This is a genomic window from Paenibacillus sp. JJ1683 (assembly GCF_053006485.1).
In genome coordinates, this window is record NZ_CM129820.1 from 4,852,844 (window position 1) to 4,910,514 (window position 57,671).

52 protein-coding genes (2 of these 52 running past the window's edge) are annotated in these 57,671 nt (G+C 46.4%); 12 read left to right on the forward strand and 40 right to left on the reverse strand.

Annotated features, from left to right (window positions below; genetic code table 11):
- From ACUC6J_RS20980 to ACUC6J_RS21010, 7 genes are all read right to left on the reverse strand, one after another.
- Positions 1 to 1,612: the 5' portion of a cache domain-containing sensor histidine kinase gene (locus tag ACUC6J_RS20980; protein WP_447249374.1), read on the reverse strand. 179 nt of this gene lie to the left of the window's left edge; only the first 1,612 of its 1,791 coding nucleotides appear in the window; its start codon is at positions 1,610 to 1,612; its stop codon lies beyond the left edge, outside the window.
- A gap of 125 nt (positions 1,613 to 1,737) precedes the next feature.
- Positions 1,738 to 2,319 carry a peptide deformylase gene (gene def / locus ACUC6J_RS20985; protein WP_016820341.1) on the reverse strand — a complete coding sequence of 194 codons (582 nt, stop codon included), beginning with the start codon at positions 2,317 to 2,319 and terminating at the stop codon, positions 1,738 to 1,740.
- A 300-nt stretch (positions 2,320 to 2,619) separates the two neighbouring features.
- Entirely contained in the window at positions 2,620 to 3,594 is a 975-nt protein-coding gene (locus ACUC6J_RS20990; protein ID WP_167438574.1) for a polysaccharide pyruvyl transferase family protein, read from the reverse strand.
- Positions 3,569 to 4,948 carry a lipopolysaccharide biosynthesis protein gene (locus tag ACUC6J_RS20995; RefSeq protein ID WP_013373123.1) on the reverse strand — a complete coding sequence of 460 codons (1,380 nt, stop codon included), beginning with the start codon at positions 4,946 to 4,948 and terminating at the stop codon, positions 3,569 to 3,571. Before ACUC6J_RS20995 ends, ACUC6J_RS20990 begins: the two co-directional genes overlap by 26 nt.
- Positions 4,949 to 5,021: 73 nt before the next feature.
- On the reverse strand, positions 5,022 to 5,975 hold the full coding sequence (locus tag ACUC6J_RS21000) for a glycosyltransferase family 2 protein (protein ID WP_447249375.1): 954 nt from the start codon (positions 5,973 to 5,975) through the stop codon (positions 5,022 to 5,024).
- A gap of 39 nt (positions 5,976 to 6,014) precedes the next feature.
- Positions 6,015 to 6,956, reverse strand: a complete 942-nt coding sequence (locus ACUC6J_RS21005) for a glycosyltransferase family 2 protein (protein WP_447249376.1) — start codon at positions 6,954 to 6,956, stop codon at positions 6,015 to 6,017.
- 204 nt (positions 6,957 to 7,160) lie between these two features.
- Positions 7,161 to 7,961 (reverse strand): DUF1836 domain-containing protein, encoded by an 801-nt coding sequence (locus ACUC6J_RS21010; RefSeq protein WP_017425546.1) that lies wholly within the window; start codon positions 7,959 to 7,961, stop codon positions 7,161 to 7,163.
- Between the two features lie 224 nt (positions 7,962 to 8,185).
- Between ACUC6J_RS21010 and ACUC6J_RS21015 the strand changes: the two genes are divergently transcribed.
- Positions 8,186 to 9,550 (forward strand): hemolysin family protein, encoded by a 1,365-nt coding sequence (locus ACUC6J_RS21015; protein ID WP_017425547.1) that lies wholly within the window; start codon positions 8,186 to 8,188, stop codon positions 9,548 to 9,550.
- A 127-nt stretch (positions 9,551 to 9,677) separates the two neighbouring features.
- Positions 9,678 to 10,475 (forward strand): undecaprenyl-diphosphate phosphatase, encoded by a 798-nt coding sequence (gene bacA / locus ACUC6J_RS21020; protein WP_017425548.1) that lies wholly within the window; start codon positions 9,678 to 9,680, stop codon positions 10,473 to 10,475.
- A gap of 125 nt (positions 10,476 to 10,600) precedes the next feature.
- Here bacA and ACUC6J_RS21025 read toward each other — a convergent pair whose 3' ends face one another.
- The 7 genes from ACUC6J_RS21025 to ACUC6J_RS21055 form a co-directional block, all read right to left on the reverse strand.
- Positions 10,601 to 10,927, reverse strand: a complete 327-nt coding sequence (locus ACUC6J_RS21025; RefSeq protein ID WP_019688638.1) for a thioredoxin family protein — start codon at positions 10,925 to 10,927, stop codon at positions 10,601 to 10,603.
- Between the two features lie 157 nt (positions 10,928 to 11,084).
- Positions 11,085 to 11,996 carry an aldo/keto reductase gene (locus ACUC6J_RS21030; protein WP_025365861.1) on the reverse strand — a complete coding sequence of 304 codons (912 nt, stop codon included), beginning with the start codon at positions 11,994 to 11,996 and terminating at the stop codon, positions 11,085 to 11,087.
- Positions 11,997 to 12,154: 158 nt separating this feature from the next.
- On the reverse strand, positions 12,155 to 12,898 hold the full coding sequence (locus ACUC6J_RS21035; RefSeq protein ID WP_447249377.1) for an alpha/beta hydrolase: 744 nt from the start codon (positions 12,896 to 12,898) through the stop codon (positions 12,155 to 12,157).
- A 33-nt stretch (positions 12,899 to 12,931) separates the two neighbouring features.
- Positions 12,932 to 13,912, reverse strand: coding sequence for a siderophore ABC transporter substrate-binding protein (locus tag ACUC6J_RS21040; RefSeq protein WP_447249378.1), 981 nt, complete (start codon positions 13,910 to 13,912; stop codon positions 12,932 to 12,934).
- A 12-nt stretch (positions 13,913 to 13,924) separates the two neighbouring features.
- The gene (locus ACUC6J_RS21045) at positions 13,925 to 14,683 is read right to left on the reverse strand and encodes an iron ABC transporter ATP-binding protein (RefSeq protein ID WP_045245008.1); all 759 of its coding nucleotides are present in this window, start codon (positions 14,681 to 14,683) and stop codon (positions 13,925 to 13,927) included.
- Complete coding sequence (locus tag ACUC6J_RS21050; protein ID WP_126666631.1) at positions 14,677 to 15,627, reverse strand: iron chelate uptake ABC transporter family permease subunit; 951 nt, start codon at positions 15,625 to 15,627, stop codon at positions 14,677 to 14,679. Before ACUC6J_RS21050 ends, ACUC6J_RS21045 begins: the two co-directional genes overlap by 7 nt.
- Positions 15,617 to 16,570, reverse strand: a complete 954-nt coding sequence (locus ACUC6J_RS21055) for an ABC transporter permease (RefSeq protein ID WP_447249379.1) — start codon at positions 16,568 to 16,570, stop codon at positions 15,617 to 15,619. Before ACUC6J_RS21055 ends, ACUC6J_RS21050 begins: the two co-directional genes overlap by 11 nt.
- Positions 16,571 to 16,894: 324 nt before the next feature.
- On the opposite strand from ACUC6J_RS21055, the gene ACUC6J_RS21060 reads away from it, so the two are divergent.
- The 4 genes from ACUC6J_RS21060 (at position 16,895) to ACUC6J_RS21075 (ending at position 21,818) form a co-directional block, all read left to right on the forward strand.
- On the forward strand, positions 16,895 to 17,572 hold the full coding sequence (locus tag ACUC6J_RS21060) for a response regulator transcription factor (RefSeq protein ID WP_330721219.1): 678 nt from the start codon (positions 16,895 to 16,897) through the stop codon (positions 17,570 to 17,572).
- Positions 17,573 to 18,490: a sensor histidine kinase gene (locus ACUC6J_RS21065; protein ID WP_193190201.1), complete on the forward strand. Its 918-nt coding sequence runs from the start codon at positions 17,573 to 17,575 to the stop codon at positions 18,488 to 18,490.
- A gap of 107 nt (positions 18,491 to 18,597) precedes the next feature.
- A complete protein-coding gene (locus ACUC6J_RS21070; protein ID WP_017425557.1) occupies positions 18,598 to 19,275 on the forward strand; it encodes an ABC transporter ATP-binding protein in 678 nt (225 codons plus the stop codon).
- The gene (locus ACUC6J_RS21075) at positions 19,272 to 21,818 is read left to right on the forward strand and encodes an ABC transporter permease (protein WP_447249380.1); all 2,547 of its coding nucleotides are present in this window, start codon (positions 19,272 to 19,274) and stop codon (positions 21,816 to 21,818) included. The genes ACUC6J_RS21070 and ACUC6J_RS21075 overlap by 4 nt, the downstream gene beginning before the upstream one ends.
- 99 nt (positions 21,819 to 21,917) lie before the next feature.
- Here ACUC6J_RS21075 and ACUC6J_RS21080 read toward each other — a convergent pair whose 3' ends face one another.
- Positions 21,918 to 22,457, reverse strand: coding sequence for a GNAT family N-acetyltransferase (locus ACUC6J_RS21080; RefSeq protein WP_447249381.1), 540 nt, complete (start codon positions 22,455 to 22,457; stop codon positions 21,918 to 21,920).
- Between the two features lie 262 nt (positions 22,458 to 22,719).
- Between ACUC6J_RS21080 and ACUC6J_RS21085 the strand changes: the two genes are divergently transcribed.
- A complete protein-coding gene (locus tag ACUC6J_RS21085) occupies positions 22,720 to 23,694 on the forward strand; it encodes a ring-cleaving dioxygenase (protein WP_031462265.1) in 975 nt (324 codons plus the stop codon).
- Positions 23,695 to 23,852: 158 nt separating this feature from the next.
- On the opposite strand, the gene ACUC6J_RS21090 is transcribed toward ACUC6J_RS21085, so the two are convergent.
- From ACUC6J_RS21090 to ACUC6J_RS21105, 4 genes are all read right to left on the reverse strand, one after another.
- A complete protein-coding gene (locus ACUC6J_RS21090; RefSeq protein ID WP_447249382.1) occupies positions 23,853 to 25,550 on the reverse strand; it encodes a M3 family oligoendopeptidase in 1,698 nt (565 codons plus the stop codon).
- A 238-nt stretch (positions 25,551 to 25,788) separates the two neighbouring features.
- Positions 25,789 to 26,598 (reverse strand): bifunctional hydroxymethylpyrimidine kinase/phosphomethylpyrimidine kinase, encoded by an 810-nt coding sequence (thiD, locus tag ACUC6J_RS21095; RefSeq protein ID WP_025365872.1) that lies wholly within the window; start codon positions 26,596 to 26,598, stop codon positions 25,789 to 25,791.
- 197 nt (positions 26,599 to 26,795) lie between these two features.
- On the reverse strand, positions 26,796 to 28,202 hold the full coding sequence (locus tag ACUC6J_RS21100; protein WP_025365873.1) for a hypothetical protein: 1,407 nt from the start codon (positions 28,200 to 28,202) through the stop codon (positions 26,796 to 26,798).
- Positions 28,203 to 28,448: 246 nt separating this feature from the next.
- Positions 28,449 to 30,356 (reverse strand): bifunctional 2',3'-cyclic-nucleotide 2'-phosphodiesterase/3'-nucleotidase, encoded by a 1,908-nt coding sequence (locus ACUC6J_RS21105; protein ID WP_447249383.1) that lies wholly within the window; start codon positions 30,354 to 30,356, stop codon positions 28,449 to 28,451.
- A gap of 254 nt (positions 30,357 to 30,610) precedes the next feature.
- Between ACUC6J_RS21105 and ACUC6J_RS21110 the strand changes: the two genes are divergently transcribed.
- From ACUC6J_RS21110 to phnE (ACUC6J_RS21125), 4 genes are all read left to right on the forward strand, one after another.
- Complete coding sequence (locus ACUC6J_RS21110; RefSeq protein ID WP_447249384.1) at positions 30,611 to 31,579, forward strand: phosphate/phosphite/phosphonate ABC transporter substrate-binding protein; 969 nt, start codon at positions 30,611 to 30,613, stop codon at positions 31,577 to 31,579.
- A 101-nt stretch (positions 31,580 to 31,680) separates the two neighbouring features.
- Positions 31,681 to 32,451, forward strand: coding sequence for a phosphonate ABC transporter ATP-binding protein (phnC, locus tag ACUC6J_RS21115; RefSeq protein ID WP_029514360.1), 771 nt, complete (start codon positions 31,681 to 31,683; stop codon positions 32,449 to 32,451).
- Positions 32,448 to 33,302, forward strand: coding sequence for a phosphonate ABC transporter, permease protein PhnE (gene phnE / locus ACUC6J_RS21120; RefSeq protein ID WP_019688655.1), 855 nt, complete (start codon positions 32,448 to 32,450; stop codon positions 33,300 to 33,302). The genes phnC and phnE (ACUC6J_RS21120) overlap by 4 nt, the downstream gene beginning before the upstream one ends.
- On the forward strand, positions 33,299 to 34,096 hold the full coding sequence (gene phnE, locus ACUC6J_RS21125) for a phosphonate ABC transporter, permease protein PhnE (protein ID WP_340865608.1): 798 nt from the start codon (positions 33,299 to 33,301) through the stop codon (positions 34,094 to 34,096). The genes phnE (ACUC6J_RS21120) and phnE (ACUC6J_RS21125) overlap by 4 nt, the downstream gene beginning before the upstream one ends.
- Positions 34,097 to 34,181: 85 nt before the next feature.
- On the opposite strand, the gene ACUC6J_RS21130 is transcribed toward phnE (ACUC6J_RS21125), so the two are convergent.
- The 16 genes from ACUC6J_RS21130 to ACUC6J_RS21205 all read right to left on the reverse strand — a co-directional run bounded on the left by ACUC6J_RS21130 (position 34,182) and on the right by ACUC6J_RS21205 (position 49,436).
- A complete protein-coding gene (locus tag ACUC6J_RS21130; protein WP_340865610.1) occupies positions 34,182 to 35,312 on the reverse strand; it encodes an aminotransferase class V-fold PLP-dependent enzyme in 1,131 nt (376 codons plus the stop codon).
- A gap of 162 nt (positions 35,313 to 35,474) precedes the next feature.
- The gene (gene cysW / locus ACUC6J_RS21135; protein ID WP_013373166.1) at positions 35,475 to 36,350 is read right to left on the reverse strand and encodes a sulfate ABC transporter permease subunit CysW; all 876 of its coding nucleotides are present in this window, start codon (positions 36,348 to 36,350) and stop codon (positions 35,475 to 35,477) included.
- A 73-nt stretch (positions 36,351 to 36,423) separates the two neighbouring features.
- Complete coding sequence (gene cysT / locus ACUC6J_RS21140) at positions 36,424 to 37,257, reverse strand: sulfate ABC transporter permease subunit CysT (protein WP_016820376.1); 834 nt, start codon at positions 37,255 to 37,257, stop codon at positions 36,424 to 36,426.
- A gap of 79 nt (positions 37,258 to 37,336) precedes the next feature.
- Complete coding sequence (locus ACUC6J_RS21145) at positions 37,337 to 38,401, reverse strand: sulfate ABC transporter substrate-binding protein (RefSeq protein ID WP_017425569.1); 1,065 nt, start codon at positions 38,399 to 38,401, stop codon at positions 37,337 to 37,339.
- A gap of 366 nt (positions 38,402 to 38,767) precedes the next feature.
- On the reverse strand, positions 38,768 to 39,451 hold the full coding sequence (locus tag ACUC6J_RS21150) for a hypothetical protein (protein WP_025365877.1): 684 nt from the start codon (positions 39,449 to 39,451) through the stop codon (positions 38,768 to 38,770).
- A gap of 116 nt (positions 39,452 to 39,567) precedes the next feature.
- Positions 39,568 to 40,068 (reverse strand): hypothetical protein, encoded by a 501-nt coding sequence (locus ACUC6J_RS21155; RefSeq protein ID WP_044786288.1) that lies wholly within the window; start codon positions 40,066 to 40,068, stop codon positions 39,568 to 39,570.
- Positions 40,069 to 40,128: 60 nt separating this feature from the next.
- Entirely contained in the window at positions 40,129 to 40,443 is a 315-nt protein-coding gene (locus ACUC6J_RS21160; RefSeq protein WP_016820380.1) for a hypothetical protein, read from the reverse strand.
- Positions 40,444 to 40,588: 145 nt separating this feature from the next.
- Positions 40,589 to 41,779, reverse strand: coding sequence for an MFS transporter (locus ACUC6J_RS21165; RefSeq protein ID WP_257126310.1), 1,191 nt, complete (start codon positions 41,777 to 41,779; stop codon positions 40,589 to 40,591).
- A gap of 48 nt (positions 41,780 to 41,827) precedes the next feature.
- Entirely contained in the window at positions 41,828 to 42,400 is a 573-nt protein-coding gene (locus tag ACUC6J_RS21170; protein WP_017425574.1) for a TetR/AcrR family transcriptional regulator, read from the reverse strand.
- Positions 42,401 to 42,601: 201 nt separating this feature from the next.
- Positions 42,602 to 43,903: a pyrimidine-nucleoside phosphorylase gene (locus ACUC6J_RS21175; RefSeq protein ID WP_016820383.1), complete on the reverse strand. Its 1,302-nt coding sequence runs from the start codon at positions 43,901 to 43,903 to the stop codon at positions 42,602 to 42,604.
- A 32-nt stretch (positions 43,904 to 43,935) separates the two neighbouring features.
- Positions 43,936 to 44,643, reverse strand: coding sequence for a purine-nucleoside phosphorylase (gene deoD / locus ACUC6J_RS21180; RefSeq protein ID WP_013373173.1), 708 nt, complete (start codon positions 44,641 to 44,643; stop codon positions 43,936 to 43,938).
- A 90-nt stretch (positions 44,644 to 44,733) separates the two neighbouring features.
- Positions 44,734 to 45,918 carry a phosphopentomutase gene (gene deoB, locus ACUC6J_RS21185; protein WP_180361613.1) on the reverse strand — a complete coding sequence of 395 codons (1,185 nt, stop codon included), beginning with the start codon at positions 45,916 to 45,918 and terminating at the stop codon, positions 44,734 to 44,736.
- 29 nt (positions 45,919 to 45,947) lie between these two features.
- Positions 45,948 to 47,126 carry a NupC/NupG family nucleoside CNT transporter gene (locus ACUC6J_RS21190; protein WP_016820385.1) on the reverse strand — a complete coding sequence of 393 codons (1,179 nt, stop codon included), beginning with the start codon at positions 47,124 to 47,126 and terminating at the stop codon, positions 45,948 to 45,950.
- A gap of 75 nt (positions 47,127 to 47,201) precedes the next feature.
- Positions 47,202 to 47,597 carry a cytidine deaminase gene (locus tag ACUC6J_RS21195; RefSeq protein ID WP_016820386.1) on the reverse strand — a complete coding sequence of 132 codons (396 nt, stop codon included), beginning with the start codon at positions 47,595 to 47,597 and terminating at the stop codon, positions 47,202 to 47,204.
- Positions 47,598 to 47,627: 30 nt separating this feature from the next.
- A complete protein-coding gene (gene deoC, locus ACUC6J_RS21200; RefSeq protein ID WP_044786291.1) occupies positions 47,628 to 48,290 on the reverse strand; it encodes a deoxyribose-phosphate aldolase in 663 nt (220 codons plus the stop codon).
- A 210-nt stretch (positions 48,291 to 48,500) separates the two neighbouring features.
- A complete protein-coding gene (locus tag ACUC6J_RS21205; protein WP_017425578.1) occupies positions 48,501 to 49,436 on the reverse strand; it encodes a sugar-binding transcriptional regulator in 936 nt (311 codons plus the stop codon).
- A gap of 275 nt (positions 49,437 to 49,711) precedes the next feature.
- On the opposite strand from ACUC6J_RS21205, the gene ACUC6J_RS21210 reads away from it, so the two are divergent.
- Positions 49,712 to 50,125, forward strand: a complete 414-nt coding sequence (locus ACUC6J_RS21210) for a chemotaxis protein CheW (protein ID WP_017425579.1) — start codon at positions 49,712 to 49,714, stop codon at positions 50,123 to 50,125.
- 56 nt (positions 50,126 to 50,181) lie between these two features.
- On the opposite strand, the gene ACUC6J_RS21215 is transcribed toward ACUC6J_RS21210, so the two are convergent.
- The 5 genes from ACUC6J_RS21215 to ACUC6J_RS21235 form a co-directional block, all read right to left on the reverse strand.
- Positions 50,182 to 51,300, reverse strand: coding sequence for a slipin family protein (locus ACUC6J_RS21215; RefSeq protein ID WP_016820390.1), 1,119 nt, complete (start codon positions 51,298 to 51,300; stop codon positions 50,182 to 50,184).
- A 713-nt stretch (positions 51,301 to 52,013) separates the two neighbouring features.
- Positions 52,014 to 52,643, reverse strand: coding sequence for a class I SAM-dependent methyltransferase (locus ACUC6J_RS21220; RefSeq protein WP_016820392.1), 630 nt, complete (start codon positions 52,641 to 52,643; stop codon positions 52,014 to 52,016).
- A gap of 42 nt (positions 52,644 to 52,685) precedes the next feature.
- Complete coding sequence (locus ACUC6J_RS21225) at positions 52,686 to 55,610, reverse strand: glycosyl hydrolase (protein ID WP_250251319.1); 2,925 nt, start codon at positions 55,608 to 55,610, stop codon at positions 52,686 to 52,688.
- A 619-nt stretch (positions 55,611 to 56,229) separates the two neighbouring features.
- Complete coding sequence (gene ribD / locus ACUC6J_RS21230; protein ID WP_447249385.1) at positions 56,230 to 57,330, reverse strand: bifunctional diaminohydroxyphosphoribosylaminopyrimidine deaminase/5-amino-6-(5-phosphoribosylamino)uracil reductase RibD; 1,101 nt, start codon at positions 57,328 to 57,330, stop codon at positions 56,230 to 56,232.
- Positions 57,327 to 57,671, reverse strand: partial view of a GTP cyclohydrolase II gene (locus ACUC6J_RS21235; RefSeq protein ID WP_016820395.1) — the 3' portion only. It continues 420 nt past the right edge of the window; the window shows 345 of its 765 coding nt (coding positions 421-765); the start codon falls outside the window, past its right edge — the gene reads right to left on this strand; the stop codon is at positions 57,327 to 57,329. The genes ribD and ACUC6J_RS21235 overlap by 4 nt, the downstream gene beginning before the upstream one ends.

Sequence of the window (57,671 nt, forward strand, 5' to 3'; positions counted from 1 at the left end):
GACGGGTCAGTTGCTCTTCCTCCATGCCAATTCCATCATCAGCCACTTTAATGTGCAGCTCTCTTTGTTCTATTGTGATATCTACCTTTACGGTAACTGGTTCTTCCTTATTTTCTAGGCCATGAATGACTGCATTTTCCACTAACGGTTGTATGATTAAGGGAGGAATCGACATGTCCTTCGCGCTTTCTTCCAAATTCACTTCATAGACCAAACGATTTCCAAACCTGAACTGCTGAATTTGCAAATAGGATCGCACCATATCCAGCTCCTGTGATACGGTTGTTTTACCACTGCCAATCTCCAAATTCCTGCGCATCAGCCTGCCAAGCAAACGAACCGTCGTTGCTATCTCCGCTTCCCCATTCAGGTGTGCTTTCATTCGAATGGATTCTAACGCGTTAAACAGAAAATGCGGATTAATTTGGCTTGCCATCATTTTTAGCTTGATATCCTTTTGTGCCAATTCAAGCTTATTATTATGCTCACTCGTCTCATAGACCTGGGCCATAAGCTGGCGGATACTGCTCACCATATAGTTGAAACGGCGGGATAAATCACCGATCTCGTCCCTTCCCTCCACACTTGATACCACATGAAAATCACCCGCAGCTACCTGACCCAGCTCATAGCTCAGCCGCTGGAGCCGTTTGGTAATAAGCCAGGAAATGATGGTAATCAGAATCAGCGCCATGATGAGTACCGCTAGTACACATAATGCACCAATCAGGCTGACCCGGTTTGCCCCCTGCACGATATGTTCCGTTGAAAACACCGAAATAATCGTCAATCCGCTCACACTTGAGGTTGGCAGCAGCTCATCCACAATAATGTTCGAGGGCGTTCCGTTAATTTTTGCTTCATATATCCCCTTACCTGCACGCTGGACATCAAAGCCTAAATGTAAATCCGTCAACGTCCGACCTACTGACTGCGGATGGGTAGCTGCGACCACAATTCCGTTACGATCCGTAATCAAGGTTTCAAAGGGCTCCTTGCTCAGCATATGATTCAACTCGGTCTGACTCAGTGCAATCATCAGAACTCCCTTGGAATTGTATTCGGGAAAAGGAATTTGCCGTACCAGGCTGAGGCGATTAACTGGGTTATCCTCCTTATCCTGAATGTAAAACCAGTTAATCGCCGTCCCCTTCAAAGCCGCCTGGAACCACGGCTGCCGCTCAATGTTAGCGTCCACAGGAATAAACTCCAGATTGTTGACCAACGTCGGATTGTAAGAATAGAACCGGATAGTAGCAACCTCTCTATATTGCTGGGTGTACTCATTAAAATCCTTGTACTGATGGTACGCATTCATGAGCTCCACCATGCCGGGATAACGGCGGTTCGCCATCTCCTTTAGCCTTTTATCGAACATTAGCCCATTTGAAATATCTGTTGGTACACGTAATAAATTTGCTGTCTGGCTCTTAATCTTTTCCACATTATTTACCGTCTGGGCAATCGCACTGTCCAGTGCCTGCTCTCGCAAATAAAAAATAACGCAGCCGCCCACCAACAGCACTGGGATCATGACAATCAGTACGTAGGAGAAGAGCAACTTATTCCGCATACGCATATTATTCATCAGATGCCTTACTCCACGATACATGCCATCCCTCCTGTGAGATAAGCGCTTACATGTTTTCAGTTTAAAGCTTCACAACATTTATATCCATATTTTCTTGCCAAATAAAAAGGTGGTGAACGGAGTCACCACACTTTACGGATCACGAACTATTTACGTACAAAAGGTTCGATATGCACTCCCTGTGGCAGCTTATACGGATCTTCCGGGTTGATACGGTCATAGAACATAATGCCATCCAGATGGTCCATTTCATGCTGTACGACAATCGCTGCATACCCCTTAAACGTTAACAGCTCCTGAGTTCCATCCGGTAAATTGGCCTTGATGCGAATCTTCTCGTAACGTGGTACATATCCGGGTATGTACCGATCTACAGACAAGCATCCCTCACCCTGTTCCAAGTAAATCATGGATGTAGAATGGCTGACCAGCTTCGGATTAAACAGGCCATATTCTACCGTTTTGTCTCCATCTTCATAATAAATAGCACACATTCTTTTATTCAACCCAACCTGGTTGGCGGATAGCCCTACACCCGGGCGCAGCTCATAGCGGGTGGCCAGCTCTTCATTTTGGCTATTTTTCAGGTAATCCAGCATCCATTGCATCTGTTGAAGATCCTCTTCAGACAGCGGCAGACATACCGGATCAACCTTTGTGCGCAAAATCGGTTCCCCTTCACGCACGATATCCTTCGTGAGAAGCATGTCCATCGATTGATTGCTCATTCGTCAGCCTCGATTCATTTAAATAAATATTACGATCATGTGATGTACAGCAAAAGCTGGAGAATTCCCCGCTTTTCTGCAAGTTTTATCCCATAAATTATATCTATTCATGAAATGAATTGTCAAAATAGAGCGGTATGGGAGAGAGAAGCCATGATGCGCCCTCTCTATATAAAGCCATTAAATATTCACTGCCTTAATTGTTTATCTAATTAAATTATACTTATGTTCTTATAGCACTGAACCAAAAACCTCCTAAACTGAAGTGTTCAAGAGGTCTTTACATAGCTTTTCTTACGATTAAGACGGTTGCTCTAATGCTTCGGGTGCTTCACTGAACAGCTTCGCCTTCGGATTCGGCTGTGTCCAGGTATTATAATATTGCGAATTCTTGCCGTAAGAATTATCGATGACAACATGCGGCATATCAAGCAGGCAGGCCAGAATATGACCATGCAGCCGTGAAGTGCGAACCTCGCGGTAAGAGCTGAACAGCGTAACCGCCTTGTTCATGAGATGGTCGGTGTACTTGTACCAGAATGTACGCGTAGGCAACGGGCCGCCGATTTTCTTATTCAGACGGTAAAACTTTTGGAAATAGACGATCCCCTTCACTTCCAGCGGAGTGAATAAAGTATCCCAGTCCAGACGGTGTGAGGCATCAGCCTCGTCATCGAATTTCTTTTGTCCTCCTACCGTTTCAATATCTGTACGTAGGAAGTACAATACGTCCTTCACGGTTTCCGTAGTCGGCTTCAATGGCCATAGCTGGTGCGCCATATCAGGACATAATGTGATACTGCACTGGTTCAGTTTATCCTTAGCCCACTGATAAGAGCGTGTATCCCGCACAAACATATGTAGATCCGGGTGGGCATTAAACAGAACCGCCACCTCATTAGCCTTCTGTTCAGACTGGAAGTGGATCGTCTGCGGCATGATTACAATTCGGTGGTTAGGGAAATCACGAACGATGCGTTCCCGCAAATTTTGGTGATTTGAATATAGATCGCCAAAGTTGCCACCGCCGTGGCATACGATAATCCAGTCGCCCGGAATATGAAGCTGATCGGGAATATCCATGGCGCTATAACGGGCACGGACACGAATGCCATTATCCTTAAAGAACGCTTCGGTGCCTTTCATGATCAGTACGTCCCCACCGTTATTATAGACGGGATAATCGACATAAATAATGTTCGAACCTTGAGGGACTACGTCGAGAATGACGCTCAGCTTATTTTTCAGTTTAGCCATGGGATGCGAATTCGGCATCTTTCAGTTCTCCCTTCCTGCGCTTCTTTTGTATAGTCTGCAAGACAAATGTAATATCACTTTTATCAAAAATGATCCGGGATAGCGGAACATTGAAAAACATTGGGAACGAGAACAGCGAGAACGCCAACCGTACACAAGCACCTACAAGCAAAGCAATAGCAATGCCGTCCAGACCGAAGATCGGTGTACAAATAAAAAACAGACCGACGGTGATCGCATAGGCCACAATTTGCCGGAACAATACCAGTCCCGGACGACCGAGTGCGTTAAAAGCCGAAGCCAGAATCCATGAGCCACCACCGATAATACATTCCAGTGATAGCAGGTAGAACGTTAGCGATGCTTCCAGAAAAGCGGGCCCGTACAGCAAACCCAGCATGTATCGACCAATAAAGAGAGCTGGCACAATGACGATGAGCATCGCAGCCATGGAGATGCGAAAAGCACGACCCACCGTTTCGACAATTTTGCTGTGTTCCATCCCTGTCACTTTCGGGAAGGTTACATTAGTGACGGCATTTTGCACCACATTGAACACACGGGACAAGGCGTAGACAACAGAGTACAGACCGAACGCTTTGGGTGACAGCAGCGCCACAATGACGATTTTGTCCGTTTGTGTGGACAGCGTTCCCATCAACTCCATCCCATACACCCGCGCTCCATAGCTATAATAAGGGCGCAGCACTTGGCGGCTGGTCAACGGACGAAATGCGCGTAGGTTCATATGCTTCCGCAAACGGAGGAACGCCCACATGAGCGCAAGGAAACTCGCGGCAAAATTCACTGCCCCCGCCAGTTGTACATTGAGTAAGCCCATCAGCCACAGGGTCACTAGACCGATGAAATTCAGTAACGGATAGTAAAACAGCAGGCCGTTATATACGCTAAACCGATCCAGTCCTTGCGATAATGCCGTCGTAAGTGCTGTAAGCACCGCTAACGGTACTGCTGCCGCACAATAAATCTGCGACAGTTGGATAATGTCTGCACCATAGCCATTCAGCCACAGCGGCATACATATCCAGGCCACCGCTCCCGCCAACAGACTGGCAGGCAACTGAATCCAGAGCGACAACGCCAGCAGTTCTTCCGTCGTGCCTGTTTTCTTCTTAAGGTTATAAATTAACGAGGTTGGCAAGCCGAAGCTCAATACACTGCCGATCAGCGTAGGCCAGAACAGAACAGCCGCCAGTTCACCTTTCCCCTCTACTCCGAGCATACGTGCGGTCAGGATGGAAGTCAGGGTCGTGACGATTAGCACAAAAAAATTGTTAAAGCTCGTGCGCATGATCGTTTTGGCGAGACTGTCACCCGTGAATACTTTCCTTGCTGCTGTCCATGTGCTCATGTTACGTCCAACTCCTGTTCCTTATTAAGCCTCTCGTCTCTATGCTCACATCGCGTCTTTTGACGCACCTCCATCAGCCTACCGTTTTTTTTGAATTGCGTTCAGACAACTGTCCTCCGCTAACAGGCTCCTTCGTACTTGAGAAAATCTCTTTCAGTGCTCTTCTATAGCCTTGAATGGCTTTATGATTTTTTTTGGGTCTCTCCCTTAAAATCTGATACAACGTCGTCCAATATAGTGCTGCATAACCGATCGGCCCAGATCCCTCGTCACGTAGTAGATGAATATGATTCATCACCCGCATATAAGTAACCTGTTCCATATTGTCGCGCGAGGACGGCGATTCATGGTGAAGCAGCGTAAGGGCCGGATTAATATACAATGGACCGCTTTTCATGGCGATACGGGAAAGTAATAAATCCTCGCCGACGCTATAGCTTTGCAACCAAGGTACCGGCTCCAGACTTAGAATCGCATCACGGCGAAATGACATATTACAACCATGAAAAAACTGGGTCTTAAACGTCTTCTTGGCCTTATGCCAGTTGTACATCGAGCCGGACTGACCGCTGAGGGACAATCTCCCTTTGGACAAAGATTGCTGGAACGAAAACAAGCAGCGAATTGTACCCATGAAGCTGTTACTCATTCCCTGTGCTATGCCGCCAACACCAGCTGCCTGCGGATACGCCTCATAGGTGCGCATCAACTCATTCAAGTAGTTGCTCGGCAGCTCAACATCATCGTCAAGGAACAAAATGATGTCACCTTGCGCAAGCTCCACCGTCTTTACACGTGATAACCATAGTCCGGGCTGCTCCTTACGATGATATCGGTAGGCAATTCCCGCTCTGCTCAACTGATGCTCATAACGTTCCAGCACATGCTTTGGCAGTTTTCCGTCATCAATAATCCACAGCTCGGTTTCACATGCCTCTGGTGCTCCCCCCATGGCAATTGAATTGATGCATCGGGTCAGATCGTCAACCCGATTGCGGGTGCACAGAGCAATGGACAAGCTTAACATCATACTCCCCCTTTATCCTGTCAATGTGTATTAAGCAGATTACTGAACCGCCGGGCCTAAATATTCGTTATATTTTTGCTTACGCGGGTTCAGAATGAACAACACCCCCTGCTTGTATCCATCTGCTGCGTTAAAATTACGGCGCAGCGTTTCTTTGAGCATCAAGTAGGTTAAGGTCCATAAAAGAGCTCCATACTGGATAAATCCTGCCTTTTTCAGGGCAAGAAAATAATAGTGGTTAATCGCTGTGGCCTTGGCTACTTTGCCCGCCTTATCGCGCGAGCTTGGAGATTCATGATGGATGATCATTAAGTCGGGATTAATCACCAGTTTGCCGTAACGACTCGCTAACTGGCACATGTACAAATCGTCAGCCACCGCATAGCTGGTCATCCACGGATACGGCTTCATGTCCCGAAGCGCATCCCTCCGAAATGACATATTGCAGCCATGGAAAAATTCAGTGTCAAAAGTCTCGGTTGCTTCGCTCCAACGCAGCAAAGAACCTGCCAGACTACTGGGCGAGAGCTTGCCAAGGGAAGAAGACATCTGAAAAGTCAAAACGCCAAGCAGCTTTCCTGCCCGGCTTGAATGTAGTCCCTTTGCAATCCCTCCAACACCTACAATCGTGTCATCCTGTTCGTAGGTATCGAGCAAGCGCCGGATATAGAGTTTATCGTCCAGTTCGGCATCATCGTCAAAATACAGCACAATATCATACCGTACGAGAGACAAGGCCTCATAGCGGGATAACCAAACGCCGGGACGACTTTTTTTATAATATTTGAGAACACCTTGAGGCAATCCGGACACCATGTGACGGTACTCTTCAATCTGTTGGTCGGAAATATCGCCGTCATCAACAATCAGCAGTTCTACAGCTGTATGCTCCAATTGTTGCTGTGCAGCAATAGATTGTATACAGCGTGTCAGGTCTTCGATCCGGTTGCGGGTACAAATGATGATGGAGACATCGGACATGCCATTACCTCCTGTGTGTGTATCCAGATGCTTTGGAAGAGATATTCAAAGTTTTTCCAATTGCTGGATTATATATGTTTATTGTATCTTTGACAGCGTTTGAGTGTATATACCTCTTTTGTATACTTTTTCAGTCTCCAAAAGGGTAGACAATCCTCAAAAAAGAGCAAAAAAATAGGATCGGCTTCTTGCGCCAATCCTGATCTATCCTTGAAAATCCAGAAACAACGTGGCATTCACATACCGACGTGCCATCGACAAAAAATAACTATTTTGCACCGATACCGCTGCCACCAGCAAAGTATTACGCACTGCTTCACACTGGTTAGGGGTCAAATGCTGCAAACGACAAGTATATTGATCTGCGGCTTGTACCAGCAGTTCTTCTGTCGCAGCTTCCTGACGTTTCTGTCCTGTAGCAGAAATTCCGTTGTCTTTTGCATACCCTGCTCCTGCCACATCAAGCAGTTGGTCTCCGTTCGCATCCAGCTCTTCAAATAAAGTTGAATATGCAGCGTACAAATCGACCGGCTGAATCAGATCATCCGTATCATCTTCTGGCTGTTGGAACAGGATATAAAATAGCTGACGGATAGATTCAAAATCAAGACATGATTTTAAATCTTCCACGATGAGCAATATAGCAGCCTGGTTGACTGAGTATTTTTTGCCGATTTTCGGAGCGCCGAGGAACTCCTTGAAATCACGTTTGACCCAATTTTGCATAGAGGCCAGTGAGACATGACTATATTCCACCAGTTGGCCTAAAGAAACGATCTCCTGCAGCGAAAAGGCTGCGCTGTGCTTGCCCTTGATGATTTTATCCAGCACAGGCGTCACTTCGGTATATAGAAATGTCGGCATGGTACTACCGGAACGGGCAAGATGGCTATGAGTGCGCCTCCAGGCGTCCTGAAGAACAGCCAAAGGCTGCAATTCGCTGCGGCCTTCCATGGCCAGCAACAAATGGGCCATATCACGGCGAGTGAGGGTAAAAGACTCCATCTGCTTTCCTCCCTTTATTGCATTTCAAGTTCATTAGAACTCATCATACGCCCTTAAACTAGGCTTGTAAAGTGAAGCAATGAGCCGTGCGGGTACTATTTTGCCTTATTTTTCGTGTAAATTAGAGGTAGGTGACCTGCTACGATTCCATATGAACCTTGTATATTTTCTTTTAAGTTCTTAAAATAAGTTCAAGTGAACTCAAAATATAGTTCCTTAAAAAATTGAACGAAAAAGGGATGAGTGAAAATTATATGGGTATAGGTGTCAGTCTATTTTTGTTTGCGGTGTTGATTTTATTTAGTGCTTTCTTCGTGGCTACCGAGTTTGCGATTATTAAAATCCGTTCCAGCCGGGTAGATCAGCTGGTGGTGGAGAACCGTAAAAACGCACTGGCGCTACAAAAAGTCGTCAATAATCTGGACGGCTACCTGTCTGCCTGTCAGCTTGGTATTACGATTACAGCGTTAGGACTCGGTTGGCTCGGTGAACCAACTGTAGTCAAACTGCTGGAGCCTCTCTTTCAACAGCTCAACATCAATGGGGAGTTTTCACATATCCTGGCCTTTATTATTTCATTTGTCATTGTAACTTACCTGCACGTGGTGATCGGCGAACTGGCTCCCAAAACATTGGCGATCCGCAAAGCGGAAGCTGTCAGCCTGTTAACCTCTCCAGTCATCGTGTGGTTTAACCGGATTATGTATCCGTTTATTTGGCTCCTTAACGGCTCGGCCAATCGCCTGGTTCGTCTGTTCGGTCTTCAACCGGCTACTGAGCATGAAGAAGCGCACTCTCAGGAAGAAATTCAGATCATTTTGTCCGAAAGCGTGGAAAGTGGTAAGATCAATAACACCGAATATGGCTACGTAAATCGTATCTTCGCTTTTGACGAGACCGTTGCCAAAGAAATTATGGTGCCACGTACAGATATGGTATGCTTGTTTACGAATCGCTCGCTCAAAGAAAACATGCAGACTATTCACGAAGAACAGTATACCCGTTTTCCGGTAGCGACAGACAGCAAGGATCAGATCATTGGTATGATTAATACCAAGCAGCTATTCCTTGAGTATGATCGCAATCCCGAGCTTGTTTTCGATAGCCTGATTCAACCGATCTTGACCGTTCCGGAAGTTATTCCCGTCAACACGCTGTTGAAACGTATGCAGAAGGAGCAGGTTCATATCGCTCTCCTGGTCGATGAATATGGTGGAACCTCTGGTCTGATTACCATTGAGGACATTCTGGAGGAGATTGTTGGCGAAATTCGGGATGAATTTGATAAGGATGAACGGAAGGAAATCGAGAAACTGACGGAGAACAGTTATTTGATGGATGGTAAAGTGATGCTTTCCGATCTGAGTGATCTGACGGGCTTGACATTGGACGATGAAGACGTGGATACTGTCGGAGGGTGGGTGTATAGCCGGGTTCCGGAACCGAGACAGGGCAAGGAATTCATAGAAGATGATGTGAAATTTATCATTCGTGAAATGGGTAAAAATCGTATTCGTCGGGTGGAAATTATTTTACACCACAAATCCCCGATCTCGGAAATGGAGTCGGACACTTCTTCCCAGGAGTGAACTTTGTGATCTGAGCGACCAGCATACTGCACTTGGCACTTGCGTTCACTCCTACTGAAATGACATATTTTTAGGGCAAACGACTCAGGTTGTTTGCCCTACATGCGTGTAAGGAGGAGCTAGTAAATTGGATATTTTATCATCTATTATTATGGGTATTATTGAAGGGCTGACAGAGTTTTTGCCGGTCTCTTCGACGGGTCACATGATCCTTACGGCTGATCTTCTAGGGTTGAACACCGAGAATGATACGGTCAAAACATTTGAGGTTATCGTACAATTAGGTGCTGTGATGGCGGTCGTTGTATTATACTGGCGCAGATTCCTTAGCTTGTTTGATTTCAGACGCAAAATCTCATCCCAGCCACGTCTAAACCTGTTACATATTATTTTAGCCATGATCCCTGCGGGAGTAATTGGTGTACTGTTCCGTGATGTGATCAAGCAATACTTGTTTGGTCCTGAAACGGTTTTGTACAGTTTGGTCATCGGGGGCTTGCTCATGATCGCGGCTGAAAAATTCCATCCGCCTATTAGATCACATACGTTGGATGAGATCACGTACAAACAAGCATTTACCATCGGTGTGTTCCAAGTCCTAGCTCTGTGGCCAGGCTTCTCTCGTTCAGGCTCAACTATGTCTGGGGGCCTATTCGCACGTGTAAGCCATACGGCAGCCGCAGAATTTACATTCCTCGTATCTGTTCCTGTCATGCTGGGTGCATCGGGGATTGATATGATTAAAAGTATGGATCATCTGTCTATGAGTGATTTCCCGGTGTTCGCAGCCGGCTTTATTACTGCCTTTATCGTCGGGATGCTGGCAATCAAAACGTTCCTCGGTCTGCTCAAGCGCTTGAGCTTGACTACGTTTGCCATCTATCGTTTCGTGCTGGCGGCTGTGTTCTTTTTCATTATTTTGTAATCATTGTTTGGTATCCTATAACCAAAAAGGGATATCCAAGTGGCCTTAAGGTCAGCCTTGGATATCCCTTTTGCTATTTTGCGGGCTTGGGTAGATCGTCCTGATCTATCTACCATGCGTACTGATTACTGTTTGGATTCCAGCGTAGTCAGATATTCCGAAACTTGAGCTGGCGTTTTGGCATATTTGCTGTGCAAATGAGCAATTTTCTCGCCATTACGGAACACGAGCAGGCTCGGAATGCCGCGTACTTGATTTTCTTCAGCAATCGGCTGAAACTTCTCGGCATCAAGCGCAAAGAAACGCTTATCCGCGTTCTCCTTCATAATGCCGTCCATAAATTTATCCAGCGTCTTGCAATCTGGACACCAGCTGGTATCAAATTTCACGACGGTTAGACCGTCACCGTTAATTAAATCCTGATATTGCTGCTCAGATTCGATACGTTCCATTCGTTGGTCCCTCCTAGAGTGAATTGATAATATCTTCACATTCACATATGAATGATAAATCAGGCTTATTCCTATATTGTAATGATTCTTTTATATATTGCAACTGGGATGAGTACATGTTCGAGCGTATACTTCACTTATACTATTGTGGCTCGGATCAGCGGTATTGCGCATCATAACGATTGGCTCGGCTGATATGCTGTAGCGTCTCTCGCTCGTGCTCAGTTAGCGGCGCAATGTCGGCAGCGGATATATTATGCTCCAATTGCCCCAAAGAGCTTGCACCCGGGATCACAGCCGCGACAGCCGGATGAGACAGGCTATAACGGATCGCTGTCTGCTCCATACTACGGTCCGCCCCTGCAAATGCTTTTAATTGCTTACGCACGTCCAGCAGCTCTGCTTCTTCGTAGTCTAGGTATCCCTTCGCTGCCTTTTCTTCACCCTTGTCAGCCAATACGCCGCTCGCCACGGGTCCACGTGCAATCACACTAATTCCCCGCTCCTGAAGCAAAGACAGTACTTCTTCCTCTGCACGCCGATCCAGCAAGCTATACTGATTCATAACACTAACGATATTCGAGCGTTCCACATATTCACGGATGACATGCGGGCGAATGGAAGAAATACCATAGTAGCGGATGACACCCTCCTGCTGCAGTTGCTCGAAAGCCTCAATGGTTTCATCGATCGGATCATCAATCGTCCCTCCGTGCAACTGATACAGGTCGATATAGTCCGTTCCCAGGCGGCGCAGACTTTCTTTCACGGCTGACAGGATATATTTCTTCGACGGGTCCCATCCCCAGCCCTCCTGCCCCGGTATACGCCGATTGCCGACCTTGGTCGCCAGGATGACATCCTGGCGCCGTCCACGGATGGCTGCCCCCACAATTTCTTCATTGCGTCCATGCTGGTACAAATCGGCCGTATCCAACAGATTTACGCCCCTGTCTAACGCTTCATGGATCAAGTAAACAGCTTGCTGCTCCTCCGTACCGACCGACATACATCCCAAGCCAATCTCACCTACCAGCAAATCCGAAGCTCCCAGACGGTTTTTCTTCATCGTTGTCTCCCCTCACTTCAATGACGTATAACTTTAAATTTTTAACATTTCTCTATTATACGAAAAATACATACAAAAAAAACAACCCCAAAGACATAGAGACTCCACGCTCTCCAATCCTTTGAAGTTGTTGTATGAAATTCGTATTCCCTTAGAAGCTATCCGAAAAACCATTGAATGGCCTTAGGAAACTGACGCTGAAAACAATCTACACGATGCACCGCATCTTGATCAAGCTCAAGCAGCACATCTTTTGTGTCAAGTCCCTGTGTCAGGAGCACCTCGTGTGCCTGAAGGGTCAGCGGAACCATGTCTTTTTGTACATTCGTCTTCCCTTCCCCTTCACGGGTCCCGACAGAGATATATACCCGGTGTGTCCCGGCCATTACAGTAGCAAATGATGCAGATTGCATATAATCGATCATACCAGGAAACCAATATGAGCCCGAGATCGAACCAATGCGTCCAAATATATGCGTATACTGGAAGGCCGCATACATGGAAATCAGTCCACCCAACGAAGCACCGATCAGCCCTGTATGCTCCAGCCCAGTTTGCACTGGATATTTTGCCTCAACATAGGGCATTACTTTTGTAACCACAAACGCCAGATAGGCATCTCCGCCACCGCCAAAAGCAGGTCTTCCCTCTACTAAAGCAGCTGCCTTCCAAGGCGTATAATCGTCCAGCCGATTCACGGGCTGAATGCCCACCAGTATCACACGGGGCAGCTCTCCCGTAGAAAAACCTCTTTCCAGCTCATCCAACCCGCTTAGAAATAAAGAGCTGCCATCCTGTACATACAGCACAGGATACAGCTCATTATGATTCACAGATACGGGAGGTGTATAGATGTGTAGAAGATACCCATCTAATGAAATTTCATCTACATGACCTTTCATCTTACGCAGTCCCCCATGATGTGAATGTATGCATTACAGTGCAGCATCTATTTCCTTGATCATTTCAGATACGGATTCCAGACCATTACCTGACAGGTACCAGTAGTTAGGATCAAGGTATACAATATGTCCATTTTTATATGCATTGGTTTTCTTCACCAGTTCATTCTCAATGGTTTGTTTACCTGTAACCTGTTCCTTGCCTTCCTCGATCACCACAGCCCCACGGTCAACGACAAAAATATAATCTGGATTTTTTTGCTGTACATATTCAAAAGAAACCTTTTGTCCATGCGTGGATACTTTAATGTCAGGATCTACAGGAGTTACGCCAAAAGCATCATGAATGATACCGAAGCGGGATTGTGAGCCATATGCGCTCAGGCTTCCTTCGTTCGTCAGTACGATCAAACCTTTAGCCTTGCTCGCTACCGCCTTGTCATGTACAGCCTTAATGGAGCTATCAATCGCAGCCAGTTCCTGTTTGGCAGCATCCTCTTTATCGAAGATTTGACCCAAGGTTTCAACGTTTTTCTTAAAGGAATTGATATAATCCTTGGTGTCTACAGCCATCGAAATAGTCGGTGCAATTTTGCTCAACTCTTTATATGCATCAGCTTGTCTGCCGCCGATAATGATCAGTTCAGGAGAGAGATCACTGATTTTCTCATAATCCGGCTCAAACAGCGTACCCGCACTTGCATATTTGGAATCTTTATATTTGCTCAAATACGTAGGAAGATCCTGCTGCGCTACCGCCGCAACGTCTACTCCTAGCTTATCCAACGTATCCAATGAACCAAAATCAAAAACAACAACATTTTTCGGATTGACTTTGACTTGGACTGGATTCTCATCGAGTGCGTGTTTGACCGAGACGGTTTTGGATTCCGTTGTTGCAGTCGAGGAGCCGTTCCCAGTCGCTTCTTGTGTTGCCGGAGCCGCTTTGCCACAGGCCGATACGATCAGTACCAATGCAAGCATCAGTGTTAAAAACATCAAATTTTTCTTCATTTTACATTCCCCCTAAGTGAAGTACACACAAATTTTATGATCACCGATCTGTTGAATCGGAATATCCATATCGTACAAATCTTTTAATACCTGACTATCTATCATCTCGTCAGCCGTTCCTTGCTTTAGCAATCTGCCATTCTTCATCCCGACAATATGGTCCGAATAACAGGAAGCAAAGTTAATATCGTGAAGCACCACCAGAATCGTTTTGCCCAGATCATCCACTAAATTGCGTAGCGTCTTCATAATCTGAACCGAATGCTTCATATCCAAATTGTTCAGCGGCTCATCCAGCAGGATGTATTCCGTGTCCTGTGCCAGAATCATAGCAATAAAAGCCCGCTGCCGCTGTCCTCCACTGAGCAAATCAATATGCTTGTCCTTCATATCCTCCAATCCCATGTAAGCCATAGACTGCTCCACCATTTTACGATCCTCGCTGTTCAATCTGCCCTTGGAATACGGAAAACGGCCGAAGCTGACCAGCTCCTTTACGGTTAAGCGGATGTTGACATCATTGGTCTGTTTTAAAATGGATATCTTCCGGGCTAGCTCCTCACTTTTCGTCAGGCTCACGGCCTGCCCGTCAATCAGGATTTCTCCCTCATCACTGTCAGTTAGGCGACTAATCATCGACAACAAGGTGCTTTTTCCAGCGCCATTAGGTCCAATAAAGGAGGTAATGGTGCCTTTAGGTACAGTGACGGATACCTGCTCCACCACATTTTTATTCCCGTAGCGTTTGGTTACGTTTTTGACTTCTACCATGATTTATTTTCCCGCAGCAAAAGGTACAGGAAGTACACCCCCCCGATAAAGTTAATAATGACGCTGACTGTTGTCGACAAGTCGAATACTCTCTCTGCCAGCAGCTGGCATCCTGCCAATGCGATAACACTAACAAAGATGGAGGCCGGAATTATATAACGGTGTTGATACGTCTTCATCACCTGATAAGCCACATTGGCCACAATTAATCCGAGAAATGTGATCGGTCCAACAAGTGCCGTGGATATGGAGATGAGAATCGCTACAATAATCAGCAATCTTTTGATGATATAACTGTAAGGAAGCCCTAAATTAATCGCATGCTCCCGTCCGAGCGACAGCACGTCCAGGTACTTAATAAATCTCCACGCATAAGCAAATACGAGCACGAGCACGAATACAGAAAGCCATAACAGTTCGGTGTTTACATTACTAAAGCTGGCAAAGCTCTTGTCCTGAATTTTCGCAAATTCGTTCGGATCAATCAGCACCTCCATAAAGGTAGACAGGCTGTTGAACAATGTACCAAACACCAGACCGATCAGCAGAAGTACATAAATCCCCCGTCCATCCTTGCGGAAAATTAACTTGTATAGTAAACCCGCGAACAGCACCATCATCCCCACCGACAGCAAAAAGTTTAATTCTTTGCTGGTCGAAATCAGCGGTACAGAACCAAATGCAAAAATAATCGTCGTCTGAATCAGCATGTACAGTGAATCCAGCCCGATAATACCCGGGGTCAAAATCTTGTTATTCGTGACCGTTTGGAAAATAACAGTCGCAAAAGCAATGGAGCCACCTGTCAGAATGAAGGCTGCGACCTTTTTCAATCGTCGTGGCAGCGCGTAATGCCAGGTGTGCGGAAGATCTATAAACACAAAAGCAGCAATCAACACAAGTGCGGCAGCGGCTAATATTCCGATTTTTAATTTAGGATTCATAAGCCCTTCTCCTCAGCAGCAAATACAAGAACAACGCGCTCCCGATTACACCAACCGTAAGCCCTACAGAAATCTCATATGGGTAAATGATCACCCGTCCCAAAATATCGCAAAACAGCACAAACACGGCACCCAAGATCGCTGTATGTGCTAGGCTTTTTTTCAGATTATCCCCCATGTACATACTGACCAGATTGGGTACAACCAGCCCCAAAAAGGGAATCGTCCCGACGGTTAAGATAACAACAGAGGACACCAAAGCCACGATCACCAAACCAACATTGACAGTGCGCTTGTAATGTACGCCCAAATTGGCTGCAAAATCCTCGCCCATGCCTGCAATTGTAAAACGGTTCGCATATATGTACGCCAACGCGACCAAAGGAACACTGAGATACAGCATTTCGTAGCGACCACTCATAATGAGAGAAAAATCCCCCTGCATCCACGAAGAAATGCCCTGAATCAGATTGTATTTGTAAGCAAAAAAAGTCGTCACCGAATTTAAAATGCCTCCAAACATCAAACCGACAAGCGGGATAAATACCGGGTCCTTAAAACGGATTTTATCCAGTATCTTCATGAAAATCAGGGTTCCTCCTAGAGCAAATCCAAAAGCCGTCAGCATCTTCGTCCAAAATCCCGCCGCTCCAAACACCATAATAGCCATCAGCACACCTAATCGTGCCGCATCCATCGTGCCTGCGGTGGTCGGCGAAACAAACCGATTCCGGGTAAGCTGCTGCATGATCAGCCCGCAGATACTCATACTCGCCCCTGCGATAATGATGCTGACCAAGCGTGGGAATCTGCTAATCAGGAGCACCTGCGTTTGATCGTTGGATAAGTGGAACAAATCAAGTGGAGTTACATCATGCACACCGATAAACACCGAGGCGAAGGCCAGTACGATAAAAGCCAGTATTAAATAGCGCAATTTCATTTCTAACTAAGGGAGCCTGTCCAATAACCTGTACCAAGCTTCGGCCCTGTCCTCCCCTCCAATAATGATAATCATTATCAAAACAACTAGGATAAATTATATCAGTGATATTGTATCTGTCAAATTTTTTGCAATGAATAAGCCATGTCAAAAAAGGTGTTAGCAAAACCTGAATAGTCTGAAGAGTGAATGAGCGAATAAGAGCAATATCCTGTAAAATAGGGATGGAAGATTTAGGATTACCCGTTTCTCATTTTTACTGTAAGCAATTCTTGGAATTCGAGATTCATTAACTTGATGAATTAAAAAAATAGGAGGAGAATGATGAATCACATATTAATTGTCGAGGATGATATCGCCTTGAGTAACGGTATTGTTCTTGCCCTCAAAGAACCTAACAACGTATTTGTGCAAACGTATGACATAGCTGCTGCAAAAGAGCAATTGAACGTCACTACCTTTGACCTAGTGATTCTTGATATAAACTTGCCGGATGGGAATGGACTCGATCTTTTAACCCATTTACGAAAAAAAACAATGATTCCCGTCATCGTTCTGACTGCGAATGACATGGAAACAGATATCGTCACTGGTTTTGAACTGGGGGCTGACGACTACATCACCAAGCCTTTCAGTCTGATGGTACTGAGAGCAAGGGTTGGTGTTCAGCTAAAGAAATCCAGATACTCGCTTGCGGACTCCATTCAGCTAGACAATTTTTCTTTTTCATTCGAGAGAATGGAATTTATTAAGAATGGTACACCTATTGAACTAAGTAAAACGGAGCAAAAATTGTTGCGCATCCTAATCAACAATCGAGGAAATACCGTTTCGCGTGATCATTTGGTAGACAGCATCTGGACAGATGGCGCTGAGTATGTGGGCGAAAATGCGTTGTCAGTCACCATAAAAAGGCTACGTGACAAGCTGGAGGACCATCCTTCCTCTCCTCTGTACATTAAGACTGTGTACGGTATCGGCTACACTTGGGCGGTGAAATGAATGACGATCCTGAATTATGCGTGTTTTGGAATTGCTATTACTGCTCTTTTCATAGCCGGGGTTACCATTCTTCTCTATCGTAAGAACGTACATAAAACAATGAAAACTATGGATCATATGATTGAAGCTGCAATTAGTGGAGAGTTTTCAGAGCATGTTTTTGACGAATCCGTCTTATCAGCAGTAGAGGCCAAGCTTGCGCAATTTCTTTCTATTTGCTCCGTTTCCTCGAAAAATTTGTTGGCAGAAAAAAATAAAATAAACGAGCTTATTTCTGATATCTCGCATCAAACGAAAACACCTATTGCTAACATCCTCCTCTACTCACAACTGCTTAGTGAATATGATTTGCCACCGGAAGGTTCCACTTGTGTAAAAGCTTTATCCACACAAGCCGAAAAGCTTCATTTCCTGATCCATTCCTTATTAAAAACATCACGGCTTGAAACAGGGATTATCAAATTGTCGTCAAGGCAGGAGTCAGTTCAAAGGCTACTAACTACTGCACTGGAGCAAATTATGCCGAAGGCAAACGCTAAAGGGATTTCGATTACTATGGAGAGTAAAGAAATTCAGGCTTCTTTTGATTTAAAATGGACGGTTGAGGCAATCTATAATATTTTGGATAACGCCGTCAAATATACAGAAATGAGCGGGAATATATTTATTAGAGTGAGTGCTTATGATTTATTCTGCCGGATTGATATTACTGATAATGGCATTGGGATTGCAGAAGAAGAACACAGCAAGATTTTCAAGCGTTTCTATCGGTCACAAACTGTAATCTCGCAAGAAGGTGTCGGGATTGGACTATTTTTAGCAAGAGAAATTGTTTCAGCTGGGGGCGGATACATCAAACTATGGTCACGCCGCGGCAGTGGTTCCACCTTCTCGATTTTTCTCCCCATAGACAAGTAATTCTTACAACACTGTTAGATTTCAGAAAGATTGTAGAAAGATTCATATGGTAAAGTCTGTATTGCGAAGTATGGTGATACAGACTATTTTTCATGGAGGAGAAATGAATGACTCTGTTAAAAACTCAGGAGTTGAAGAAGTATTATGGTAACGGGGATACTGCTGTTCATGCCCTAGATGGGGTGAACCTGGAGGTGGAAAGCGGAGAATTTGTGGCCATTGTCGGTACGTCCGGGAGCGGCAAATCTACCCTTCTCCATATGCTGGGTGGACTCGATCGTCCGACAAGTGGAAACGTTACGATTGACGGTAAAGATATTTTCACATTGAAAGATGAAGAATTGACTATATTTCGCAGACGGAAAATTGGCTTCGTATTTCAAAATTACAACCTAGTGCCTGTTTTAAATGTCTACGAAAATATTGTGCTTCCTATTGAACTGGATGGTAAAGAACCGGACAAAACCCACATAGATAAAATTGTACATACCTTGGGCCTTGACCATAAGCTGAATAATCTGCCCAACCATCTTTCAGGAGGCCAGCAGCAGCGTGTAGCCATTGCCAGAGCACTGGCAGCCAAACCCGCCATTGTCCTGGCAGATGAACCCACTGGAAACCTGGATAGTAAAACCAGTCTGGATGTGATGGGGCTCATCAAAGTATCCAGTCAACAGTTCCAACAAACGATGGTGATGATTACGCACAACGAGGAAATTGCGCAAATGGCAGACCGGATTATACGGATTGAGGACGGTAAAATGGTCGGTGGTGAAGGCAAATGATTCAGGTTAGAAATAAAAAAACGATTCGTAATCTGGCAGATAAGAGCTTCAAAGTAAACAAAGCCCGTAACCTCTTTGCCATTGTTGCCATAGCGCTCACTTCATTGTTATTTACAACGTTGTACACCTTGGGGCTTGGTGCTATGGAAAACTTACAGCGGGCAACTATGCGACAGTCCGGTGGAGATGGACATGCCGTACTCAAATATATAACGGATGATGAATTTAATCATGTCAAGGATCATCCATTGATCAAGGAAATAGCTTATAACCGTATATTAAGCGACAGAGTTATAAACGACAAATTCCTAAAACGCCATACGGAATTCTGGTATTACGATGATGTAGGGTTGAAGCTTGGTTTAATTGAACTTAATGCGGGGCACAAGCCTGTGGCGAAAAACGAAGTAATTGCAGACTCCAAGACGTTGCAGCTATTGGGGGTTCCACTGGAGGTTGGAGCACCTTTGAGGCTAAAGCTTGACTTACGAGGTAAAAAAGTACAGCGTGATTTTATCCTCTCCGGCTGGTGGAAAAGTGACCCTGTGGTTAACGTAGGGCAAATATTTGCTTCTAAAGCCTATATCGATGCTCATGCCAAGGAATTACAAAGCAACTATAAAAAGGATCACTTCCATACAGGAACCATTAGTGCGTATATGATGTTCGATAATAGTTTTGATTTGCGAGGAAAGCTCAATAAAGTGATTACCGAAAGCGGTTATTCACTTGACGAAGATGCACCGAACTATATCGCGAATAATGTAAATTGGGCATACATCTCGACTAATTTTAGTTTAGATACAGAGACCATCATAGCGTTAACTTCTGCCCTGTTACTGATCATGTTTACTGGTTATTTGATTATATATAATATTTTCCAAATATCAGTGATGCGAGATATCCGTTTTTACGGTCTCTTAAAGACGATCGGTACAAGCCGCAAGCAAATACGCCGGATTATTCGTAGACAAGCACTGATTCTATCAGCGCTAGGAATCCCGATCGGATTGATAGCAGGTTTTTTTATTGGTAAATCACTCGTGCCTTTTATCATAAATATGAGTGTATATAACGGTACCGAGGTATCGGTATCCCCCAACCCATGGATTTTTATAGGATCGGCTTTGTTCGCCCTCATTACCGTAATGATCAGCACTTTCAAGCCAGGCAGAGTTGCCTCGTCCGTATCGCCGGTAGAAGCAGTCAGATACACAGGTGGAGTAAACAAGAGCAATGGTAAGCTGAAAAAATCAACCGGAGGTGCAAAAATACACCTCATGGCTCGTTCCAATTTGGGGCGTAATAAAAAACGCACTGTTTTAGTGGTTATAAGTCTTTCTTTAAGCTTGGTCCTTCTGAACACTGCCTTCACACTATCCCAGAGCTTTGATATGGATAAATTTTTAGCCAAATTTAATGATACCGATTTTCTCATTGCCCATGCTGAATATTTCCAGGTTCCCACCAGTTTTAGTGGGCAAGAAAATGGGACCACCGAAAGCTTTATTAAGGCTGTACAGGCACAACCAGGCTTCGAAGAAGGCGGTCGATTGTACGGTGACCCAACAGCTTTCACGGCCGAGAATACAAAGGGAATCACGGATGATACCCAGAACACTGACGCTCGCGGCAACTTCCTTGTAGACGTGTATGGGCTCGAAGATTTACCCTTGCATCGGCTGCAATTGATTGATGGCGAGCTTGACTTTAAGAAACTAGCTTCCGGTAAGTATATCCTGGAGGGAGTCGAACTGAACGACAACGACAAACCTTACATGGAAAGCATTCATCATAAAGTGGGCGAGAACGTTATTTTGCATAGTTATGTGAGAACAGTAGATGATGCTCCATTGGGTAGAGAGTATATTACACAAAAGTTTACAGTGCTTGGTCATGTGGGTATCAAATCCACCAATTCGAATCGCCTTTCGAGCTATAATAGCTTTTACCTCCCGGCGGAAATATACAAATCACTTGTAAAAGAGCCTGCTGTGATGAGCTACGCCTTTAATGTATCCTCAAATCAGGAAGCGTCAATGCAGAGCTTTTTGAAGCGCTATACTGAAACAATCGAACCGATGATGAACTACGAATCCAAAATTACGTCAAAGGACGCTTTATCAGGTATGCAAACCACTGTTGAGTTGATCGGTGGCACGCTTAGCTTGATTATTAGCCTGATAGGTATCCTGAACTTTGTAAATGCGATTTTAACCAGCATACTGACCCGGCGCAATGAATTTGCTATGTTGCAGAGCATAGGCATGACTAAACGGCAATTGCGGGGAATGCTGATTTATGAAGGACTGTATTATGTTTTCGCCACTAGCCTGACCTCTATTCTATTGGCAATCTTATTTTCTCTTTTGATTGTAAAACCGTTTTGCAGCTTGCTATGGCTTTTAAGCTATCACTTTATACTTTGGCCACTTCTGGTCTTGTTGCCTTTACTGTTCTTGCTTGGGATACTGATACCAGTAGCAGTCTATTCTATGAATAACAAACAAAGTATTGTGGAGCGACTTCGAGAATCAGAGTAGTTGCACCTAAAAATAAGCAAGCAAAATACCCATCAGCGTCAAAAAGATGACTCCTGATCACATTCAGAGGTCATCTTTTTATGCCTAGAAAGGTCTTTTTCACAGAACATGACGACTCCACTCTTCCCGTAAAAGCCCCATTCGGATCGAATCATAATACTTTCCATTATAATATCTGCATTTGCGTAGTCTGGCTTCCAGGGTCATGCCCAGCTTCTCTCCAACCTTCATCATCCGCTGGTTTCCTGACCAGGTTGTAAAACCTACTCTTACTAAAGGCAATGTATTAAACAAATGCGTGATCCACAATCGAAGTGCTCTCGTACCATAGCCACCGCTCCAATACCCCGAATCATAGATAGCTATTCCCATTTCAAGCCATTGCGAAGGCTTATGCTCCCAATAGTAGCTCACAGATCCAATGACCTTGCTTTCCACTTCAATGAGCCAAAAGTCATCTTGCCCGATTCGCTTTTCCTTCTCTTTTAAATAATCATCAAAAGAAAGCGTCTTATGGTCATAATAAGGTGCATCCCATTGCTTCCATTCTGGTGCTTCTTCCTTGTAAGTTAATGTCCAAAGCGCATATAAATCTTCTTCCGTAACAGGTCTAATCGTTAAATCCTTATCCGTATACATCGCGTACACCCCTTTAAATCATAAAATGTCCATTTCTATGTCGGGTTATATGATCCTTTATTGTATCTGCTTTTGCATTATTTCGAATTCAATTTTTGTCCATCAAGAAACTGTATTGTAGCAAGATCGCAATTCATGTTGACAAACAATCAAAAATAATATATCTTAATATCAAGATAATAAATATAAAGAAAAATTTACGACGACGGTTTATTTTGCTTTGAAAAACCTAATCATATAAAAACCAAGGAGGGCAAATAATATGAAACTGTTAGGATTGCATCACGTTTCAGCGATTACAGCGGCAGCGGCTAAAAATGTTGATTTTTATACTCAGGTATTGGGACTTCGGTTGATCAAGAAAACGGTGAACCAGGACGATGTTAGTGTGTATCACCTCTTTTATGGAGATGAGCGTGGAACCGCGGGTACGGAAGTCACTTTCTTTGAAATTCCACATGCGGGACAAACGCGTACAGGGAATAACAGTATTTCAGCGCTCTCTCTGCGTGTACCGAACGACAAGGCGTTGAATTATTGGAAAAACCGCTTCGAGCAGCTGGATGTGAAGCATGGCGAAATTATAGATCAAGCAGGACGCTTGGCGCTTTCGTTCGAGGATTTTGAAGGACAACGCTTCTTCCTCGTTTCAGATGAGCATGACAACGGAGTGCGCGGCGGTACGCCTTGGGAGAAAAGCCCTGTTCCTGCGGAATACGGCATCGTTGGACTTGGTCCGGTTCATCTGACCATTCCCAAAGCGGAAAATACCATTCTTATTCTTGAACAAGTGATGGGCTTCCGTAAAAAAGGCTCCTACCCTTCCCCTGTTGCCGGACAACCGGATGTGGTTATCTACGAAACAGGTGAAGGCGGTACAGGAACTGAAGTTCATCTGGAAGAGCGCAACGATTTGCCACAAGAGCGACCAGGACGCGGCAGTGTGCATCACGTCGCTTTCCGTGTTGAAACCGAGGAAGAGCTCAAACAGTGGGTAGACCGTATTGGGCAACTGCAAATTTCCAACTCTGGTTTTGTAGATCGCTTTTATTTCCGTTCCTTGTACTTCCGTGAGCCGAATGGCATTCTGTTTGAATTGGCTACCGATGGACCCGGCTTTGACACCGACGAGGAATTAGAGTTTCTGGGTGAATCGCTGGCATTGCCTCCATTCTTGGAGCCGCGCCGCGCATCGATTGAAGCCAATCTCAAGCCGCTCAACACCAAACATGAATAAAGTTATATTGGCTCTAAAATGACACAAAGCCGGGACTTCTACATCATGTAGAGGTTCCCGGCTTTTTTCGTGTAATTGCTCTGTTTTCATTTAAAAAGCATCTCATCTACAAGCTTTCCAGCTTTGAGAGGCAAGCGAAATGCCCTTTTTGGCTGTACTTACAGCTTCTTATCATCCACACTGTTCAGCCATGCTTCAATTTCTCCGATCACAGAGGCGATGCAGCCATCTTGGAACGGCGAGATCAGTCCAGCCAGCTCAACCAATCCGGTAAAGGATCGGCTTCCTCCGGCACGACACAGCTTCAAATAATCTTCCCACGTTGCCGCTCGGTCTTCACCCATACGCTTCCAGAACTGGAATGCACATAATTGTGCCAGCGTATAGTCAATATAATAGAACGGAGATTGAAAAATATGTCCCTGCTTGTGCCAGAATCCGCCCTTTTCGAGGTACTCGTTGCCTTCATAATCCAGATGCGGTTTATACTTGCGTTCAATGGAACGCCATGCATTTTTACGTTCGGCCGGGGTCCAATCCGGGTGTTCATATACGGCATGCTGGAATTCGTCTACGGCTACACCGTAAGGCACGAACAGCAGCGCTGAAGATAGGTGTTCAAAGTGATATTTGTCCGTGTCTTCCTCAAAGAACAGCTTCATCCAAGGCCATGCGAAAAACTCCATACTCATCGAATGGATTTCAGCCGCCTCCATGGTTGGCCAGTGGTACTCGGGAATTTCAAAATGTCGGCTTTCATAGACCTGGAAGGCATGACCTGCTTCATGCGTCAATACGTCGATATCACCGGATGTCCCATTGAAATTGGAGAAAATAAATGGCGTGCCGTATTCGCTCAAAAATGTACAGTAGCCTCCGCTTTGCTTACCCTTTTTGCTGATTAAATCCATCAGTCCACGCTCAACCATAAAACTGAAAAATTCATGTGTTTCCGGTGAAAGCTCCTCATACATACGTGCTCCATTACGAAGAATCCAGTCCGGATCGCCTTTGGGCGTAGGATTGCCTGACAAGAAGTTGAAGCCCTCGTCGTAATAGCGAAGCTGATCTACTCCGATCCGCTCGCGTTGGCGCTCTTTCAGCTTGGTCGCCAGAGGAACGATGTGCTTCAGTACCTGCTCGCGGAAATTGGCTACCATCTCTGCATTGTAATCTGTACGTCCCAAGCGGGCATAACCCAATTCTACGAAATTGTCATAGCCCAACTTGTGTGCCATGCGTGTACGAACCTTCACCAATTCATCATAAATCCGGTCCAACTCATCCTCATGCTCACTCATAAATTGATATTTGGCCTCGGAGGCCTGTTTGCGGGTCTCGCGATTGGTTGCCATTTCAAAAGGCAGGAGCTGAGACAATGTGCGTTCTTCCCCCTCGAACGGGATCTTCGCTGAGGCAATCAATTGAGCATATTCCGAGGTCAGCTTATTTTCCTGCTGCAAATCCTCAATGATATCCGGGTGGAACGACTTGAGCGCTACCTCGGCAATACTGAAAAGCTGGCTGCCCCATTGGCTCTCCAACTCAGCTCTAAATGGAGAATCCACCAATGCTCGGTAGTAATCGGTTACATACTCCTGAATAACCGGCATGAAATCATCAGCGTACTCTTGCTCCGCTTTGTAAAAGGCATCCTCCGTATCAATGGAGTGCCGAACTTCCACCAATTGCAATTGCGTTTCCACATTACTGCGCAGCTTGTTAATCGCATGAATAACTTCATTTTGACGTTCTACACTGTCCGCTTCACGAAACTGCTGCAACAGCGTTTTAAACCGCTGTTCAATTTCAGGTTGCTCTGGCCGACTGTAAGCCATTTCGCTGAATAATGTCATTGCTTCATTTCCCCCTTTAATGTAATAAATCTGATGCCTATTATACAGTACGATTAGACCAAACTGGAAGCTGAAATACCAAAATAATACAACCTCAAAAGCCGCAATACCATGTATTGCGGCTTTTAAGCCTAGGCTAACTCCATATATCATAGATGTCGTTATCTAAAGTAACCTCAATATATATACAGTCTGGTGGAGATTTATAAGTCTCCTTCATATGGCAGCCCTTCATGCTTTATTGATTTTGCAAACGATGTGCCACATGCAGGGTCGGACCGACAAATTCATTTAACTTGAAGCCACCTTCAATGGCCTGTGTAATGAATTTCTTGGCCTGATCCACAGCTTCACGCACAGTCAGCCCTTGTGCCAAACCAGCCGTTACCGCAGCCGAAGTGGTACAGCCTGCACCGTGGGTAAAGTTGGTTTGTACAACATCCGCTTCAAACCAGTCAAAAGTGATTCCGTCATACAGCAGATCCATCGCCTTACCAGCGCGAATTTTGCCACGGTCCTTGATCAGTACATGCTTAGCACCACGCTCGTGGATAATAGCAGCCGCTTCCTGCATCTGCTCCAGTGTCGTGATCGGTCCATTCTTCGCCAGCTGCGAAGCCTCGAACAAGTTCGGTGTTACCAGGTCAGCGCCAGGAATCAACAATTCCAGCATGGCCTCTGTATTTTCCGGTTGAAGCACTTCATCCGTGCCTTTGCAGACCATAACCGGGTCAATCACAATCCGTTTCAGATCATGCTTTTTCAAGTAGCTGGCCACCAGTTCGATGATATCTACGGAACCCAGCATACCGGTCTTCATTGCATCAAAACCGATACCTTCCAATACAGTACGCAACTGCGCCTCAACCACGTCCAACGCAACAGGATATACAAGATGGTTCCAGGTTTTAGGTTCCATCGCAACTACGGTAGTCAATACAGTCATGCCATATACGCCAAGCTCCTGGAAGGTTTTCAGGTCCGCCTGAATACCTGCTCCGCCGCTTGTGTCGGAGCCGGCTATCGTTAGTGTTTTGGGAATCGTCATTAGTACATGCTCTCCTTCACTTTCTGTGCTGCATTTATCCTAATCCTGCATGCGAAACTTGTCAACGCGCAAAACGGTCCTTTCCATACGAAAAGTCACAAGAACCAGCAACAGCTAAAAAACGAGAATATCCCCCTTTGAAATGAGAACATCCTCGTAAGTACGTGTTATATGAAGAATTTGAATGAATTTTAGAATTATAAATACCCACCAGCACTGTGATCATAGGCATGGTTTTTTTCGTTTGCCCGTACGCCGAGGCAAAGACTCTGATACAACTGCTGCTGTTCCGGGGTAGCAAAATTTCGATGCTGCTCAAATAAAGCCATACAACCAATGATATGTTCGGTATAGCTGTTATCGACAGACAATTGCAGGCAATGCAGTGTTTGTCCCAAGCCCTTGGGGTAATCGCCTTTTCGAAAATAATATTCCGCATACACCTTGCAAAAAGAAGCAAAACGAAATGCATTAAAGTGCTTGCGATAATGTGTGTCCCATTGCTCCGGTGCAAGCTCCCAGAATCTCTTGAGTTGCTGGTTGAACAGCTCCAGCTCGGCATCTACGAAATAGCCAAACCGGTTCGCCGATTCGAGCAACGTATTCAGGCCTTCCAGTGTCTCATCCGGATGCTCGCGCAGGTAAGTAATATATTCATAGATTGCAGAAGTGTTGCCCATTTTGATTTCAATACAAAGTCGGTTGCCCTGTGCATATACACGATGCAGGTTGACCACTTTCCAACCTTCCTCGTCCAAACCCTCAAACCAGCTCAAATCTGCGTAACCTTCAATCCATTGCTTGGATTCCTCATATCTACCCTGAAACTCATAGCAGCTGGCCTTAAGCAGATGCCCTTGAGCATAGTAATAAACGAGCGGCTTAATCAGCTCCAGGTGCTCATCTCCAAAGCGGTTCCGATTGCGATACAATGCCTGCGCCAACTCTCTTAGCTCGTCCGCATACATTTCCATCTCGGACCATTGCATTTTTAAAGCAAACACTTGAGATAGCATATGTAAGCCTTCCAGTGCATAAATTTCCGGTAGACGACTACGGTACAAATGGAATTGTACAGCAGCCTTCAAGTTCCGTTGGTTATCCTTAATCTGAATCTGGAATATGCGAAAATAGCTAATCGCCAACCGTTCGGAGTGGGTATACTTCTCACTCTCAATGACACAATCATACAAAAGCATGGAGGCTTCATGTCGACCATCCTCAAACATCGCTTCTGCAGTCTCAAAAATAGCCGGAACATTCGATAAATCGTCCATCAAATAACCAAGCACACTGCGTATACAGTCCAGCTTGTTCAACTCTGAGCAACGAAGAAGAAACGGACGCAGCCTCCTCCAGTGTGGCAAGGAATGAATAAAACACTCATCAACATACATCTCGAACAAAGATCCTTCTTCCAATCCCATCGCCTCAGTAATCAGATCAAGCTGATTAACTGAAATAGGCCGTGGTGGGTTTCGGTTAAGTATACCGCTAAGTGTACCCGGATTTACCTTAGAAGCATCTGCAAAACATTGCATCGAAATGCCTTCACTTTGAATATACTTTTCTATCTCTGCGCGGATCGTGGTGTTTTTTTCCAAAGGGACACCCCCTCAAACGAATGATGGTGACTTTTTCATTACCTTTTAAACCAAAATTTGTTTAATCAAAGTATATGTCTAATTATACGAGAGGTCAATAACTTTAAACACGACTCAGGACATATAAAATCACGAGTTTCGTACGATTTTAAATCTGTTTTATGAAAAAAGACCGTCCTCTGAGAGACAGTCTTTTTCTATTATTTTGATGCTGTGGACTTAGAGGACAATAACTTGCAAAATATTTTAAAATTGACGAAAATCAAGAGCAAACTTAGCGTATCCTTCTGCCGTCAGTCCTTCATAGAGCAATTCAGAATAAGCATGGGCAACATTCGTTGCTTGCGATGAGGTTAGGAAGGTCACATGTGGACGACCCGACCATGGGGCGAGGGACCAGTGACCGTCGGCCTTTGGCGTCAACGTCTTCATATGCCGCACATACTCAGTCAGCACATGTCGGTTCTCATCCGGGGAAGCCAGTATAATTCGCTCTCCACCCGGATTAACCAGCGCAGAGGAGAATGCGCGATAGTTATTCGTAACAACCAGATAGCTCCGCTGCATATCCATTGGTTCCCCTTCAAAAGACATATGAATGATTCTGTGCGCTTCTAGGTCCTTTAATTCCCCGGCAGCATCATATCTGGCTGGCTGTGTTACATCAATCTGATACGTGATGCCATCGATGATATCGAAATTAAAGCTTGGAAAATCAGAATTAATCAGCTCTTGCTCCTCCTTTGCCAAAGGGTCAATTTGCCTGAATTGACCGGCCGACCACTCAAGCCATTCCCGAATTTCTGCCCCGCTCAGTCGAACGACATGCAGCGTATTCGGAAAATTGTACAGGTCGGCGATATGCTTGATCGCCAGCGTCCCTGCGGGAATATCGGTATAATACGCCGGACCATATCTGCCACCTGTTTTAAAAGGAGCTGCTGCCGACAGAATGGGCAACCCTTCATACTCGCTCCCTTGTAGCTGCTGTTTCACATACCAAATTTGCGCATCATTCACGAGCTGAACCGAAGCATCATCCATCACCTGGGCAAAAAAGCTGTTCACTGCTACTGTCGTTTGACCTACAGGTGCACGGATGTAATCTAGGGTTCCCGCATGTTCAGCTGCTACCGCCTGCTGGATAGCAGTATCGGGTTGGACGAGGGCTTCCTTGCGTATCGGGTCATACACCGGGCGTACCTCGGCAGCAGATGCAGTCACTTGCCACTTCCCTCCAATAAGGGCCAGATCCAGATCAATAATACCCAGATGATCTCCCCAGAAGCCCGGCTCTACTGCTGGAATGCCATGGATGGTGCCCTGCTCTGTATCCACACCTGCCATACCTAAGAACGAAGGGCCGGGAAATACTTTATGGGCATGACCAAACACAATGGCATCGATCCCTTCCACCCTGCTCAGATGCAGCACCGCATTTTCCATATTGGGAATTTCGGGAATATCCTCAAAGCCTGCATGGGGCATCGCAATGATGAGATCGGCTCCCTCCGCCTGCATTTCTGGAATAAACCGTCTTGCGGTTTCCAGCATATCTTTGACGATAAGTTTCCCTTCCAACCACGCCTTGTCCCATTGCATAATTTGCGGAGGCACAAAGCCGATGACTCCCACCTTCAGCAGATGCTTACGGCCTGCTTCATCCTCAACCGTCTTATCCAGCAATAGATAAGGCGTGAAGTAGTTTTGTTCTTCCTCTCCCGCTATATAGATGTTGGCATTCACATAAGGAAACTGTGCTCCTTGAAGGCAAGTCTGCAAATATTCCAACCCATAGTTAAATTCATGATTACCAATACTGCCTGCCTCGTACCCCAGCAGATTCATGGCTTTATAGGCGGGATGCACCTCGCTTGGGTTCTGATGGAGCCGCTGTACAGCATAATCTCCCATCGGATTCCCCTGAATCACATCTCCGTTATCCAGCAGCAGGTGATTGGGCACCTCTGCCCGAGCCGTGTGAATCAGACTAGCGGTTTGCGCCAAACCGTAATGCAGCGTTTCCTGATCTGTATAATAATCATAATTCCACAAGCTGACATGCAGATCAGTTGTAACCATAATGCGGAATTTCGCCCTCACAACACCTGCATTTTCCTGCTCTGTCTTATCATTAATGTCCAAATTATCCAATCTTGTTCTCTCCCTCAGCTTCGGTCATAGAGCTTGAACAAGTCTAACAGAGCACTGTTAAGAGAATGTTAAAAGATGCAATTCGTATAAATACCGCTTATGGTCTCTAGCAAATGATAAATTTTACATCATTTTTACCAAAGTCAGGAGTGGTTTTTACCCTAGCTGCAGGACTAGCTGTTAAGATTTGGTTTGTCACTGAATTTACAGGTTTTTTAAATTTTTGTTATTACGATGTTTAGGGGGAAATTATTTTGTTCAAAAAAGCACTGACCTTGTGCATGACCTTCACACTGGCAGCGGGTTTAGCCGCTTGTGGCTCAAATGCAAGCAATAACAACAGCGCCTCCACTCCAGGTACAGATGGCTCTAAAAAAGAAAGCACAGCCTATGTCCCTAAGGAGCTAAAGGTACAATTCGTTCCTTCTCAAAATGCAGATACTCTCGAAGCCAAGGCAAAACCGCTCGAAAAACTGCTGGGGGACAAGCTCGGAATTCCGGTAAAAGTAACCGTATCTCCTGATTACAATACGATTGTGGAAGCCATGTCTTCCAAACAGGTCGATGTAGGATTCCTTCCGCCGAACGCTTATGTACTGGCACACGATAATCGTAAAGCGGCCGACTTGCTCCTGCAAGCTCAACGCTATGGCATTGAAGATGCTACAGGCAAAGACACGACTGAAAAAGTAAACTTTTATAAAGCAATGATCGTGGTGAAAAAGGATTCTCCGATTCAAAGTCTGGCTGATCTGAAAGGCAAGAAGGTTGGCTGGCAAAATGTTACCTCCTCCGCAGGCTATGTGTATCCCGCAGCAGAGCTGAAAAAAGCTGGCGTGGACCCAGATACGGATGTGCAGGGTGTGACGATCAAAGGCCACGACGCTGCTATTCTGGCACTGCTGAACGGCCAGGTTGATGCTGTCGCTGTTTTCCAGGATGCACGTAACACAGTGAAGAAGGAAATCCCGGACGTATTTGAAAAAACACGTGTCATTCATTACACAGCTAAAATTCCAAATGACACCGTCAGCGTACGTTCCGATATGGATCAAACGTGGAGAGACAAAATCGCCCAAGCCTTTATGGACATTGCCAACGATCCTGAAGGTGGCGAAATCATTAAAGAAATTTACACCCATGTAGGTTATGAGAAGGGCGACGATAAAAACTTCGATTCTGTGCGTGAATACGCCGAAGCCGTCGGCCAAGCGGTAAAGTAACAGGTACGAAACAGGCTTTACGAATGACAGGGCAGCACCGTCCATGTATTCATGGCGGTGTTGTTTTCATTCCACCCTATCGGGGAGAAAGTTGGGAGCATATGATTGAATTTCGAAACGTATCGAAAACATACCCGAACGGCACCAAAGGGTTGAATAATATTAATTTGACGATTCAGGAGGGAGAAATGGTCGTCATTGTCGGCTTATCCGGTGCAGGTAAGTCCACCCTGCTGCGTTCCATTAACCGACTGCATGACATCACGTCCGGCGACATCGTTGTAGGCGGCAAGTCTGTTACGTCTGCCGGAAGCAGCGAGCTGCGGCGCATTCGCCGTGATATCGGCATGATCTTTCAAAGCTTCAATCTGGTTAAGCGCTCGACGGTGCTTCGCAACGTACTTTCGGGCCGCGTCGGTTATCATTCGACGCTGCGGACCATTCTTGGTCTCTTCCCGAAGGAAGATATCGAGCTGGCACTAACGGCGCTGGAACGCGTAAATATCCGCGAAAAAGCCTACAGCCGAGCCGATGAGCTGTCCGGTGGCCAGCAGCAGCGTGTATCCATCGCACGTGCTCTGGCGCAGGAGGCTAAAATCATTCTGGCGGACGAGCCTGTCGCGTCGCTTGATCCGCTGACCACCCGCCAGGTGATGGACGATCTCCAGCGAATCAACCGGGAAATGCAGATTACGACCATTGTCAATCTGCATTTCATTGATCTGGCGCGCGAATATGCAACACGGATCATCGGATTACGCGCGGGAGAAGTCGTCTTTGATGGCACACCGGAGGAGGCTACGGATGAAGCCTTTGCGGAGATCTACGGCCGGGCCATCAAGCATGATGAACTGCTGGGAGTGGGATCATGAAGCCCGACTCTACTGCCCAGCCGCTCTCTTCAACGCAACCGTCACCATCTGCTGGACCACCGCAGCCAAGCAAGCCGCCTGCAGGGCCACCTTTGCCAGGACGTTATAAGCGTTACGCTACCTGGATGATTTTTATCGTGGTGCTGATAGCCTGCTCCATTCATACGGATGCCACGCCTTACCAATTGATCGTTGGCTTACCGGAGATGGGCAAATTGCTGGAAGAAATGTTTCCTCCTGACTGGAGTTACCTGCCTATCATCTGGAAACCGATGCTGGAAACGATCCAGATCGCTATTGTCGGTACGACACTGGGAGCCATATTGGCAATCCCTGTCGCGTTGCTGTGCGCCTATAATGTGATGCCGCGCAAGCTAATCTCGCTGCCGATGCGCACGATCCTGAACCTGGTACGGACGATTCCCGATTTGCTGTTTGCCTCGATCTTTGTGGCCGTATTCGGCATCGGACCGTTTGCAGGGATGCTCGCCCTGCTGTTCTTCTCCTTCGGGATCATCGCCAAGCTGACCTTTGAGGCGATTGAAGCCATTGATCCAGGGCCACTGGAGGCCATGACCGCTGTTGGTGCGAGCCGCATTCAAGTCATCGCCTTTGGTGTGGTTCCGCAGGCACTGCCTTATTTTGTGTCGTATTTGCTATACACCTTTGAGGTTAATGTGCGCGCAGCTTCTGTTCTGGGGCTCGTCGGCGCTGGCGGCATCGGTCTGCTGCTTGACCGTTCCCTTGGGCTGTTCCGATATGACCGGGCAAGCATTATTATTCTACTGACCCTCGTCATCGTCCTTGCGATTGATTACGGCAGTAACCTGCTACGGAGGAAATTATTATGAATGATCCTACGCTTCGCAGACCTATTGGCTCCCGCCTGCGCTTTTGGGCGTTAGCTATTCTGCTAATTATCATTTACATTTGGGCTTTTCGCGGGATGCAGTTTGAAGGATTACAAGGGACGGCCAAAAGCGTCTCTGTCGCAATATTGGACGGCTTTCTTCATCCCGACTGGTCATTTGTCTACATCCCTGAGGGGGAGGACTTGCTGCGTGGGTTGCTGGATACACTGGTCATTTCAGTGCTCGGAACCTTCGTATCCGCATTTGTCTGTCTTCCGTTTGCCTTTTGGGCATCGAGCAATATGACCCGTCTACGCCCCTTATCAGGCAGCGGGAAGTTTGTACTTAGTGTCATTCGGGTATTTCCCGAAATGATCGTCGCCATTCTATTCATTAAAGCCGTAGGTCCCGGCTCGTTTGCAGGTGTGCTTGCCCTCGGCATTCACTCCATCGGCATGCTGGCCAAGCTTTTCTCAGAAACGATTGAAAGTGTCGATCACGGGCCGCAGGAAGCTTTGATCGCATGCGGTGCCAACCGTTGGCAGGTCATTTTCTTCGCTGTGCTGCCACAGGTGATTCCACAGTTTCTTTCCTATTCGCTCTATCGTTTTGAAATTAACATCCGGTCCGCAACCACGCTCGGCCTGGTTGGTGCAGGTGGTATTGGGACTCCGCTGCTGTTTGCACTCCAAATGCGCAACTGGAACCGTGTAGGCATCATTTTACTCGGCATTGTAGTCTTAATCATTTTGACGGATCTGGTATCTGGCTGGCTGCGCAAACGGGTTGTATAATTAAACATCTCTATCCTAACAAAAGCCTCTCCTGTGTAAAAGGGAAATGCTATGCTCCCATTGACTCGGAAGAGGCTTTTGCTGTTCAACAACCCCCACCTAGTTCATCTAGGACCCGCCGGACTTCCTCTGCCGTATTGTAAAAATGCGGAGCCACACGAATAACATCCTTTCGTGCTGACACAATCATATTTCGGCTCCGCAAGCGCCTCTCTACCGCCGACACATCGGCTACTTCAACAGCGAGCAGACTTGGTATAGTGCCTCCTCCATCAGGTATACGTATGTGTAACCCTTTGCTGCATCCATATTCAACAGAAAAGTCCAACAGCTCATTCATATAGGTCTGAATGTTCGTAACCCCAATTTCCAGCAGTAGCTTTAAGGCTGCATTGGCGGCAAAAATGCTAATGAAGGAAGGTAATCCTGTCTCAAAGCGCCGGGCTCCTGCCGCCGGAACCGGATGAGCAATATCAAACCGGGAGGCTGACTCCTGTCCAAGCCAGCCCGTAAGACGGGGCTTGAAGCGTTCTATTCGCTCCTTACTTATATAAAGAAAAGCCACTCCCGGTATCCCCAGCATATATTTGCGTGCTCCCGCGACCAGCATATCTATGCCCATCGCCTTTACGTCTATCGGAATCATTCCTGCAGACTGATAGGCATCGACGAATAGTAACGCCTGATTTCGATGAGCTATATGTGCAATGGATTTGAGATCCTGCTGAAATCCGTTGGTATAATTCACATGGGATACCATAATGAGCGCAGTATTCTCCGTAACATGCTCCTCATACTGCTCTAGGGTCACTTCTCCCTCCGTAGAAGGGATACAGCAAATATGATCACGGAACATCTCCTGTGCCTGCCAGATGTGGCCCACCGTCGGAAAGTCGGTGTCTGCATACACAATCCCTTCTTTTCCCGGTACATAAGGAAGGGCAGTGGCCACGCCAGCAATTGCCTCAGAAGCTGAAGACAGCACCGCAATTTCGTCAGGCTCCGCCCCGATGAGCTTGGCAAAATGTCCTCTTGCCTCCTCCAACCGTGCCATAGATAGGTCGCCGTTATGACCGTGTTGCAGCAAGCTTCGATGATATTCCTCAATGGCAGCGGAAACCGGTCTCGATATCGCCCCCTGGGAACAGCTTCCTACATGGATATGTGAGGACAGCACCGGAAACAACTGACGGTAGGACTGAAACGGATGTTTCATATTTCCCTTCGCTCCTCCTGGGCACACCAACGTGCCTTGATATGATCATTTTATTATCCATATAAGCCACCTTAGAACAAGGGCCTCTCTTCCCATCTTCTCGCCGTTAACAGACGATAGACACAAAGAGAGGCCCTGTTGGATCATATACACAATTATTAATTAATGCACGCGTTTGCGTCCAAACCAGCTTTTAAGCACCAAGGTTGCCAAAGCAAGCAGCAACAACAACGAGGCCACCGCAAAAGATGCCGAGAACTGATACTCGTTATACAAAATCTCCACATGCAGCGGAAGTGTATTCGTCTCGCCCCGAATATGTCCCGAGACGACGGACACTGCACCAAACTCGCCCATGGCTCTCGCATTACACAGAATAATGCCGTACAGCAAACCCCATTTGATATTCGGCAGCGTCACTTTCCAGAAAATGCGCCAGCCGCGTGCGCCCAGTGTGACCGCCGCTTCCTCCTCCTGCTGCCCCTGATCTTCCATCAGCGGAATAAGCTCGCGCGCCACAAAAGGAAATGTAATGAACAGCGTTGCCAAAATAATGCCTGGCAAAGCAAATATAATTTTAATATCATGCTCGTCCAGCCACGGCCCAAGCCAGCCCTGTGCGCCAAACACTAATACATACATCAGTCCTCCGACGACAGGCGAGATCGCAAAGGGTAAATCAATCAAGGTGACCAGCACACCTTTACCGCGAAAATGAAATTTTGTGATCAGCCAGGCGGCCGCTACACCAAATACCGTATTCAGCGGAACCGTTATCGCTGCCACCAGCAGCGTCAAACGCAATGCGGACATGGCATCCGGGTCCCGTAGCGCTTCAACGTATACGCTCCATCCCTGCTTGAGTGCTTCGGTAAGCACGACGATTAGCGGCAATACCAACACCCAGAGCAAAGCTAAAAAAGCAGCACCAATGAGCGTCCACTTGACCCAAGGGGCTTCGGTTGTAACCCTATTGGGCGGTGCGGATGAAGGCACTGGTGCAGAAGCAAGCTCCTGCCCAGTTATCGCTTGTGACATGATGTATCCCTCCTTGAACACGGGGTTAATGCGCAGACCTCTGCTGTCTGCATGCTAACGTTAGACAGTTGCGTTAGACTGCACGGCGCCGTGACCAGCGCTGAAAACTGTTAATCACGAATAACAGTACGAACGAAATGACCAACAGCATCAATGCCACCGCCGTAGCCCCTGCGTAGTCATTTTGCTCCAGCTTGGACATAATGAGCAGCGGAGCAATCTCGGTCTTCATCGGCATATTGCCAGAAATGAAGACGACAGATCCGTACTCGCCAATGCCGCGGGCAAAGGCAAGCGCAAAACCCGTCAGCAGCGGGGGTACCAGCTCCGGCACAATAACGCTGCGGAAGGTACGCCATCTGCCCGCTCCCAGCGTAGCAGCCACCTCTTCCTCATCCTTGTCCAGCTCCTCCAGCACCGGCTGAACTGTCCGTACGACGAACGGAATGCCAATAAACATCAACGCGAGCGTAATCCCTGTCTGTGAGTATGCCATTTTCCACCCAAGCGGTTCGAACAGTGAGCCGATCCAGCCGTTCTGTGCATATAGAGCGGTCAACGCAACCCCTGCCACCGCCGTGGGCAATGCAAAGGGCAGATCGATGACCGCATCAAACATTCGTTTCCCTGGAAACTCATAACGCACCAGTACCCAGGCGATCAATAAACCGAGAAACAGATCGATCAGCGCCGCGGCTGCGGCACACAAAAAGCTCACCTTGTAGGAAGCCAGCACTCTGGCATCCGTCGCCACGTCCCAAAATTTCTCCCACGTCAGCCCGGTTGAATTCAGGAGCAGTGCTGATAATGGCACCAGCACCACCAGACTGAGATACAGCACACTATAACCCATCGTTAACCCGAAACCGGGAAGTACGCGTTTTCGGGTGGCTTGCATTTGACTCATGTTCTGTCCATCCCTCTCTGCATCCTTTGACTATGGCACTCGCGCCAACTGATCCTCTCGCCTTTACACTTCACTTATGTTATGAACTACCAGGTACATAAATCTGGTCAAAAATCCCCTTGTCGCTAAAATGCTTTTGCTGTGTCTCTTTCCATGTTCCGAATACATCCTTCAAGGTTACAAGCTCCAGATTAGGAAATTGATCCTTGAACTTTGCCGTCACACTTTCTAATGTTGGGCGATAATAATTTTCAGCAGCAATGGTCTGCCCTTCTTCACTGTACAAATATTTCAGGTATGCGTCCGCCACCTCGCGTGTACCTTTTTTATCTACCACTTTATCGACCACCGCTACCGGAGGTTCAGCCAAAATACTGATCGACGGATATACGATATCGAATTTATCCGCACCTAGCTCCTTCACAGACAGCAGTGCTTCATTTTCCCAAGCGATCAGCACATCGCCAATTCCACGCTCTACGAAAGTCGTCGTCGCTCCACGCGCTCCGCTATCCAATACCGGCACATGCTTATACAGCTCCTGTACAAACTGCTGGGCTTTGGCTTCATCGTTGTTGTTCTTTTTGAGCGCATAGGCCCAGGCTGCAAGATAGTTCCAGCGGGCTCCACCCGAGGTTTTAGGGTTCGGTGTAATGACCTGTACATCGCCGCGGACTAGATCATCCCAGTCCTTGATCCCCTTCGGGTTCCCTTTACGTACCAATAACACGATGGTTGAGGTGTATGGGGAACTGTTATGCTCATATTTACTTTGCCATCCTTCTTTAACAAGCCCTTTCTCCTGTAACGCATCAATATCATAGCCCAGGGCCAATGTAACCACGTCTGCATCCAGCCCGTCCTGCACAGAGCGGCTTTGCTTGCCAGATCCCCCGTGGGATTGCTTGATTGTAACCTTCTGTCCTTTCTCCTTCTCCCAATGGGCGGCAAACGCTTTATTATATGCCTCATACAACTCACGGGTCGGATCATAAGAAACATTGAGCAACTCCACGTCCTTGGAGCCGGAAGCAGAGCTACCATCCGCTTGCGTCCCTTCCTTGCTTGCCCCGCAAGCACTTAGCACCATCGTTAAAACCAAAGATAGTCCGAGAATAAGTCCAGTTTTATAATTCCTCTTCATCAAGACACCCCTCATTCTATGTAATTTGTAAATACCCATTCATTTACGCCTGTTATTTACAGACATAATCAAAAAAAAGGGCGGAGAATTCCCTGATGCAGCCCTGATAGGTCAAACCTGTCGCTTGGACAGTGTCTGCCTGCTGTTCCTAGAGGTTCTCCGCCAGAATGGCGAGGTTATACTTTAATACTTTAATTCCTACCTGTTTAATGAGTTATATGGATATAATACGAGAGTTTATGAGGGATGTCAAACCTTTTTTTGGAATGGGATGATCTATAAATCGCTTTCTTCAAGGGGGGACAGTCAGAAACATTGTATACGTTTCCGACCGCCTAGAGGGCATGGGCACACGTGGAATACGACTTAGTTGGCTACCGTTTCAAGATTGATCGAAAAGACTCCAAAATGCTTCGGATTGTCCGTAGCTCTTCTCAGCCACAGCTCACCCGATCCCACCATAACTCCCTGATAATTAACAAACAACTCATCTGTCTTTTGGTTCACTAGCGCTTCACGAATCGCGTCCGTAAAAATCTGATCATATTTAGCCAGAAAATCTTTTTTGTTCGGAATCGTTAGCGACTTTTCACTATCATTGACACGCAGAGGGTACAAAATAAAATTGGCTACCTTCTCCTTATCATTGTCGGCAACAGCCTTCTGCAACGCTTTGAATGTGTTCAAAAATGCTTTAGGATCTTGAATACCTGCTACCTCAAAAGGATTTTGAGATGTATTGGAGGCTGCCGGAGCAGAAGATGTATCCTTTGAAGGAGCTGGGACGGAAGGAGCTGACTTTTTCGCATCAGTACCGCTGTTTTCTGCACTCTCGCTCTCTTTAGCTGCTTTGTCATTTTGTGCTGAACCGCTCTGATTGCCTCCAGCACTGTTCTCGATCATGCTTGTACTGCTTCCAGCATCACTCGGTTCAGCATTATTATCCTGGCCGCAGCCAGTAAGAGCTACAAATGTAAGTGTAAGTAAAATGGCTGTAAGTGACAGCCTCCGTGACATTTTGTGATTATCGGATTCATGTTTTTTGGGCACAACGGGTCATCCTTTCTGCTTTCTACTCTGACCTATTCTGTTCATTAAGTCTTCAACCGTTCTATTGTAACATAAGTAGACTAATGACCGCATGTCGTGCCCATTCTGGAAGGAGCTTACAGTGTAATATATGCGAAGGTTTTGATGTCTCCTCGTGATCCGTCGTCCGTACTTACTTTCAAAATCAGCTCTTTCAAGGAGCCATTTGCAGCCTCATTCTGCCCCTCTGGCTTGATAAACAGCAGATCGTGGCGTTCTCCCGGCTGTAACGTTCGGCTAGAAAAGCCGCTCGTTGTGCCTTGCAAGTCTGATCCATTCGAACTGTTGAGCTTGTATCGTACGGGTTGCCTTCCTGTATTCTTGATACTGATATACAGCTTGCGCCCCTCTTCAAATCTAAATTCTGTTTGTCCTTGTCCTCCGAATTGCATTCTTTGGTCATGTACGATACGCTTCGCTGCTTCCCCTTGCTTATTCTGCATGCTAAGCGGAGCTGTCTGATGCGTGGCACCCGCCGTTGATGTAGTATAGGTGTTCGTCGGAACGCTCATATTGGCAAAAGCGACATAGCCTACGATCACCCCCGCCACACCCATCCAAACCCATTTTTCCACCATTTCATATTCCTCCTTCACAAAATATACTGGAGCTATGCTGTATGAAGTCAGTCGTCACCGTCAGGAAAACAGGCTGGACGCCGCATGCTTTAATACTCTTCCAGCCTCAGGCGTGCATTGGTACTGGTAAAAGGTTCCGGCTGTGTAGGCAATGGAATGCTTTCCCCTTATTTCCTCATAGGAGTGCGTGGACAGCAAAAAAGGATTCAATTGCTGTAACAATTTCTCGAACAAAACATCCTTGTCGGCGACTCCATTGTCATCCTCAGTTACCCAGTTATGTACGCCTAGCATAAATGTATCTGCCCGTTCCATAGCATAATCAATCAGTCTTTCATAAGCTGTCCCACGAACATCGCTGTATAATCGGAACATGTCTCTCCTCCTCTGTGCTGTCCTGCACCCTAACAATAAAAAAAGCCAAACTCATATCTATTATGAGTCTGGCTGTCATATTTTTCAAACTTGTTCAAAGGAATCCATACGGTGGCTCTCTATCTAGATCATCCATATTAGTAGATTACACGTTCAACGTGTTACGAGACTTTTTCTTATCCAGCACACTATACACCACAAAGATAATTAAATAAGCCGCAATCAGCAAAGTGGAAAATAGATACATTGTTTTATAAGAGGTTAATCCGGCAATCATCCCTAGAATCAAAGAACCGCCACCAATCCCCAAATCGAAAAAATTATAAAAGGAGCCTACAGCATCCTCTCGCTCATCTTCTCCGACTACACTGATAGCCCAAGCCTGTAAAGCTGGAAAAATAGCGCCAAAACTCAAACCATACAGCACAGCAGCAATTAAAAATTGTAGCTCGGTCCGTGATGAAGCCACCATAACGATGGCGACGATAAGCACAATTCCTGCGGGGATTAAGATATAAGCTGGACCTTTAGTATCAAAAATCCTACCGGACACCAGCCGAACGAGGAAGCTTGCCATTGCCACCGTAAAGAAGAACCAGGCCGCATTTGTAAAACCCTGCTCCTTGGCAAATAAGGCCACGAAAGACATCACTCCCCCTGCCACCACGCCAATTAGAAGCACAAGACCAGATTGCAGCAGCACTCTTTTTTCAAATAATTTAAATGGAACCTTCTTTTTGTCCTTTGCTGTATCTGCCGTCGTGGGGTTCGCAGAACGGCGACGAACCAATATGCTCATCACAAGCGACAGCAGCAAAATTATAGCTCCCGTGGAAAATAGCCCGCTAAAACCTGCCGCATGAAGCATCCATATGCCAAGCAGGGGGCCGACTGAAATCGCTACGGTTTCACCTACGCCAAAGTAGCCCATTCCTTCCCCCATACGATGAGGAGGCAAATCATCTGAGGCTGAGGTGGCATACAATGTGCTCGCAATACCAAATCCAAAACCATGTACTAGTCGAAAGACTAACAGCAGGACCAAACTGGTGGAAAGCATGTAGCTTCCCGTTGCCAGCATACAAATCACAACTCCAATAATCAGTACATATTTCTTGTCCAAAAGCTGGATCAGTGTGCCTGAGAATGGACGAATCAATATAGCTGAGCACATAAACACGCCTGTCACCAAGCCAATCTGTGACGGACTGCCGCCAAGACTTTCCACAAACAGTGGCAACGTGGGCATAAGCATTTCAAATGCCATAAATAATAGAGCGTTGGATATCATCAAAAATATAAAATTTCTGGACCAAAAGGTTTCTTTCATAGACACAACTCTCTTCCCCCAATACAATCATATTTACTTTAAAGGCTTAGATGATCAGACCTGAACCAAGCCGTGCCAGTAAATATCCCAGGAGCTTTCCAGACGCGGATCAAAACCAGCGGTGCCGTTGTACACCAGTTCTACCAGCATCCCTTCAATCAAATTCATATAGGCTATAGTGGCAGATTGAACTGGAACACGAAGCTTAACTGACGTTTCGGCTGCCAGCCGCTCATATACCAAGCTGGTTTTATGCTGTACATAGCGTGTGACCAAGGCCTGAACCTGGTTTTCCAACGCAGATGGAATCAGAAATCCGACATACAGAATCAAACGCAGATTCATGGCACTCTCATAGCGTTCTTTGAATTCAATAATCAATCCTCGCAGTACAGCTTCAAGTGATTGTTCAGCTTGAGCTTGAAAATAACGATCCAGCTCCAAAATTTCTTGGTCTACCGCATCCGCAAATATGTCTAAGAACAAATCGTCTTTGCTTTTAAAATGAGCATAAATAGACTGCTTTTTGATTCCTACCTCATCAGCAATCAATTGTAGGGAGGCGGCATCGTATCCCTTTCTCGCAAATTGCTTTAGGCTTGCTGTTTTAATTTTCTGTAGTGTCATGTGTTCCCTCCAATTACCTTACGAACGGTCGTCAGTTTATAAATTTAGTATAGTTCCCTCACTAGAATTTGACAACCGCTTTTTTAATTCCACCGCTCAGTTGCCTGAGCTAAGAACAAAAAAAGCCGGATGCCCTCTAATGTAGGGGCTCCGGCTCTATAACTGTTGATCTGCTAACGCCTTATACTATACAGCTACAGCTTACTCTGTCACCGTTCCATAGATCAGCACAGGAGCTTCCGCGTGATCCGCAATACGGATATTTGCGTAGATTTTCTCCAGCACTTGATCTACGTCTTCACGGTTGGCATGGATAGTAACCAGCGAATCGCCTTTTTGAACTGCATCGCCGACTTTTTTGTTCAGCATCAAGCCGACAGCCAAATCAATCTCGGATTCTTTGGTCGCACGACCTGCTCCCAGCAGCATCGCAGCGGTACCGATTTCGTCAGCCACGATTTCAGCTACCACGCCGTCCTGCTTTGCAGGTACTTCAATAAGATACTGCGCCTGTGGCAACCGTTCTGGATGATCCACTACAGAAGCGTCGCCGCCCTGATTTGTAATAAACTCTTTAAATTTCTCCAGTGCTTTGCCGTTACGAATGACCTCTTTGAGCTTCTCTTCAGCGTCTTCGAGAGAGTCTGCTTTCCCGGCCAAAAATACCATCTGACTGCCCAAAGCCATACACAGCTCTTCCAGATCTTTGGGTCCTTCGCCGCGCAGCGTATCGATCGCTTCTTTAACTTCCAGTGAGTTCCCGATAGCCAGTCCCAACGGTTGGCTCATGTCGGAAATAACCGCCATAGTCTTGCGACCCACATTGTTCCCGATGCTTACCATGGCATGTGCCAGTTCTTTGGCATCTTCTACTGTTTTCATGAATGCCCCCGCACCTGTCTTGACATCCAGTACGATGGCATCAGAGCCGGCAGCGATTTTCTTACTCATAATCGAGCTGGCAATCAGCGGAATCGAATTTACCGTTGCTGTAACATCACGCAAAGCATACAATTTTTTATCCGCAGGAGTTAGGTTGCCACTTTGTCCGACGACCGCAATTTTGCTGCGATTCACCAAATCTACGAATTCATCCTTAGTGATCTCCACGTGAAAGCCTGCAATGGCCTCCAGCTTGTCGATCGTTCCGCCCGTGTGCCCAAGGCCGCGACCTGACATTTTCGCTACTGGAATGTCTAAGGCTGCTACAAGCGGAGCCAGTACCAGTGTGGTCGTATCACCCACACCACCAGTGGAGTGCTTATCTACCTTTACACCTTCAATTGCGGACAAATCAATCGTATCTCCTGAATGAACCATTGCCATGGTCAAATCAGCACGTTCCCGTTCGTTCATATCTTTGAAGAAAATAGACATCGCCAATGCACTGACCTGATAATCAGGAATTTCACCCTGAGTATAGCCTTGGATAATAAAGTTAATTTCCTCAGTGCTCAGTTCTTTTCCGTCACGTTTTTTTTCAATCAAGTCTACCATTCTCATATGTCATTTCTCCTCACTGTGCGTATGATCGTTTACAGGGATACTGCTGTATCCAGTGCAACTTCCATCATTTCTTTAAACGTGGTTTGCCGTTCCTCTGCCGTCGTTTCTTCACCTGTCAGCAAATGATCACTTACCGTCAGAATGGTCAGTGCGTTTACACCAAACTTGGCTGCCAGCGTGTATAAAGCCGAAGTCTCCATCTCCACACCCAGCACGCCGTATTCCATCAGCTTTTGTACCACTGATTTGTCATCACGGTAGAAGCTGTCTGAGCTGAATACGTTGCCGACATGCATGTTCAAGCCTTTGGCAACACCGCGATCATAAGCACCCTTTAAGAGAGGGAAGCTGGCAATCGGTGAGAAATCATAGCCGCCAAAGATATGGCGGTTCATGCCGGAATCTGTACAGGATGCCTGTGCCAAAATGACGTCACGAACGTGCACATGCTCCTTCATTCCGCCGCAAGTACCCACACGGAACAAGTTTTTCACACCATACTCGCTAATCAGTTCGTTGACATAAATACTGATGGAAGGCAGCCCCATCCCGGTTCCCTGTACAGACAGACGTTTGCCTTGGTACGTTCCCGTGAATCCGAGCATTCCGCGTACCTCGTTGTAGCAGGTCACGTCCTCCAGATACGTTTCAGCGATAAATTTCGCCCGTAGCGGGTCTCCTGGTAGCAAAATCGTTTCTGCAATTTCTCCAGGTTTGGCTCCTATGTGTACACTCATGTTTTTATTCCTCCGTCCCATTTGTCCATGCTCATATTGTTACTCATATCGTTACTAATCATCCTGCCTGCACTCTTGCTGGCGTCTAGATTACTGAAGCTCTGCCAAAAAGCTAGTTCCGTGTTCAGGCAGTTTTACACCAAAGTTATCCGCTACGGTCGCCCCAATATCCGCAAACGTCTTGCGAACCGCCAGTTCCTTGCCTCCAGCAGCAAAACGAGGGGAATATGCCAGCAAAGGCACATATTCGCGAGTATGATCCGTTCCGCGATATGTTGGGTCATTCCCATGGTCTGCGGTGATGATCAGCAGATCGTCATCATTCATTTTGGCGAATACCTCGGGGAGACGGGCATCGTAATCGTCCAAGGCTTGACCGTACCCCTGCGGATCACGGCGGTGGCCGTATACAGCATCAAAGTCCACCAAATTTAAGAAGCTTAATCCGGTGAATTCCTCGTCCAGCGTAGCCACCAGCTTATCCATGCCGTCCATGTTGGACACTGTGCGCACTGCTTTCGTTACACCCTCGCCGTCATAAATGTCAGAGATTTTACCCAAGGCGATTACATCCAGACCTGCATCCTTCAGCTCGTTCATTGTGGTACGACCAAATGGCTTGAGCGCATAGTCATGTCGATTGGAGGTACGAGAGAAGTTCCCTGCTTCACCTACGAACGGACGGGCAATAATTCGACCCAGCATGTACGGATCTTCCAGCGTGATTTTACGACAGAACTCACAAATCTCATAAAGCTCCTTCAAAGGTACAACTTCCTCATGTGCCGCAATTTGCAACACTGAATCTGCTGAGGTATAGATGATGAGTGCACCTGTTTTGACGTGTTCTTCGCCCAGTTCGTCAATGATTTCCGTGCCACTGGCTGGCTTGTTGCCAATAACTTTACGACCTGTATGCTCCTCAATGCGCTGGATCAGCTCATCTGGAAACCCATCCGGGAATACACGGAAAGGAACTGCAATATTCAACCCCATGATTTCCCAATGACCTGTCATTGTGTCCTTGCCGTTGGAGGCTTCCTGCATTTTGGTGTAATATGCGAGTGGCTTATCGGCCACCGGTACCCCTTCTATGGAACGAATGTTGGACAGACCGAGCTTACCCATATTCGGCATGTTCAGACCGCCGCGTTCGCGCGCAATATGACCGAGTGTATCTACATCATAATCATCAAACTGGGCAGCATCCGGTGCTTCGCCGATACCAACCGAGTCCATAACGACCAAGTGAATCCGTTTAAATTTAGACATCATAAAAATCCTTTCCTGATTCGCTGTTTTTTTTACAAAAACAACCCTGCAATCGTTGCCGACAGCACGCTAACCAGCGTCGCTCCGTACAACAGCTTCAGACCAAAACGGGCCACTACATTTCCCTGTTTTTCATGCAGACCCTTCACAGCCCCAGAAATGATACCGATGGATGAGAAGTTTGCAAAGGATACGAGGAATACCGATACGATTCCGACCGTACGCTCGGACAAGCCTGTTTGCTTGGTCAGATCCAGCATGGCCACAAATTCGTTGGATACGAGCTTGGTAGCCATAATGCTGCCCGCCTGCACTGCCTCATTCCACGGAATCCCCATAACAAAGGCGAACGGTGCAAACACATAGCCAAGCAGCGCCTGAAAGCTGATCCCAAACAACCAGGAGAAAATACCGTTAACCATGGCAATCAGCGCCACAAAACCGATCAGCATCGCAGCTACCGTAATAGCAACCTTGAAACCATCCATAATATACTCCCCGAGCATTTCGAAGAAGGACTGCTTCTCTTCCTCTTGAACCTCCAGTAAATCGTCTTCCTTCTCAATCTTGTACGGATTAATAATGGAAGCGATAATAAAGCCGCCAAACAGGTTCAGCACCAATGCGGTAACCACATATTTGGGGTTCAACATTTGCATGTAGGCTCCCACAATCGACATGGACACCGTAGACATCGCAGATGCACACAATGTATACAGCCGATGTTTTGGCAGCAGACCAATTTGCTTCTTAACGGAAATAAATACCTCGGATTGACCCAAGATAGCCGAAGCTACAGCGTTGTAGGATTCCAGTTTACCCATTCCGTTTACTTTGCTCAAGACAAGCCCGATATATTTAATAATGAAAGGCAGCACTTTTACATATTGTAAAATCCCAATCAGTGCGGATATGAACACGATTGGCAGCAGTACACCGATAAAGAACGGTGCTGCTCCTTCATTCGCAATTCCGCCAAAAACAAAGTTAATCCCTTCCATAGCATAACCAATCAGACTATTAAAACCTTTTGCAAAACCTTTGACTAGAATTTCACCAATCTCTGTATTCAGCAGTACGAAAGCAAGCGCTGCTTGCAGAACAACCATAACTATCAGCGGACGATACCTGATTTTACGTTTGTCACTGCTGGCAACGTAAGTAAGTGCAAATACAACGAGCAATCCCACCAAAGCGATTACATATTTCATTTCAATTCCCCCTCATTACATTAAGCGCTTACATTGCCCATAAAAAGAATGCGCCCCAAAGAGGCATTCTTTTTTTTATTTCCCCAGATCCGCAGGTCGAAAGGCACCCGGCAGTAATTGATCCACCGTCCACTCTTCCGTATTGCCATGAAGGTTTGTCAGATAAATTTTGGTATCTTGATGAGCAAATTCGGAAATGACCTGACGACAGGCCCCACATGGAGACACAGGTCCTTCCGTATCAGCTGCTACCGCAATCGAATCAATTTTTCGGCAGCCTTCGGATACCATTTTGAAAATCGCTGTCCGCTCTGCACAATTACATAAGCCGTAGGAGGCATTTTCCACATTGCATCCGTGATAAATCGTGCCATCGCTCCCAAGAACCGCAGCACCCACTTGAAAATTCGAATACGGAACATATGCCTGATTACGCGCCTCAAGCGCTTTCTGAATCAATTGATCCTTCATCGCGAATCCCTCCATGACTTTAAAATAAACTTAGTAGGAAGATGTTGATTGCTCGCCCTCGATGATTTTCACACCGGAACTTGCACCGATCCGACTTGCGCCAGCTTCTACTAATTTTTGCACGTCCTCCAGGCTGCGTACGCCGCCAGAAGCTTTAACACCAATATCAGGTCCTACTGTTTTGCGCATCAACGCTACGTCTTCCACAGTAGCTCCACCTGTAGAGAAACCCGTCGAAGTTTTCACAAAATTTGCTCCGGCTTTGACGGACAGCTCACACGCCAGTACCTTCTCTTCGTCTGTCAGCAGGCAGGTTTCGATAATTACTTTTACCAGTGTACCCGCAGCCGCTTCCACAACCGCACGGATATCCTGCTCAACGAGCTGTACATCACGCGTCTTCAAAGCGCCTATGTTAATTACCATATCAATTTCAGTTGCACCGTTAGCAATAGCATCTTTGGTTTCGAACGCTTTCGTTGCCGATGTATTGGCTCCCAGTGGAAATCCGATAACCGTACAAATAGCCACGCCTGTGCCTGCGAGCTGTTCGGCTGCATAAGCTACCCACGCCGGATTCACACATACGGAAGCAAACTGGTATTTTTTTGCCTCAGCAGTCAGTTTTGTAATTTCATCCTTCGTCGCATCTGCACGCAACAATGTATGGTCGATTAATGCTGCAATGTTCATATCTAAAGGCTCCTTCATTTAATAAATAGTGTGAAGAAAATGAATCGATTATTTCTCTGTGATGAGATCATCATAGCACGACTCTGAACATATGTAAAACACATTTTGAAATTATGTTCACGCTTGTACACAGGCCGTTCACCTACAATTCATGTTACCCTGTAGGCACACTCCGTAACCATGTTTAATTGGAATTGAGACCCACAGGTTCTATTGCAAAAGTGCTTGTGCTGTAAACTGATCCGTCACCAAGATATTCGCATACTTGCCGCGCAGTGATGCCCGAATGGCCTCTACTTTGCGCTGGCCTCCAGCTACAAGGATGGACTTCTCCTTCTTTCGCAGCTCAGGTAAATCAATTCCAACGGTACGGCTGTTGATTTCCTGACTGCATATGTTGCCCTCATCGTCAAAAAAGCGTGAACAAATATCGCCCTTGCCGATTTTTTGCAGCAGCTTCTGCTCTTCATGGTTAAAATAGCCTAATCGGAACAGCAGCGCATCCTCCTTGACCGTCCCCACCGTAAACACCGCAATGTTCGCCTGCTTGCCAAGTTCAATGATACGCTGGATATGCCGATCCTCCTCGACCATTTTCTTAACAGCTTGACTGTCGAAAATCACAGGCAGCGGCAAATACCGAGCGATGGTGTTAAAGGCTTCTGCGAACAAATTTACGGTTTCCACGGCATAAGTGTTGACATGTGAATGGCTTACGCCTCCTTTGAGCTGAACCACCTCAACTCCCTTGACCTGCTTTTGTTGGAGATGAAGCGCCACCGCATGCATGGTTGTTCCCCATGTCACTCCAATAATATCAGCATCCTGTACCGTTTCATGCAAATAGTCGGCTGCTTTTTTGCTAATATGCTTCTTGATCTCCTGATATTCATTTAATGGCGAATAACAGACCAGCACGGTATCCAGCCCGTATTTCTTCTTCACCTGCTCTCCGAGCGCGTCCATATCCTCCATGGGGTCCACAATACTGATCCGCACGTATCCCTGTTCCTTGGCAGCCTGAAGTAACCGCGATACCGTAGGCCGTGAAACTCCGAGTCTGACCGCGATATCCTGCTGGCTATAGTCGTTCAGATAGTATAATCTGGCTGCCTCGATACTTAACCGCTGCTTTTCATGATCCATTCTACCTCAACCCGCTTATCTTAAAATGTAGTGCATCGGACACGACCTCAGCTCCAAACATTATATATGAAGGGAAATTCGAAGCCACGCCTTGTCCGGTTGGTTGTTATTTTGGAAGATTTAACTGCTCGTTTGTGATATTCTGTGATTAACTAAAACCATTTTACCGCATCCTCCACTTTATCGTTCCGTCTGTTAAAACGCAATAGTTAACCCAATTTATCGCTAGTTCACAACTTGTGATGGACTTATCTGAATATGTAAGGAGAATTGCTATGTCTGAATATATTGTGTGCAGTCTGGCGGACAAGAAGTTCGCGTTAAACTTTCTGGAAGTCGAAGAAGTCATGAATGCCAAAAAAGGGACACCGCTCCCCTTTTCCGAGGCGTGGCATGAAGGAATGGTGACCATTCGTGGCGATGTATTTACAATCCTTAACCTACGCAAGAAACTGTTTCTCCCCGCATCAAGCGACTCCTCCGAGGACAAAATGATTTTGCTCAGTCGTGCGAAGATTGCCCTGCTTGTCGATCAGGTGGAGGATACGGCATCTGCTGAAGACAGTCAGCTACAAAGCAATGAGGAAGAATGGCAACGCGAATTGTTTCCTACTGTGATGGAGCATCGGGGTACTCTCATTCCGGTGATCGATATGGACGCTTTTCTCGCATCCACCAAGACGAATTAAAAAAATACTCCCGAACCTTGAGCCAGCTTGCACTCATCGTTCGGGAGTATTTTCCGTTATTGGAGTCCCTGCCCCTCTTTCATATGAACCAACGTGTTTAGCTGCTCCAGCAGCGTATTTCCGCCAGTCAGCGATATCGTACCAATCTTCTCACAGATTTTTTCCATGAATTCCAGCTCTTTGAGACGATAGAGGGTGGAGTTTTCGTCCATCAGCTTGGCCGTATTGAGCAAACTACGAGTGGATGCCGTCTCTTCACGTCGTGTGATGAGGTTGGCTTGTGCCTTCTTCTCTGCCAATAGCACCGTATTCAGAATATCCTTGATATCCCCCGGCAAAATAATATCCTTCACCCCTGCGGATGTAAAAGTAACCCCATATTCACCGCTCTGCTCATTCAGTCGTGTCAAGACATATTCCGCGATCTCCTGCTTCATTTTCAGCAAATCATCCAGCTTCATTGTGCCCACGTATTCACGCAGCAGCAGTTGAAGCATAATGTATATTTGTTCCTCGTATGCTCTGAATTCCAACGCCCGTAGCGGCTCAATGATCCGGTACTGACAGACGAAGTTAAGACGCAGCGTGATTTTGTCTTCAGTCATGATTTCCTGCCCCATCAGGTCCATCTGCTGCTGTCGCATATCTAATGTTTTGATCTCTGTATTCACCGTGGACAACCAGAAATAATATTTGCCTGGTTTCAGTTCACCTTGCAGCACATTATCGTAATACAAAAAGCCCAATTCATGACTGGCCACCTGAAGGGCTTTCCAGAAGCCCGGTGTCTTGGACAAGAATGCTTGCCCCAAAGCCTTATCAATGGCAGGCTGCCGGGTATCTGCACGAACAAAACGATGCTCCTTGAGCATGTTCCAAAATGCATATTTCCCGGCTGTCAGCAGCTCTACAAACCGATTATCCTCATAATGCAGCACATATTCATGATCCTCTACATCGATGACAGTCAATTGCTCCAGCAATAGAGGATCTGTCAAAAACAAACGAATATCATGATCTGGTACAAAAAATGATTCGGCTACATTCAAAATTTCAACAGCTTCCTGCTGAAATGTCTTCAATAGGTAGGTACCTGGGAGCAACAACTTGTGGTAGCTTCCTTTTTTGAACAACAGTCCGCGCTCATCGGCTTTAATCGTTATCTTCTTAAACATCGTATCACTCCTAGTATTTAAAATCCTCAACTTAAAAATAGGCTTCTTCGTATGTATGGCGGCTCCACGTTCTTCTTCAAGTTCAAATGGACCGCTCCACTTATTCGCACGTTGAGTTAAAACACATTTTTAAAATGAGGATTTTTTATTTTTATCTGTTGTAGTGGGTTAGTGACCCTTGCAGAGCATCCCTCCGTGTGGAGGGCGGGGCCAAGCTTAAGGAAAAAGAAAGGAGCCGCCTGTTCCCGTGTTTCGGGGATGGAATTCACCAGCCCAACATCGACTGTGAATCCGTATTCCTGTAGCCTCGGGTCCTGTCGGCGCTTGCTCTCTCCGGTATCCGCTGACCGCATAGCCATCGCTCCGGCATCTGTCATCAAGACCAGACATGGGATGCTCTTATCGGGGTCTTTTCATTGTTTTATTCGTCCATTCGAATACTCTACCAAAAGTCGCTTGGAAGGCGATTGGGAATCGAACCCTAATTGTTGGTGGATACATCAGATTTACAGGATACCTGATCCGATTAGGGCAGGCACTGCGGGACCTTTGGAAATCCTCGCCTCGGTAATATCTCCCTGTATCAGCCTTTATCATTATTGCGCACCCTTGCACTCACGAACATGGCGAAAGTATTACGACCCCATAAAAAACAAAAAAAGACACGGAGGAAGCATATGTGCTTCCCTCGTGTCGTTCTCTCACCATTCACCTTACAGCTCTTTGTGACATTTGACCATGATAAATTTGAATGGAGGTTTGCTTTCCATATTTTTATGTGGCTCAACAATTTCCGAAATTTCTGTTAATCCATATTTTCCGAATTCTTGTTCTACCGAGTCAGCATCATAAAAAAACATGTTTACCCCTTCCATGATCTCGAAATAGTCTTTACCTAGCTGCTTTCCCTTTCCAAACATCGGAGCTTCCTTTGAAATAGTCGTAAAAACCATATATCCATTTGGCTTTAGCTGATGATAGCAATCCTTAATAAATTTCTCTCTCTCACTTTTATTCAATAAGTGAATAAGCGCATAACAAAATATGCCGTCATAAAGCTTGTTATCAAAAGGCATATCCATTACGGAGCCATGAAAAATACTGATATTGAGCCCTTTTTGTCTTGCCAAATCAATCGCTGTTTTTGAAATCTCAATACCTGTAACATGTATTCCGTTGTCCATAAAAACCTTGGCATTTCTACCATATCCAATACCAGGTATCAATATATTCTTAACGTTCTTTTCAATGAAAAAGTCCTTGGTCAGAATTGCTGAGTCTGAAGGTTCAAAGCCCCACATCATTTGATTTTCTATAAAACTGGATTCCCAAAATTCTGTCATACCTTTATCTCCTCTATAATTATCATATCCATAATTTCGAATTTATTCAGGAGCAAGCCCGGGCTGGAACGTGTCCAACGCCTCGGTCGCGGAAATTTCGGAAACCCCTGTCGTTGTAGAGGCCGTCTGGTGGGTATAGCTGAATGAAGGCGTCTCATATTGCAATCCCGCCTTTTCATAGGTGAACCAATAGCTGACAGCCTTTCCGATGGTGAGGTCTTTAACCCGCTGCTCCCAAACACCGGCGTTGTTGGTCATCCGGTAGTTGAGCTGTTGCCCACCTGCTAAAGTATAATGCACGTCAACATAGACTGAGGCTGTTTTGGGGGTAAATTGAATCAGTGCTTCACGATCGCTGACAAAGCGGGCCCGTACGGTGTAATCTTCCGTTTCTCCGCCACCCTCATTGCCGCCAGATGCTGCCTCCGTAGTTACCGATACAGCACGACTTGCCGCAGACAGGTTACCGGCTGCATCACGAGCCTTGACGGTAAAGCTATAAGCGGTCGCTGCATTCAGTCCTGTAATTGAAGCGGAAGTGCCGTTTATCTCAGCCGCCTGAGTCCCGTCCTTATACACGATATACCCCGTTACGCCAACATTATCTGTAGCTGCCTCCCACTCCAGCGTAACCGCCGAAGCCGTTTTGGCCGTAGCTCGCAGATTGGCCGGGCTGGTTGGGGCCTCTATATCAGGTTGTGGATTGCCGCCGCCGTTTCCATTTCCGATATTAAAGCTGTTCGGCTGCACGGTAATACTATGTCCATCTGAAAAGGTTACTATTTTCTCTTGGTTGGTAAAGTTGTAGGCCACATAGGTTTTTACACCGTTCTTATGAAATACGGCATAAATAGGTGAATTGGCAGTGACGCTACGGTCGATGTTGCCAACAGCATCCAAGTTATAAATCCAGTGGTAGGCATTCGCCTTGGAATTCCCAGCTTCCGGTGTCATCGCCGCTACGCGTGCACTGAATTTGGCCTTGGCATCGGACGGGTCCGAAATCGCTCTGTACATATACACGATATCTTCCCACGGACTGAAATTCCCACCGCTTTTTTGCAGCAGATTGCTAAAATTTTTAGCCGCATATTCCGGATATTGTGTCAGATACAAGGAAGCAGAAGTAATCGGCAGCCAGTTGATGCCATGCACCTCTGCGGGGTTATTGGTCCACCATGTAGCATTCCCCACCGTTTTACCACCCCAGATCATACTTGCCGTCGCACTTTGCATCCCTGAAGGGGTGTTTGTACCTTGTACATCAAACCAGTATTCGTTAATCGCATTCACTTCCGTTGTATATAGATAGATGCCCAGATCACGAGTTTGGGTATTTCCCGTCGCCTCGCCCCATAAAATCAGACCGGCCCAAGCATTCATCGCTTCCGAGGAGGATTCATTGTTGTTGCCGTCGCCAAATTTGGCATGACCGGAAGCCCAGGTGTGGCCGGCATAGGGATCAAAATTACGTAAATACGGAAATTTAGAATCAGACCTGTCTGTATTGGCAATGTCGCGAATGAGCAGCTGCACCATCTGCCCCCATTGTGAATTGGATGCCCAGCTCTTGTCCACCCGTGCAATTTCGGCCGCAGCCTTAATAAAGTATCCATAATGGAAATGATGGTCATTTAATTCTACCGCGCTGCCAAAGCTGTCGGGATAACCGATTAATGTCCCCCAATTGCTATTGTACACAAATAGGTTCGAGCTTTTCAGGTTTCCTGAGCTGTCGCTGGCCTTAAACCAGTCCTGTAGCCGACTTTTAATCTCATTGCGGAACTGGCTCGCTGCTGCGGTATTGCCCACCTGGTCAGCAATTGGCGCCAAGGCTGCCAGCTTGCCCAAACGTTTTCCAGTCCAGTACGTGTCACCATCGCCAGAATAGACTTCCGCTTTCGCTTCGTCTATATAACTATTCAGCTTATTTTTATCATAAGACCCCAAATCGGGCAAAGAAGGGAGCACGCCTGTAAACTTCATCTTCGTTTGAAAAGAAGCCCCTTCCGCTGTTTTCATCAGACCACGTACAGAATTGTACGTATAGCCCAGTAGAGATTGTGATGAGTTTTTCCACTGATGTGGATATAAGGCAAAAATAGTACCCGCTTGTGTACCTTGTTTTGCGGTTGTTGTAACGGTAAAGGTGGTTGTTACCTCGGAAGAGGCTTCGTTGTAGCTGTACTGTGCTTTGGAGTCTGTAACAAAAGAATAGGCATATTGCTGAAATTTGTCCAAGGTCGCCGTTGTATTGTCAGGCAAAGCCGCCACTGTAAAATAGTTTTTCCCGTTCAATTGATTGATCAGAGTACTCGTCCCAAGACCAGACCAGGTGCTGCCGGAAGGAGCAAACAGACCATAGTGTGAGCCATTGATCGTAATGCCAAGCACAGGAGAACTAGCGGAGCCAGACCAGACCTTGGGTACCTCATTGAACGAGAGCTTGGGATTGCCGCCGCCAAACTCAAAAAAGACATAAGGAGAGCCATGTCCATAGGTAGCGCTCATTTTGTTGCTGCCGCTTTGAAATAACGATTTGACAAACCAGTCATTGAAGGCATCCACCTTGGCATCCGGAAATGAAGCGCTTTCAGAATGACCAATGGTAAAATCATTCACATCATCCATCCAGCCTGCGATGTACCCCGGATTGACCGTAATTTTACCGCTTGGGTTAAAGATGCGCAGACCGTTTTGCTGATTTTTCAAGGCAAGTGGATGCGGATATTGAGCCTCGGAGTAGGGCACCCAGGCCAGACTGCTCCACCAGTCGTTAGTAGGCATTGGGCTAGTTACATTCGCTGTCTTATAAATTTCGTTTTGCGGGGTAGCTGCTCCGGCAGGTAGTGTGGTTGAATAGGAGCCTGTGCCTTGTGTGACCTCACCCGAAAAGGCTTTAGTAGAAACCGGTGCAGCTAAACATATCAGACTGGCACTTAACAAGCATAATATCATTTTTTTCACAACCAACATCCTCCTTTGAATTCTCTTATCCCTTTCCCTGCAAGGCTTTTCCCTTTTCTTCCAAGCTGAATTCAACTTCATTGTGCTTGATCTCTATTTCCAGGTCAATCCTTATATTTCTAAAATCTAACTAAACGAGGCGAAAGTCTCTAAAAATACACAAGAAACCAGGACGAAAAACCCAAAAATTATGTCATTTTGTATTAAGTAATTATGTCATTTTGATTTCACCCCATAAGACGTTCACCTTATGAGTTATTCACCCCATTAACCATTCACCCTACTAACCGTTTAGTATATAAAAAAAGACCCTCCAGGCCCTTAGCCCTTCAGATCCTCTGTTCTTTTGAATTTATAAGTTTTTGAATCAATGAGTTTGAGCTTTTAAGTGTTTAGTTTCTCCTGCCCTTCCCATGCTCCACACCATTTCGAAAAATGAGTGACTTTGCGGTGGGCAGCAGCGGAGCGGAGGGGTTGAATCTGGAGAAGCGGAAGCGTTCGCCTTTGCAGTGGGATTCTTACCTTTAAATCTCTTATACAATCGAAGAATCCCACTGCAACAGCGATCGGAAGATCAACCCCTTCGCGGAGCCTCCTTCTCCACCCAAAAACAACTCACTCATTTTTCCCACTCAAAATACCCTTCTATTTTCCAGTCCACACCAACCTGTGTTACGCTCAAATCCTGCAAGGCCACTGCATCGCTCATCGCAGACACGCCCTCTCCCCCGAGAAAGCCCGGGGCTGCGCGCCCTCCAACCAGCTTCGGCGCCATATACAGCACCAGCTTGTCTGCCAGGCCTTGCTGCACGAACGAAGCGTTCACCTCGGCCCCACCTTCCACGAATACGGACGAGACCTCCTCCGCCCCCAGAATGTCCAGCATTTGCGGAAGGTTGACCCGCTCACTGTTTTCATCCTGTGTCGGATAAACCTTTATACCGAGCTGTTCCAGCTGGCTTCGCTTGCCTTCATCATAAGCCCGCCCTGTGAATATCCAGGTCGGCGCCTCTCCATCTGTAATGACACGAGCATCCAATGGAATTCGAAGCTTACTATCCAGAATGATACGAATCGGATTCCGTCCTTCTGGTAGACGAGTCGTAAGCTGAGGATTATCATGAATCACGGTCTGTACACCGACCAGGATGCCTACATGCTCGTGACGAAGACGATGCACATCCTCCCGTGCAGCCTCAGATGTGATCCACTTGCTTTCAGAGGTTCGAGTTGCAATTTTACCGTCCAGCGTTACTGCCGATTTGATTGTAATAAAAGGTCGCTTGCTCACGATATATTGATTGAACACTTCATTCATGCGGATGGATTCCTGCTCACATACGCCGACAATGACCTCAATGCCCGCATCTTTCAAAATCTGTACCCCTCTGCCTGAAACCAGCGGGTTCGGGTCCAGTGCTGCAATGACCACCCGACGAATGCCTGCCTTCACAATCGCTTCCGCGCATGGGCCTGTCCGGCCGTGATGAGAACACGGCTCCAGCGTTACGTAGATCGTCGCTCCCTGAGCGTGTTCCCCCGCCATACGCAAGGCATGAATCTCGGCATGTGGCCCACCAGGCTTCAAATGAGCGCCGATCCCAACGATACGGCCATTGTTAACAATGACTGATCCGACGAGCGGATTCGGTTCTGTTTGCCCTTTGGCACTTCTGGCATTTTCCAGTGCCAGGCGCATATATTTTTCGTGAGTGTTCATAGAACCTCCCTGAGATCGGAATCCCGCAAATGGCCGGATCGTTCTACTTTTGTATTCAAGTACCGTTCATTATATTGTGACACATCGCCCCAGAGCGGCATACGTCCCGCCACATTCATACCCGACTTCTTCAAGGCATCCAGCTTTTTAGGGTTATTTGTAATCAGAGTTACTGGTTTTTGTCTCAGATGTTGAAGCACACTAATGGCATCCGCATAATTGCGTGTATCATCTTCAAAACCCAACTGATGGTTGGCTTCGACGGTATCCATGCCTTCTTCTTGTAGAATATAAGCCATGGCTTTACTAAACAAACCGATTCCGCGACCTTCATGATTTGC

What these genes read in the sequence shown, in the direction of transcription:
- ACUC6J_RS21195 (WP_016820386.1), bottom strand. Translation starts at nt 47,597, where the DNA reads ATGAAGGATCAATTGATTCAGAAAGCGCTTGAGGCGCGTAATCAGGCA.
- cysW (WP_013373166.1), bottom strand. Translation starts at nt 36,350, where the DNA reads ATGTCACAAGCGATAACTGGGCAGGAGCTTGCTTCTGCACCAGTGCCT.
- ACUC6J_RS21090 (WP_447249382.1), bottom strand. Translation starts at nt 25,550, where the DNA reads ATGACATTATTCAGCGAAATGGCTTACAGTCGGCCAGAGCAACCTGAA.
- ACUC6J_RS21160 (WP_016820380.1), bottom strand. Translation starts at nt 40,443, where the DNA reads ATGTTCCGATTATACAGCGATGTTCGTGGGACAGCTTATGAAAGACTG.
- ACUC6J_RS21065 (WP_193190201.1), top strand. Translation starts at nt 17,573, where the DNA reads ATGACGATCCTGAATTATGCGTGTTTTGGAATTGCTATTACTGCTCTT.
- ACUC6J_RS21025 (WP_019688638.1), bottom strand. Translation starts at nt 10,927, where the DNA reads ATGGAACGTATCGAATCTGAGCAGCAATATCAGGATTTAATTAACGGT.
- phnE (WP_340865608.1), top strand. Translation starts at nt 33,299, where the DNA reads ATGAATGATCCTACGCTTCGCAGACCTATTGGCTCCCGCCTGCGCTTT.
- ACUC6J_RS21205 (WP_017425578.1), bottom strand. Translation starts at nt 49,436, where the DNA reads ATGGATCATGAAAAGCAGCGGTTAAGTATCGAGGCAGCCAGATTATAC.
- ACUC6J_RS20990 (WP_167438574.1), bottom strand. Translation starts at nt 3,594, where the DNA reads ATGCCGAATTCGCATCCCATGGCTAAACTGAAAAATAAGCTGAGCGTC.
- ACUC6J_RS21070 (WP_017425557.1), top strand. Translation starts at nt 18,598, where the DNA reads ATGACTCTGTTAAAAACTCAGGAGTTGAAGAAGTATTATGGTAACGGG.
- ACUC6J_RS21220 (WP_016820392.1), bottom strand. Translation starts at nt 52,643, where the DNA reads ATGACAGAATTTTGGGAATCCAGTTTTATAGAAAATCAAATGATGTGG.
- phnC (WP_029514360.1), top strand. Translation starts at nt 31,681, where the DNA reads ATGATTGAATTTCGAAACGTATCGAAAACATACCCGAACGGCACCAAA.
- ribD (WP_447249385.1), bottom strand. Translation starts at nt 57,330, where the DNA reads ATGAACACTCACGAAAAATATATGCGCCTGGCACTGGAAAATGCCAGA.
- ACUC6J_RS20995 (WP_013373123.1), bottom strand. Translation starts at nt 4,948, where the DNA reads ATGAGCACATGGACAGCAGCAAGGAAAGTATTCACGGGTGACAGTCTC.
- ACUC6J_RS21175 (WP_016820383.1), bottom strand. Translation starts at nt 43,903, where the DNA reads ATGAGAATGGTAGACTTGATTGAAAAAAAACGTGACGGAAAAGAACTG.
- cysT (WP_016820376.1), bottom strand. Translation starts at nt 37,257, where the DNA reads ATGAGTCAAATGCAAGCCACCCGAAAACGCGTACTTCCCGGTTTCGGG.
- ACUC6J_RS21035 (WP_447249377.1), bottom strand. Translation starts at nt 12,898, where the DNA reads ATGAAAGGTCATGTAGATGAAATTTCATTAGATGGGTATCTTCTACAC.
- thiD (WP_025365872.1), bottom strand. Translation starts at nt 26,598, where the DNA reads ATGACGATTCCCAAAACACTAACGATAGCCGGCTCCGACACAAGCGGC.
- ACUC6J_RS21010 (WP_017425546.1), bottom strand. Translation starts at nt 7,961, where the DNA reads ATGGAGTCTTTTACCCTCACTCGCCGTGATATGGCCCATTTGTTGCTG.
- ACUC6J_RS21060 (WP_330721219.1), top strand. Translation starts at nt 16,895, where the DNA reads ATGAATCACATATTAATTGTCGAGGATGATATCGCCTTGAGTAACGGT.
- ACUC6J_RS21000 (WP_447249375.1), bottom strand. Translation starts at nt 5,975, where the DNA reads ATGTTAAGCTTGTCCATTGCTCTGTGCACCCGCAATCGGGTTGACGAT.
- ACUC6J_RS21050 (WP_126666631.1), bottom strand. Translation starts at nt 15,627, where the DNA reads ATGAATCCTAAATTAAAAATCGGAATATTAGCCGCTGCCGCACTTGTG.
- ACUC6J_RS21040 (WP_447249378.1), bottom strand. Translation starts at nt 13,912, where the DNA reads ATGAAGAAAAATTTGATGTTTTTAACACTGATGCTTGCATTGGTACTG.
- deoB (WP_180361613.1), bottom strand. Translation starts at nt 45,918, where the DNA reads ATGATGTCTAAATTTAAACGGATTCACTTGGTCGTTATGGACTCGGTT.
- ACUC6J_RS21030 (WP_025365861.1), bottom strand. Translation starts at nt 11,996, where the DNA reads ATGAAGAAAAACCGTCTGGGAGCTTCGGATTTGCTGGTAGGTGAGATT.
- deoD (WP_013373173.1), bottom strand. Translation starts at nt 44,643, where the DNA reads ATGAGTGTACACATAGGAGCCAAACCTGGAGAAATTGCAGAAACGATT.
- ACUC6J_RS21080 (WP_447249381.1), bottom strand. Translation starts at nt 22,457, where the DNA reads ATGTATACGGATAAGGATTTAACGATTAGACCTGTTACGGAAGAAGAT.
- ACUC6J_RS21215 (WP_016820390.1), bottom strand. Translation starts at nt 51,300, where the DNA reads ATGTTTAAGAAGATAACGATTAAAGCCGATGAGCGCGGACTGTTGTTC.
- def (WP_016820341.1), bottom strand. Translation starts at nt 2,319, where the DNA reads ATGAGCAATCAATCGATGGACATGCTTCTCACGAAGGATATCGTGCGT.
- deoC (WP_044786291.1), bottom strand. Translation starts at nt 48,290, where the DNA reads ATGAACATTGCAGCATTAATCGACCATACATTGTTGCGTGCAGATGCG.
- ACUC6J_RS21155 (WP_044786288.1), bottom strand. Translation starts at nt 40,068, where the DNA reads ATGGTGGAAAAATGGGTTTGGATGGGTGTGGCGGGGGTGATCGTAGGC.
- ACUC6J_RS21085 (WP_031462265.1), top strand. Translation starts at nt 22,720, where the DNA reads ATGAAACTGTTAGGATTGCATCACGTTTCAGCGATTACAGCGGCAGCG.
- ACUC6J_RS21210 (WP_017425579.1), top strand. Translation starts at nt 49,712, where the DNA reads ATGTCTGAATATATTGTGTGCAGTCTGGCGGACAAGAAGTTCGCGTTA.
- ACUC6J_RS21190 (WP_016820385.1), bottom strand. Translation starts at nt 47,126, where the DNA reads ATGAAATATGTAATCGCTTTGGTGGGATTGCTCGTTGTATTTGCACTT.
- ACUC6J_RS21005 (WP_447249376.1), bottom strand. Translation starts at nt 6,956, where the DNA reads ATGTCCGATGTCTCCATCATCATTTGTACCCGCAACCGGATCGAAGAC.
- ACUC6J_RS21145 (WP_017425569.1), bottom strand. Translation starts at nt 38,401, where the DNA reads ATGAAGAGGAATTATAAAACTGGACTTATTCTCGGACTATCTTTGGTT.
- ACUC6J_RS21045 (WP_045245008.1), bottom strand. Translation starts at nt 14,683, where the DNA reads ATGGTAGAAGTCAAAAACGTAACCAAACGCTACGGGAATAAAAATGTG.
- phnE (WP_019688655.1), top strand. Translation starts at nt 32,448, where the DNA reads ATGAAGCCCGACTCTACTGCCCAGCCGCTCTCTTCAACGCAACCGTCA.
- ACUC6J_RS21170 (WP_017425574.1), bottom strand. Translation starts at nt 42,400, where the DNA reads ATGACACTACAGAAAATTAAAACAGCAAGCCTAAAGCAATTTGCGAGA.
- ACUC6J_RS21075 (WP_447249380.1), top strand. Translation starts at nt 19,272, where the DNA reads ATGATTCAGGTTAGAAATAAAAAAACGATTCGTAATCTGGCAGATAAG.
- ACUC6J_RS21130 (WP_340865610.1), bottom strand. Translation starts at nt 35,312, where the DNA reads ATGAAACATCCGTTTCAGTCCTACCGTCAGTTGTTTCCGGTGCTGTCC.
- ACUC6J_RS21055 (WP_447249379.1), bottom strand. Translation starts at nt 16,570, where the DNA reads ATGAAATTGCGCTATTTAATACTGGCTTTTATCGTACTGGCCTTCGCC.